Genomic DNA, 57,671 nt, shown 5'->3' on the forward strand with positions numbered 1-57,671 from the left:
GTAGAAGATATTGAGGCTTTGTTGCCGGGTAGTGTTACGCAGGATCAGATAAGCCTTCGTTGAGCAAGAGCGTTGTTGGTTGAGCGCTTACATTGTAACCGGCTACTGTGCCACAAGTCGTGTTATAGGCTACAGCACCTGTGCAAGGTGACGTAGCAACACCTAAAGCTGCGTCTATAAAATCATCTGATATTTTGGATGTAGCTATTGACCAATTTTCATAAACACCACCAGCGCTCGTAGCAATGACCGTATCGGCATAAGATAAATCGAAGGCATCAAAGCGAAGGTATTCACGACCGGTAGCCGTGTCTGTGATGAAGTTGGTTATGTCATCAGTCACCGGTGTACCGTGTGTGATGATTGCAGCGACTGCGTTGAAAGATAAAGCAGCACCACAGCGTTCACAGACAAAATATTTCAGGTCTTCGATATGAATTATTGAATCCCATGTTTAACATTATCTATGATCGACAAGCGTCACCCAACAAAACGTAAAGAAGCTCAAACTTTCCAGCCCAAAATATCGAAATTATTTACACTTAAAGATATTTTATTTATAAAAAAATTCCAAGGAAACCGTAACCCGCTGTTTTAAAGCAATAATTTAAAGTGGCATGTTATTTGTATCATATTAAGATGTAATAAACATTAATTCAACAAGGAGAACAAGCTATGAACAATCCATTACTCAATATTGTTGCAGCATCTCTATTAGCAGGCATGATCGGAAACGTAAATGCATCCTTGGTTAAATCCGGCAATATTATCACCGATACAATGGGAACAGCATCAAGCAGTGATGATATGTATTGGCTTGATCTTAATGTCGTTTACAATAACGCCGATCTGGCGAACATAAATGCTGATCCCACTTACAATATTACCGGAGCAAGTGCCTGGAATTTTGCTTCAGCAGACGATGTTATGGCTATGATTAATAACAGCCTGGCAAATGAGACATACGGCATAGATCAAGGCAATGAACTCCATTCAGTCTTTACCCCCTATTATTCCAACTCCTGGAGTTACCAGTGGTTCGGTGGAACCAATTTTTCTTTTGGTGGCCGTTTAGATGATGGCACTAATATTGTCTGGTCTTACCGGACAGGAATAGATGGTTATTATGGGGCTGATTACCCTTATGTTAGTGGGCCATCCCTGAATACATCCACAATAACAGATGGCTATTTTGTAAACGCAACGGTAATACCCATTCCTGCTACGTTCTGGTTATTCTCTTCAGGTCTGTTGGGACTTATCGGGATAGCTCGAAAAAAGCATCACTAATTTGATGACGTAAGCGCTGTAGTTGAAGCCATCATCGCGCAGCACGTCACACAGGGTGATTGAATTTGATACGACAACACGGATTATCTGAAAACCACCCGAAAAACCAAAAAAGGGTTACGATTTCTCGCAACCCTTTGATTTAATTGGCGTCCCCAAGGGGGTTCGAACCCCTGTTACCGCCGTGAAAGGGCGGTGTCCTAGGCCTCTAGACGATGGGGACAAAGACTTCTAAATTTTAACATCGGCCGTCTAAACCGAGTGCGTATTCTACTACGCATTGCCATTCAGTAAAACTACCGATGGCAATTATTTGGTGGAGCTAGGCGGGATCGAACCGCCGACCCCTTGCATGCCATGCAAGTGCTCTCCCAGCTGAGCTATAGCCCCAAAGTAGCGGCGAATCATAGGGTAAAACGGGGTTTTTGTCCAGTCTAATACCCCGCTTCACCTATTTTTTTTGCTGTTTTTCCAGTTTTGCCCAGGAATCTCTCAGGGTAACGGTTCGATTAAACACCAGCGCATCACCCTCATTGCTATCCCGACAGAAATAACCCTCACGTTCAAACTGAAAACGATCATCTGGCATGGCCTCAATCAAACCTGCCTCGACCCGACATCCCTCCAGCACCGCACAGGAATCCGGGTTAAGGAAATCATGAAAACCAGTATCCTCTCCGGCATTATCCGGGCTTGGATGGGTAAACAAACGATCATACAAATTAATCGTCGCAGCCAGGCTGGTGACAGCCGAGACCCAGTGAACAACACCCTTGACCTTACGTCCCTCCGGTGCCGCCCCCAGGGTCGCCTCATCCAGTGTGCAACGCAGTTCGGTAATCTCACCCGCGGCATCCTTAATCACCTCTTCACAGCGAATCACATAGGCATTACGCAGACGCACCTCGCCCCCGGTCACCAGACGTTTAAACTTCTTGTTCGGCGCCACCTCCAAAAAATCATTGCGATCAATATAGAGTTCACGGGTAAAACTGATCGGGCGTGTCCCCATGGTCTCATCCTGCGGGTGATTAGCCACCTCCAGGGTCTCGGTCTTGTCTTCAGGATAATTGCTCAACACCACCTTGAGTGGATGCAACACGGCCATGCGTCGTGGTGCCCGCACATTCAGGTCATCGCGGATACAACTCTCCAGCACGCCCATCTCGACCGAGTTATCCGACTTGGTGACACCAACACGATCACAGAATTCACGGATTGAGGCGGGGGTGTAACCACGTCGTCTGAGACCGGCAATGGTTGGCATACGCGGATCATTCCAGCCTTCAACATACCCCTCTGCCACCAGCTTGGTCAGCTTACGCTTACTCATTACTGTGTATTGCAGGTTCAGACGTGAAAATTCGATCTGCTGCGGGTGACACTCGATGCTGATATTATCCAGTATCCAGTCATACAGGGGGCGATGATCCTCAAACTCCAGCGTACACAGCGAATGCGTGATCCCCTCAATCGCATCCGAGATCGGGTGGGTAAAGTCATACATCGGATAAATACGCCACTTATCCCCGGTCTGATGATGGATCACACCATGACGAATCCGATACAAAGCCGGGTCACGCATATTCATGTTGGGTGATGTCATATCAATTTTGGCACGCAGCACATAGGTGCCATCGGCAAATTCACCGGCCTGCATCCGTTTAAACAGATCCAGATTTTGTTCCACTGCGGCATCCCGGTTCGGGCTATTTCTGCCCGGCTCGGTCAGAGTGCCGCGATATTCCCTCACCTGCTCGGCATTCAGATCACAGACATAGGCCTTGCCCTGCTCAATCAACTCAATGGCATAACCATAAAGCTTGTCAAAATAATCTGAGGAGAAATATAACTTGTCTTGCCAGTCGAAACCGAGCCAGCGCACATCCTGCTGAATCGAATCAACGAACTCAATATCTTCTTTATGTGGATTGGTATCATCAAAACGCAGATGACAATGGGCATTCGGGTAATCCCTGGCAATACCAAAATTCAGACAGATCGACTTGGCATGTCCGATATGCAGATAACCATTGGGTTCGGGTGGAAAACGCGTTATTACCTTGCCACCGTGTTTACCTGTGGCGAGGTCTTCATCGATAATCTGACGAATAAAATTTGTTGGCGTTGGGTGATCACTCATTTTTTATGTTTATCCTTTTGGTGCGCGGTGCGCACCCTACCAATTAATGTGCTACCGATTCGAGTACATACCCTACCTGATTTGGAGCGGTAGGGTGCGCAATGCGCACCAGAATATCAAACCACCTTTCAGGTCAAGCAACACTCTCGCGTTCACTAATAAATGCCAGCGCCTTATCAACCCGTCGCAATACCGCCTCACGACCCGTTAAATACAGAGTAATATCAATACCCGGTGAGGCGGCACGTCCTGCCACGGCAACGCGCAGGGGTTGTGCCACCTTGCCCATTTTAAGTTCCAGTGTCTCGGCTACCCGCTCGACCAGACTATGCAGTGCCTCGGGACTCCACTCTACTAAATCCGCCAAACCCTCACGCATCCGCTCCAGTCCTTCACGCGCCACCGGACGCAGATGTTTCTTCGCCGCCTTCTCTTCAAAGGCATCAAAGTCCTGATAAAAGAAGGCACTGATCTCAGCCATCTCCACCAGACTCTTGGCACGTTCATGTTGCGCCTTAACCACCTCCATGATATCCGCGCCCTGTGAGGGATCAATACCCAGATTACCCAGATGCACACTCAACAGGTGAGCGATACGCGCCGGATCACTAGACTTGATATAGTGCTGATTCAACCACAGCAGCTTTTCATTATTAAAACTGGAAGGTGCCTTGTTGACATCTTCAATATCAAACAACTCAATCATCTCATCCACCGAGAAGATTTCCTGATCACCATGCGACCAACCCAGGCGTACCAGATAATTCAATAATGCCTCCGGCAAGATACCCTGATCACGATAATCCACCACACTCACTGCACCATGTCGCTTGGACAACTTGGCACCATCCTCACCATGGATCATCGGCACATGGGCATAATGCGGCACATCATGTCCCAGCGCCTTGATAATATTAATCTGCCGCGGGGTATTATTCAGATGGTCATCACCACGAATAACCTGCGTGACTCCCATATCAATATCGTCCACCACCACGGTAAGATTGTAGGTTGGTGAACCATTGGTGCGTTGAATAATGAGATCATCCAGTTCCGCATTCGGATAGATCACCTTGCCCTGCACCAGATCATCCACCACCACAGAACCATCCACCGGAGTCTTGAAACGAATAACATGCGGTTCATCGGCACTCACCATCTGGTTACGGCAGTGACCATCATAGCGTGGCTTTTGCTTGTTCTTCATCTGCTCTTCACGCAGCGTATCCAGACGTTCCCTGGAACAGTTACAACGATAAGCCACACCCTGGCTCATCAACTGCTGAATTGCCGCCTGATAATGCTCAGAACGCTCAGTCTGATAAAACGGGCCTTCATCATATTCCAGAGCCAACCAGGTCATCCCTTCAAGAATGGCATTGACCGATTCCTGAGTCGAACGTTCAAGATCAGTATCCTCAACACGCAGGATAAACTTGCCACCATGTTTACGCGCATACAGCCACGAAAACAAGGCAGTACGCACACCACCAATATGGAGGTAACCGGTAGGACTCGGAGCAAAACGGGTTTTTATCGACATAAGAATGCACTGTTCACTTGAAAAGTAGTATTTTATCAGAGTCTTACTTTAGGGGACAGACTTAAAGTCCGCAGCTATCAGCATTAAGGTTTTCTTGCCCCTGATATCGCTTGTAATGCAACGTCAAAGGTATAGACACCATCGAATACGGCTTTTAATTGATTAGCAATATTTTGTGCTTTATTAACAATAAGTAAATCAGGGAAATCAACTTCCTTGCCTCTGACTCCTGCTGTTATCGGTTGTTCTTTTGTATAATCAGTTAAAGCTCGCCAGAGCGTCTGTCCATCTTCAAAGATTACATTCAGTTCTGCAAACAATGCATTGATAACGATTATAATCGCTTCCTTATCAAGCTTGTATTTCTTGCCTTTAAGCGTCCAGATTGTTTCTACCAACACAACATCAGTAATCAAGACTTTATCGCCAGCGGTAATAATTGCCGCCGCCTTTTTTGATTGACTAGCATCATCATCGAGCAGATATCGCAACAATACATTCGTATCAATCGCTATCATGTATTAACCGCACCCTGTAACGAGGCTTCATCACTCAAGCGTTTATCCACCTTGATACCTTTTAGTACACCTTTTGCTGCGCTTGATGTTTTTTTAACAATGGTTATGCAGCCATAATTATCAACATAACTGTTATATTCATCGCCTGGTTCAATATGCACCTGACGACACTGATCTACGGGCAAGGTGATTTGTCTTTTCGCACTCACTTTAGGCATAAAACATCCTCTTTACTATTCATTAATAGGTAAAGAACAGGGCTATCTTTACATTTTGTCAAAAGGTAAAGATCAGAGAGCCTAAAATGGGGGCAGACTTTAAGTCTGTCCCCGGTTAAGTCTGAAAACCCGGCAAGAGCAATTCACACGGAAGATTAAACTCAGCAGGATATTCCACCCCCGTCAAATAAAGCCCGGCGGCAGGTGCAGTCATCCCCGCCTGAGTACGGTCACAGACCTTTAACAGCTCACAGACCCACTCAGGTTCACGTTCAACCCTGGCGACCTTGAGCAACACGCCGACAATATTACGCACCATGTGATGCAGGAAAGCATTAGCACAGATATCAATCATTATATATTGTCCGGCCCGTTCCACCGTTAGATGATGAATGGTGCGTACCGGGCTATGTGCCTGACAGGCAGTGGCACGAAAAGAGGTGAAGTCATGTTCACCTAACAGATATTCAGCCGCCTGCTGCATACGCAGCACATCAAGATTCCCATGAACCCAGCTCACCTGATCACGCAACAGTGCCGGACGTGCATTACTATTAAAGATCACATAACGATAATGCCTGCGCACCGCCTTGAAACGCGCATGAAAATCCATACCCGTCGACCTCATCCAGTGAATACAAATATCCTTGGGCAGATGGGTATTAACGCCCATAATCCATGCCTTGTCTTCACGCACCACCTCGCTATCAAAATGGATAACCTGCGTTGTTGCATGCACTCCGGTATCGGTACGTCCAGCACAAACCACCTTGACCGGATGATTCGCTACGCGAGAAAGTGCCGCCTCCACACATTCCTGAACCGTGCGCACACCACCATCCTGTGACTGCCAACCACAAAACTGACTCCCATCATATTCCACACCCAGGGCAATACGCATCACTCTCCAACCTATTAAAAACAACCCTGCAAAGGATATCTCGATCCGGTTAACTCAAGAGACAGGGAGTGCTTTTCTCTAACAGAGACCGTTGCCCGCATGGACGCGGGCATCGAGCCACCATGGATGGTTTCACGCGCGTCTCTGTTAGAGAAAAGCACCCCCTGTCTCGAATCCAGATATCTATCAACAAGTTACAAAAACAAAACATCAAACAAGCCCCATAATAACCCAAGACACATAAAAACCAAAAGATTGAACCTGAGTAGATCAATCAATCTCCCCCAAAATTAGGGTATAATTAAAAAATCAGAGTTAACAACAGAAGGATACCGCGCTGTTGCGTGGTTTTTTTATGCCTAAAAATACAATGATAACGATCCAGGAACCTCGTGATAAAGAACTACGGGCACGCGTACGTCTGTTTGGCAACCTGCTAGGTAACGTACTCAAGCAGTATGCCGGCAGAGAGGTTTTCAATTCAGTAGAAAAACTACGCAAGGGTTATATCCAACTACGCAGTAATGAAGACCAACGTCTGCGTGATCGCCTGACACGCCTGATTATTGATATGGAACCCCAGCACACCACCCATGTCGTCAGAGCCTTTAGCATCTATTTTAGCCTGGTCAGCATTGCTGAAGAGGCCTTCCAACACAGCCAGCGCAGGCGCATTATCCGCAAAAATGAACCCAAATGGGTGGGCTCATTCGGGCATACCATTGATGAACTGCACCGTGATGGTGTTGATGCCGAGCAAATGGAAAAGCTACTCTCCGAGATCTGTTATATTCCGGTTTTTACCGCGCATCCTACCGAAGCCAAACGCCGCAGTATTATGGTCATATTGCAACGCATATTCCGCATCAGTGAAAAACTCAGCGACCCCCGACATAGCAAACACCAACGCGCTGATATTATCGCTAACCTTGAAAGCCAGATACAGATCCTGTGGAAAACCGATGAGGTACGCGTACGTCGTCCCAGGGTACGCGATGAAATTCGCAATGGCCTGTTCTACTTCAGAGAAAGCCTGTTCAAAGCCATACCAACCGCTTATCGCTACCTGGAAAACGCCCTTAACAAGAACTACGATCAACCCTTTAATGCCCTCAAAAAAGCCAACATCATCCGCTTTGGTTCATGGATCGGTGGTGATCGTGATGGCAATCCGAACGTTAAACCAGAGACCACCGAACTCGCTTTACGCATGCATATGCAAGAGGCATTAACAGAGTATCTGTCTCACACTCGTGCCCTCACCCGCATGCTGACCCACTCTGTCGTATTATGTCATCCCTCCAGCGAATTCCTCACCAGCCTGGAAAAAGATAATCAAAGTTTCCCCGGCGCATTCAAAGATCATCCCCATCGTTATAGTCAGGAACCTTATCGCCGCAAGTTGTCGATTATGAGCTATCGATTAAAAAAGAACCTGAAAAAACTGGCTATTCAACTGGATGAGAATGACAACACCGATACCTCTGACTGGAATGAACCGTACACCTCCGAGTTTGAGTTATTGCATGACCTCCATCTAATTCATAGCTCACTGCATGGACATGGCGATGGCAATATTGCAGACCAGGAGCTCAAAGACCTGATCCGTCTGGTCGAGACCTTTGGCTTTTATCTAATGCAACTGGATATCCGTCAGGAATCAACCCGACATAGCAATGCAATTGATGACATCTGTCAACAGATCAGCGGCGATCAGAACTATGCCAATATGGATGAAATAGCGCGTAGACACTACCTGACACAAACCATCAGCAAGGCACAGGAAATAACACTCGACCGTAGCCGATTAAAAGAAGATACCCAGGAAATTCTCGCGGTATTCGATGTTATGGTCAAGATGCGTAAGGAGATCAGCCCGGCAGCCTTTGGCAACTACGTCATCTCCATGACCCATCACGCCAGTCATGTGCTGGAGGTGATGACCTTGGCTTCACTCTGTAATATGGCAGGCAAAAAGAATAATGAGTGGTTCTGTGATATCCAGATCAGCCCCCTGTTTGAGACCATTGAGGATCTATTTCATACCGAAGAGGTGCTCACCTGCCTGTTTGATGATCCAGTCTATCGAGAACTACTGAAGGTATCCGGCAATCGACAAGAGGTGATGCTCGGTTACTCCGACTCCTGTAAGGATGGTGGCATCCTTGCCTCCACCTGGAATCTCTATAATGCACAGCGACAGATTCTACAGATTGCACAAGAAAAGAAGGTGGAATGTCGTTTATTTCATGGTCGCGGTGGTACCGTTGGCCGTGGTGGTGGCCCTACCCACGAGGCCATCCTGGCACAACCCGATGGTACCGTGCATGGTCAGATCAAGTTTACCGAACAGGGTGAGGTGCTATCACATAAATACAGCCACACAGAAACCGCATCCTATGAGATATCCATGGGTATTACCGGCTTGATCAAGGCGAGCAAGAATCGAATAAAGGATATCTCCCCGGATAACCAGGAATATCTGGATATCATGACCGAGATTACCGCCAGTGGTGAAGAGGCCTACCGCCAACTGACAGAAAAAACAGACGGCTTCCTCGACTATTTTTATGAGATCACTCCGGTCACCGAGATCGGACTCATGAACATTGGATCAAGACCCAGCCATCGTGCCAGCGGCAACCGTTCCAAGGATTCCATACGCGCAATCCCCTGGGTCTTTGGCTGGGCACAGGCACGTCATACCCTACCTGCCTGGTTCGGTATCGGACATGCCATTAGCCGTTGGAAGGATAACGACCCGGCACGACTGGCTAAGCTGCAAAAGATGTATAAGGAATGGCCCTTCTTCCATGCACTATTGAGTAATACCCAGATGGCGTTGTTCAAGGCCGATACCAATATCGCCCAGGAATATAGTTATTTAATGGCAGACCCTGCGTCTGCAAAACGTATCTATGCACTCATCCATGAGGAATTTGAATTAACGGTAAAACAGATCATGGAGGTTGCCGGGGTTGACCTGCTACTAGAGGAAAACCCAACATTACACCTGTCTCTTATTCGACGTAAGCCCTATCTGGATCCCTTGAACCACATACAGATTAATCTACTGAAACAGTTTCGTGGTAGTGATGAAGCAGGCAAAGAACGTTACCTGCCACCCTTGTTGCGTTCAATCAATGCCATCGCCACCGGCATGAGAAACACAGGATAATCGGTAGGGTGCGCATGCGCACCAAAATATAATTAACCTTCTTGTGGCTCCAGCTGCTTCAACACATCCTGAGCCGCAATTTTATATAGCACGCTCAGTGTTGGCACATTGAAGACAAAACGATCCAGGTCATCCACTGTCCCGCCATAGCGAATAATCGTCATTGCGATATGAATTAATTCCGTGGCATGACTACCGATAATACAGGCACCGAGCAGACAATGGCTACTACGATCAACCACTAGATTGATCATCCCTGCATTCTCACCCAGCATATGAGATCGTACGGCCTTATCGTAAGAGGCAGTGGCACAAACCGGATCAAAACCATGTTTGATCGCTTCTTCCGTAGTAAACCCGACACTACTCAATTCAGGAATGGTAAATACGCCGTTTGGAATGAGTGCATCAATAGCACCCCGTTTAACACCAAACATATGCGCCGCCGCTTCTCTGCCCTGCTCCATACCCATCGATGCCAAGGAAGGAAACCCGACCACATCACCAGCGGCATAGATGTGCTCGACTTCGGTCTGCATATATTCATTCACCTCAATCGTGCCCCAATGGGTCAGCGACACACCCGCCGCCTCCAGATTAAGTTCATCGGTTGCCGGCTTTCTACCCAACGCCACAAATACCACCTCAGCGGAATCCATCGTGCCATCATCCAGATAGACCTCAACCCCCTCACCCTTATAAGTCTGTAACGCCTCCGGACGGGCATCATTACGCACCACCATGCCACTCTCACGAAAGGCATCCTCGATAAAATCACTCATCTCATTATCAACAAAACCCAACACCCGATCACGTCCATTGATCAGCGTCACCTGAACCCCCAAGGCCTGAAAAATAGAGGCATATTCACATGCAATCACACCACCGCCTAATACAATCATGGAAGCCGGGATATGATTGAGTGACAACAGAGTATCGGAGTTATGCACCAGATTCCCATCAACAGGTAATTCAGGCACAGAGCGAGGACTGGAACCGGTGGCAATCAAAATTCGTTCACCATGAACCTTTTCACCGGTTGATAGCCCCAGGGTATGGGCATCAATAAAACGAGCGGTAGCACAGATACGGGTAACCGCACTGTTTTTGAAATCATGCTCAATCCGCTCACGCCAACGCGCCACCAGATGCCGTTTCAGGCTCATAAAGCTACGCACAGTGGGATTATTTGAAGAGGTTGAGACAACACCATGACGGCGACCACCCGCCAGATACAAAGCCGATTCACGCAAGGTCTTACTCGGGATCGTGCCGGTATTCACCCAGGCACCACCGGCAGGGCCATGATCGATTACACAGACAGAGTGCCCATGATCGGCAGCAAATAATGCCGCCTTTTCACCACCGGGTCCACTACCAATAACAATTAATTCATAGCTTTCCATTATGCACTCCTGATAAATGACCGGTGCGTGGTACGCACCCTACCATGCGTGGGATGCACCCTACCGGTAGGGTGCGCAATGCGCACCATTGTTTGATTACCCCACAGCCTGCACAGGAATCTCGTTATTGGTATGAGTCACCTGATTACTCTCATCAAGATACACCAGTGTCGGCTTAAAGCTCATGGCTTCCTGTTGAGACAAACGGACATAGGCACAGATAATAACCCGATCCCCCGGATTGGCCTTGTGTGCGGCCGCACCATTAACAGAGATAATACCGGAACCATCCTCAGCCCGAATAACATAGGTTGTAAAGCGTTCGCCATTGGCCATATTGTAAATATGAATCTGTTCATATTCACGTAGCCCGGCAGCCTTTAATAACAAGCCATCAATCGCACAGGAACCTTCGTACTCAAGTTCAGAATGAGTTACGCGTGCCTGGTGCAATTTGGCCTTGAGCATTGTTAGTTGCATAAAATACTGGTTCACCGTTCAATCAAGAACGATAATTATCCCTTATTTCAGTAAAAAATTCATCTTTAAAGCTGAATCACCGTTATGATTGGCTCGAATATTATCAATCAAGCGGGTATCCCCCAAACGAGCCGCAAGCAAAACCACCCAATCCAGGCAGTCTTCTCCCACATCAAGCAATGTTTTCGCATCACGAACAGTAAAATACTCCACTTCAAAGCCAAATGAGGTCAAATAATCCCGCATTTCCACCTCAAGTCCTGAAACATCCCTTTCACCCTGCTGCAAACGCTGATTAGCCGCCTGTAGAGATTGAAACAGGATCGGCGCAATGGCGCGTTGTTCAGTCGACAGATAACGATTACGCGAACTCATCGCCAGACCATCTGGCTCACGTCGAGTTTCAACCGCAATAATCTCAACAGGCATATAAAGCAGCTTCACCATACGACGAATAATGCTTAACTGCTGAAAATCCTTGCTACCCAATACAGCAACATCCGGCTGCACAATATTAAACAACTTGGCAACCACCGTAGTCACCCCGGTAAAGTGTCCCTTGCGACTGGCACCACACAAGATCTCACTAATACCCGTCACCTCGACAATAACAGCATCCCGATCTTCGCCATAGATCTCATCGACATCAGGCACAAATAAACAGTCAGCTCCCACCGCATGCAGTTTCTCAATATCCTGTTCCAGGGTGCGTGGATAGGTCGAGAAATCCTCACCCGCCGAAAATTGTAACGGATTAACAAAGATACTCACCACCACACGATCAGCACAACGAAACCCCTCCTCCACCAGAGCCAGATGACCCTGGTGGAGATTACCCATGGTAGGAACAAAGGCAACACGCAGCCTCTCCCCACGCCATTCGCCAAGCTGTGAACGAACTGCCGAAATAGTCTTAGCTATATTCATGTATGAACCGTCATGGGGACAGTATACCTATTTCCGTACGATGGTTTGAGGTTCGTGGAACTCTTCGAGGGGACACAGCAGATAAAGCCTGCTATGTCCCCGGCCTGTGCCAGCCTAAAAATAGACACCGACCCGCATCATTGAACCGGGGACATAGCAAGGCTTTATCTGCTGTGTCCCCTTAAGCACGTACCACAAGCTCAGAGATGAATAGAGAACCTCTAATTATAAAATTCAAAAACTATGCTCGGCTGCCGGAAACAACTCATCTTTAACCGCACGAACATAGGCCTTCAATGCCGCTGCTATATCCTCATTCTCAGCTAGAAAATCCTTCGAAAAACGTGGCCGTTTACCCGGCGTAATCCCCAATGCATCATACAACACAAGCACCTGACCATCACAATCAACACCCGCACCAATACCAATAACAGGGATATCCAACGCCAGACTAATCCTTTTCCCCAATGATGCTGGCACACACTCCAGCACCAATAAAGATGCACCGGCTTGCTGTAATGCAATCGCATCATCCAGAATAATTTGTGCCTGCTCCTCACTACGCCCCTGCACATGATAGCCACCCAGTTCATTAACCGACTGCGGCAACAAACCTAGATGAGCACACACAGGATAGCCCTGATCAACCAGTGCAGATACCACATCCATCATGGCACCCTCCAGCTTAACCATCTGCGCCCCACCCTGCTCCATTAATCGCTGTGCATTCTGTAGCGCAGACTCAACCGTTAAATAACTGTGATAAGGCAGATCCACAATATATAATGCCGAGCCGGATTGACGCGTCACACATCGCGCATGATAAATCATGTCATCCATAGTAACGGGCAGAGTAGAGTCATGCCCCTGCAACACCATACCCAGAGAATCCCCCACTAGAATCAGCTCCACACCCGCTCGTTCCAGCAGCCGTGAAAAACTGGCATCATAACAGGTCAGACAGGTGATCTTCTCACCACGCTGCTTCATTGCCATTAGTTGATTAATCGTTATCATTACTGTCCCATTAACTCAAGAGATATGAATTGCGCTTCTCTACCAGAGACCCTTGCCCGCATGGACGCGGGCGTGGAGCCACCATGGATGGTTTCACGGCGTGTCTCTGGTAGAGAAGTGCAATTCATGTCTCAAACCCCAGGGAACCGTTGATCCAACTACAAATTTGCCGGAGCAGGATTAAAATAATGCCGACCACTGGTAGTACTACGCACCCGCTCCAGCAAGGCATCATAATCCATCTGATTCCCGGCAATATCAATATCCGTAGAATTAACAATCAACAAGGGCCCCGCGCTGTAAGTATGAAAAAAACGTTCATAAGTATCAACTAATCGGGAAAGATAATCCTTGCCCATTTTACGCTCATAGGAAATACCGCGTTTGCGTATACGCTTCAATAATACATTAACCGGGGCCTGCAAATAAATAACCAGATCCGGAGTGGGGCTATCCAGAGTTAGTTGAGAATACACCTGCTCATAAAGTTTATATTCTTCATCATCCAGCGTTAAACCGGCAAATAATTGATCCTTCGCCATCAGGTAATCAGCCACCCGTACCGGACGAAACATATCCCCCTGACGTAGCTCCTGCATTTGCTTGGCTCGTTGAAAAAGAAAAAACAACTGGGTGGGGAGAGCGGCATCCTTCGGGTTATTGTAAAACTTCTCAAGGAAGGGGTTCGCATCGCCACTTTCCAACAACAAGGCACTGCCAAAACTACTCGACAAACGCCGTGCCAGAGTCGTCTTGCCGACACCAATCGGTCCTTCTACAACAATATAATCAGGCTGTTTTATAGTCATAATATTGCTATCCCGCTCAAGAGACAGGGATTATTTCTCTTTATCAGAGACCGTCAGCCGCACGGACGCGGCTGTCGAGCCTACATGGATGTATTGACGGCGTGGCTCTGATAAAGAGGAATGATTCATGCCTCGAACTCACACAGCATTTCAAGAAACCTTCTTTATATCCGAACAATCACAATACTTTAACATCTCTTTCAATAACCCTCTCCCTGGAATATCCAGATCAGGAGCTATCTCATTGAGTGGCAACAACACAAATGAACGTTCATGCAGCCCATAATGTGGCACAGTCAGGCGTTCTGAATTTATCTCCTCGTCACCAAGCAAAAGAATATCAAGGTCAATAATACGCGCACCCCAGCGTTCTTCATCACGCATCCGCCCCTGTGTCTGCTCAATATCCTGGAGATGATCCAGTAATTCAATAGCTGATAATTCCGTTTTCAGCAACACCACCGCATTAATATAATCCGGCTGTTCCATAGCCGCCATTGGTGCACTTTGATAAAGACTGGAGGACTTGATTAATTGACTATTGACCAGTGTCTGTAAACAACGAAGCGCTTGCCTGACCTGCATGACAGGATCATTCAGATTACTGCCTATCCCGATGTAAACGTATTGACCCATTTTATGCCTCAAGCACTTTGAGCCTTTTTACGCCGTCTACGCCGTTTTTTTGAGTTCACCTGCGGCTGTTGAACCTGCTGAATAAAACTCTCCCGATCATTCTTGTCCAGGGTCTGAATCTCAGTCCACCAGTCACACAATGACTTATCAACCTCTCCAGCAACTTCACGCAACAAAAGAAAATCATACGCCGCGCGGAAACGAGGATGCGTCAACAAGCGCAAAGGACGTTTTCCCGCACGTTGTTCAAAACGATGTTGTAAAGACCATATCTCACGCATCGGTAAACTGAAACGCTTGGGCAGAGAGGTTACTCGAACCTGTTCACGCACAATCTCACTGGAGGCAATCTGCATTACCCGTGTCGAGCTCACCACCTCATCACCCGTATCTCGCGTCATCACCTCTTGCATGCGAATCTGCATGGGATGCCATAACAAGGCAGCATATAAAAAAGCCGGGGTGACGGGTTTGCCTTGCTGAATACGCGAATCGGTATTCTTTAATGCCTGAATCAACATTCTATCGGGAAAGTGTTCAACCTCAAGTGCCAGCGATTCATCTGTCATTGGAAACAGGTATTTAAACAGATCGTAATGGCGCAATAATTCAAAGGTCTCTAATGCCGCACCCGACATAAATAATTTCAGCACCTCTTCAAAGATCCGCGCACTTGGTATCTCTCGCAACAAGGCACCCATCTGCGGGATAGCCCGCTCAGATTCCGGGTCAATACGGAAACCCAGCTTGGCAGCAAAACGTATCGCACGCAGCATACGAACAGCATCTTCACGATAACGTTCTTCAGTATCACCAATTAATCTTAGTAGCCCATCCTTGATATCCTGCATGCCACCGACATAATCAATAATCGAATAATCCTTGATATCATAATAGAGCGCATTAATCGTAAAATCCCGCCGCCAGACATCATCATCAATAGAGCCATAGACGTTATCCCTGAGAATACGTCCCGCCTCCATTTTTTGTTCGTCTTCATTATTATTGCTGTCATCATGTGGCGCTCTGAAAGTTGCTACCTCAATAACCTCACGACCATAAATCACATGCGCCAGACGAAACCTGCGCCCGATCAAACGACAATTACGAAATAAATCCCGCACCTGCTCGGGTGAGGCATCAGTGGCAATATCAAAATCTTTGGGTTCTCGACCCAGGATCAAATCACGCACCCCACCACCCACCAGACAGGCCTGAAAGCCAGCGGAATCGAGGCGATAAAGAACCTTCAACGCATTGGGGCTGATATTTTTACGGGAAACAGAATGCTCTGAACGGGATAAAAAGACCGGATCAGCGCGATTTTTTATACTATTGCCTTTACTGGCTACCGACATCAAGGAACCTTAACTTGCTCATTGGAAACTTGAAGGTATAATAACACCCCTTCAATAGTGTTGCAGGTTAAGATGCATTGAAACACTGCTCCCTTCGTCTAGTGGCCCAGGACCCTGGCCTCTCACGCCGGTAACAGGGGTTCGAGTCCCCTAGGGAGCACCAATTTTGTAACTCTTTATTATAATGACTCAATACAGCCACTCCATTAACTCAAGAGACAGGAATTATTCCTCTCTAACAGAGACCGTTGCCCGCATGGACGCGGGCATCGAGCCTACATGGATGTATTCACGGCGTGTCTCTGTTAGAGAGGCGTGATTCCTGTCTCGAACTCGCAGAGCCCACGCTTATGAGTAAAACCACACCCACCGATACCATTCAAACTGCTGGCCTATTCCCACGACTGGCCGCCATGGTCTACGATGCCTTTCTATTACTGGCGACCTTATTCCTCGCCGCAGCACTGGTATTACCCCTGGCAGAAGATGGTGCCATTTCTGCTGGTAACCCACTCTTTACCAGCTACCTGTTTATCGTGTGTTTTTTCTTTAATGCCTGGTTCTGGACGCGTTGTGGTCAAACCCTAGGGATGCGCACATGGAAGATTCGCATAGAAAGCGTAAACGGTGGCCCCATCAGCTGGTGGCAGGCACTACTACGATTCCTGATTTCACTGGTTTCAATCGCCTTTCTCGGACTGGGTTATTTCTGGATATTGATTGATAAAAAAAATCGAAGCTGGCACGATATTTATTCTGAGACTCGAATCGTTAAGGTCAGTTCATAAAGAAAGGGGACAGACCTTAGGTCTGCCCCCTTTCTTTTCGGTTTGTATTCCGAATATTAATTTTTTTCAGTCAGGAAGTTAAATACGGGATTATCCAGCGTTGAAACTATCGACTCTACATTAACCTCAGCCAGCGAGGCCTGTGGTTTGCCAACATGGAAGCCCTGCACATAATCCACACCATAACCCCTCAACAATTCCAGCACTTCCTGATTCTCAACATATTCGGCAACGGTCTTTTTACCCAGGCTACGTGCAATATCAATCATTGCCTTGACTAACACTTGATCCGTCTGATCATTCACCAGATTAATAATAAAGGTGCCATCTATCTTCAGATAATCAACCGGGAAGTTCTTAATGTAATTGAATGAATTAAAACCGGCACCAAAATCATCCAGGGCAAAATTACAGCCCAGAGCACGCAAACGTGCGACCATCTCACGGGTTTCAACAAAATTGGCAATCGCTGCCGTCTCGGTGATTTCAAAGATCAATCTTGCCGGATTCACCCACAACATTTCCAGCTTTTGCTTAACCAATGGCAACAAGGAACTATCCTGGAAGGCATGCCCGGACAAATTGACATTGAAAGAAATATCAGACTGTTCCGGTGGTAGAGAGGCGAGAATATCAATCGCATTTTCAACCACCCATAGATCAATATTGTGAATCAGCCCCATACGTTCTGCCACCGGGATGAATTCATCCGGCATATAGGTCTCGCCATCTTCACCACGCATACGCAACAGACACTCATAGCGTCTGACCTTGTTATCCTTCAGACTAACAACCGGTTGAAATACCAGAAATAAATCATCATTAGCCAATGCAGCACGTATACGAGGCACCCATTGCACATCGGTGCGGAGCGTATGCACCTCAATATCACTAGCACTGTATTTATGAACCATATTGCGACCATGTTTTTTGGCGACAAAACTGGCCTGATCTGCACGCGCCAGAATTTCACTGGAACACACATTCTCATTCGGCTCGATCATTGCCACACCAATACTGGCACTGACATGACAACCATCGGCATCGCCTTCGATACCACTTTGATCCAGATTTTTTCTAATTCGGTTAGCGGTTTCAAGCGCCTGTTCTGCAGTCAGGTTTTCAAGCAGAATAGCGAATTCATCAGAACCCGTACGCGCAATAATCTCACTCTTTTTAACTGACTTTCTCAATAAATTAGCCACCGCACCAAGCATACGATCACCCGCTTCATGACCCTGGGTATCATTAATTAGCTTGAATTGATCCAAATCGAGATAAAGCAAGGCACTGGTACGTTTGAAATTACGCGTACGAATAATAGATAGATCCAGAGATTGTTCCAGTCGACGACGATTAAACAACCCCGTCATATCATCATGCGCCACCAGATATTGCAGACGCGCTTCCATCACCTTACGTTCGGCTAATTCGGTATTCAACTCATCCTCGTGCTGATGACATAACACCCGCTCAGATTGAAGATTGAGCGTCAGTAATACGCGTGGAATAATTTCGATACTGCGAACAGGGTTAAAAACGATATCCACCGCACCTGATTCATACGCCTTACGAGCGGTTTCTTCATTCCACCAACCTTCACCCGCTGCAAGAACCATTACCATCATCTCAGCACTGGAACCACCCAAACCATTCTGCTGACAAAAGGTGTAGATATCAAAATCCTGTAATGAATCACTCGCCAGAACAAGATCAATCTTCCGGGCTGCCCCACGATTACTTTGTTGCAAACTCGCCAATAATTCCTGTCCACCCGCAGCGACATCAACATGACGAAAACCACCATCGGTCAGCATGGCTTTCAAATCCACGGCATAAGCCTGGTCTTCTTCAACAATCAGGATCTGTTTCTGACGCAGTTCAGTAATATCTGGCATTAAGCCCCCTAATCAAGCGAAATAAGCTTAGTTTTATATTTTTAATTTAAAAACATTTTATATTTCATGTAGATTAAGACTATTCCTCATGCAAAGTCAACAACTTTTGTGTTGATTAGTATTCACACTAACTATCACATTAACTGGCTCCATCACCGCCACCTGCTCCTGCTCCGCCTGCTGGCGGCACTGTTAGCACTGCTGGTTTTTTCGTTTTAGCGTATCCAGCACTAACCGAAACCCCCTTTTGTAGAAAATCCCAGCTTACAATACCGGCAGAATTATTCCCCTGATAACCCACACCAGCGTCCAGCCCGAATTGGTTATCCTGTTTGAAAGGGAAATAAGTGGCTCCCGCAGACGCCGCAAAGCGATCTCTTTTATTGGTACTCGTTACTTTTGTAGTAAAGCCAAGCCCTTCAACACCTTTAGCGTCAAAATTAAATGTAACCCCCACAAAAACTCCTGCCTGAGCTTGATTAAAGGCACCCATTAATGACAGCGCAATAACACTTCCAGGTAATATGTTTTTTTTCATAGTTATTTTCCTTAATTTGACAAATTCATGCATCCCCTTCTATCTTTTCAAAGAAAGAGGATTTATATGTTTTTTAATATACAAGGCAACATGGGGTCACGCAACCCTAAGCGACATAAAAGAAAAATTACATTATACTCAACACATGCTTATAACACCGCGTGAATTATTGTACGGAGATATTGACCTGCCTTCCCTGCCGGAAGTTTTTATCAAATCATCCGAATTACTGGATAATCCCCGTAGTAATGCGAATGATATTGGTGAGGTTGTCGCAACTGACCCCTCATTAACCACGCGTCTGTTAAAGTTGGTCAACAGTTCTTTTTATGGTTTTGCTGCCAAGATCGACACCATCCCACGCGCGATTAGCCTGGTTGGCACACGAGAACTCAGAGAACTCATTCTTGCCACCTGTGCTGTTGAGGCCTTCTCGGGCTTACCTAACGAACTCATGAGCATGAATACCTTTTGGCGACAGAGCGTCCGTTGCGCCCTTATCGCCCGAATATTGGCTAACCAAACGCATAAGGATCTAAGCGAGTCTATGTTCAGCGCGGGTCTATTGCACAACATTGGTAGCCTGATCTTATATAACCGCCTGCCAGAACTCGCACGCGAGGCCTTGTCACAGGCTGCATTCCAGAATAGTCCACTGGATCAGGCTGAGCGCAATATTATTGGCTGCGATCATGCTATGGTCGGAGCTGAGTTAATGAAGTTATGGAACCTGCCGGAGATCCTGCAGGAAACCACACGTTATCATCATAACCCCGAAGCGGCACAACAATATCCCTTACAGACAGTAATTATCCAGATTGCCAATCGCATCATTGAGCTTGAGGAATCCAACCAAGACATTACCCTGCTGCTGCCTCCCAGTGCCCCTTTATGGAAAAGAATCGGGCTATCCATCCCGGTATTACAGGAAACACTGCAACAGGTGGATGAACAATTCGATGATGTATTACATCTAATTTATAAACCAGGGAAAGAGGATCATACTGCGGTAAATAAGCACCACTTTAGTGCTTAATAATAGAGCTATGCCGCACGTCTAAGCATCCAGATACCAATCAGCATAAAGACAAGCGAAGGGAAAAAGGCACTCACTATCGGGTTCACACCTGAGACCTGACTGATATGACTAATCATCTGGCTAAAGACATAAAAGAAGACCCCGACCAACACACCGACCAGAATTCTCTGCCCAACCCCGACACTACGCAACGGCCCAAACACGAAGGGAACGGCCAAAAACAACATCACCATGCCGGAAAAAGGCATTACCATACGGTTCCAGAATGCCAGCTGATAGCTTTTTGAATCCAGGTTATTCTTATCCATATAGATAATATAGGCCCATAAATCTCGCGCAGAAAGGTAGTCCGGATCCCGTGCCAGCATATTGAGTAACACGGGATTCAACAAACTATCCCATAACACCTTGTCCTGTTTACTAATGTGAATACCCGAATCAGACAAGGCACTAAACTTAACGTCCTCCAGTATCCACTGCCCTTCGTCATAGGAAACATGCGCTGCCTGAGTGACCATCGTCAACTTATGTTGATCATCAAACTCATAAACATAGACATCTTCCAGGTGCCCGTCTAAACCCAGATTCCTTATATTCACAAAACGTTTATCATCCTTCACCCAGATACCATGATCACTTTGATAGGCAATCTGCTGTGACTGTGCCTGCGCCTTATTCTCACGCGCCAACTGTTCCGAGAAGGGTGCCAACCACTCACCGACAACCGCAACCAGGATAAACATCAATAACCCGGCCTGTAACACCGAACGCACAATCCTTGCTATTGATACACCGGATGCACGCAAGACAACCAATTCATTACTACTGACCATTGAACCTAAAGCGAGCAGACTACCCAACAAAGCTGACATCGAAAATAGATCAATCGCCCTGCGGGGTATTGTCAACAACACATATTGCACAGCATACCAGCCCGAATACAAACCTTGCCCAATATCCCTGAACTCCTTAACCAGCGCAAAAAAGACATCAATCGCCAGTAACACCAACAAGACTAATAAGGTATTAATCAGGATACGCAGACCAATATAGCGATCAAAGATCATCATCTTTGCCCCCTCCTGTACAGCTTTCTGAACAGACCATAGGCATTAAACTCCTTCCACAGCCCATAACCCAGTAACAATGGAAAAAGATGCACCCACCACAATCCCAACCAACTTGAAACCATGCCCTTCTCTAACCAGATACGCGCCGATCCTAATAAATTGTAGTACACAATAAACACCATTATCGCAACAAACAAACGTCCATAGCGTCCATCTCTTGGTCGCACACGTGCCAACGGTACCGCTAAAAATGCCAGCACAATAATGGCAACCGGCATGGATAAACGCCACTGCAACTCAGCCCCGTCAGCCAGACGATCTGAGTGCCAAAGATCCATTGAGGCAATCGTATCGGTTTTATTTTTTGTTCCCCTGGCTCCACCGGGCAACTCAATCTTGATGGCATAGCTGGAAAAAGACATCACCCGATAACCATCCTGACCTAAATCTCCCTGAAAACGATAACCTTGTTCCATCAATAAATAATCGGCATCATTACCTTCCTCATGCCACATACGTGCCTGATCCGCTGTAATCAACTCAATTCTTCCCTGGCTGCTGTTCTCAACAAAAAGATTTTTCATATGCTGACCATCAGCAGACATGGCGCCAACAAAGAAAACCATACGGCCACCATTTAACTCATGAAAACGTCCGGCAGTAATCCCCTTTATATTCATGGATTTTTCTGCCTGAATACGCTGACCTTTCTCAATAATGGCTGTTTTTGGGGCGAGATACAGCGTCATCCAGGCAACTAATAATGCTGCTAACAGGCTCATATATAAGATAGGACGATAGATTTCACGCATACCGACCCCACAAGCCGATAGTGCGATTATTTCACTATCTTTATACAAACGACCCAGCGCCAGCAATATCCCTAAAAAAAGAGACAGCGGTAGCAATGCGGAAAGGTAGGTAACTGACTTTAACGCAATCAACAAAAACACCGCATCTATCGGGATTTGACCCGCAGCCGCCTCGGCAAAATAACCCGCTAGACGATTACTGACCACAATCAGCCAAAGCACAAGGGTTACCATAAACCAGCTTTGCAATACTTCTTTCAGTAGATAACGATTAATAATACGATTCATTTGTGAATTTTATCCGTTTTTGGATATGAAAACAGCTCATTAATCAAGTAAACTACCTTATCCATCGAATCAGGAGTATTTTATGCAATTTAGTGTCAAGAGTGGCAACCCGGAAAAACAACGTACTGGATGTGTGGTTATCGGCGTATGTGAACCCCGTAAACTGAGCGATGATGCCAAAACCATCGACCACTTATGCAATGGTCTGTTAAGCGGCATTCTACGACGTGGCGACATGGAGGGGACAGCAGGAAAAACCATGCTGATACCCGCCCCGGCAAATAGTCCTTTTGATCGCATTCTACTAGTAGGTTGCGGCAAAGAAAGAGACCTTGACTCGACACGATACAAGATGATCCTCGCCAACACTGCCAAGGCATTAGATGAATCCGGCACTAATGATGCGATGAGTTATCTAGCTAACATGAATATCAAGGACTGTTCACACTACTGGAAGATCCGGGAATGTGTCACGTCGACGCAAGCGACCTTGTACCGCCCTGATGCACTAAAAAGCGAGAAGGCCCCGGCAAAACGTCCATTAACACGTCTGAACATCAATGTCCCCGGACGACGTGAACTCAAAACAGGTGAACGCGCCATCCAGGATGGGATCGCCATTGCCAATGGCATCGAACAGGCAAGGATTCTGGGCGATCTTCCAGGCAATATCTGTACGCCACGTTATCTGGCAAGCCAGGCACAAAAACTGCAAAAGAGTCACAAGAAACTCAAGTTGGACATCCTGGATGAAGCAGCAATGAAAAAGCTGGGCATGAACTCCCTACTATCCGTCTCCCAGGGCAGCAAACAACCGGGCAGACTGATTGTCATGAATTATCAGGGTGGCAATAAAAAAGATCGACCGATCGTTCTAGTTGGCAAGGGTGTGACCTTTGACTCTGGCGGTGTATCAATCAAACCATCCGCTGCTATGGATGAGATGAAATATGATATGTGTGGTGCCGCCAGTGTATTAGGCACCATGCAGACCTGCCTGGAACTGCACTTACCTATTAATCTTATCGGTATCATACCCAGCGTAGAAAACATGCCGGGTAGCAGTGCTACTCGCCCAGGTGACATTGTCACTAGCATGTCGGGGCAGACCATCGAGATTCTCAATACCGATGCCGAAGGTCGCCTGATCTTGTGTGATGCCTTGACCTATAGCGAACGATTTAATCCCAAGACCGTCATTGATATCGCCACCCTGACTGGTGCCTGTGTCATTGCGTTAGGCAGCCATGCAACAGGCCTGCTGAGTAATAATCAACACCTCGCTGATGATCTATTAAAGGCCGGCACAAGCACCGGAGATCGTGCCTGGCAGATGCCATTGTGGGAAGATTACCAACCACAACTGGATAGCAATTTTGCCGACATGGCGAACATTGGTGGCCGCGAGGCAGGCACTATTACAGCGGCTTGTTTCCTCTCCCGTTTCACCAAAAAAATGCACTGGGCACATCTTGATATTGCCGGTACCGCATGGAAAGGCGGCAAAGAAAAAGGCGCAACAGGTCGTCCGGTCTCCCTGCTGGTTCAGTATCTAATGAACAAGGCTGGACACAAGGCTCAATAATCGAATGACCCGTGTCAGTTTCTACATCCTGAATGACGACTCCAACCGGAGTCGTTCACTCTTTATCTGCCGTCTGGCACAAAAGGCCTACCGTAGTGGTGCTAATATTTATATCCATACCGCTTCAGCCGAACAGTCCAGTGATCTTGATACCCTGCTATGGACCTTTAATCGAGTGTCCTTTATCCCTCATGCGCGTACCGATCAAGATGAAGAACAACATGGCGAGAGTGTGTTGCTCGGTCATCAACAGGCACCTGAATCAAGCCATGATATTCTCATCAACCTCAGCCCACAGGTACCCTTGTTTTTTAGCCGCTTTGAGCGCGTGATGGAGGTTATCAATCAAGACGAAAGCACCAAGGAGGATGGTCGAGAACGCTATCGTTTCTACAAGGAACGCGGCTATGAACTGGAATCACACACCATCAAATAACACCTAAATATACAACTTACCACCGTCAAACTACCCGGTAGGGTGCGCACTGCGCACCAAAATTAATGGTGCGTGATACGCACCCTACCATTTATCCAGAGACCCTTGTTCAAAAACCACTACGAAGCACCCACACCCTACGTTATAATAATCTCTAATACACCATTACCCCCATTACAGAGATTAAATACATCGCATGGAAAAAACCTACAACCCGCAAAACATCGAACAAAACTGGTACAAGACCTGGGAGGATGCGGGTTATTTTAAGGCCGGCGGTGATGGCGCACCCTATTGCATTATGATCCCACCACCGAATGTCACCGGTAGCCTGCACATGGGACATGCCTTCCAGGATACCCTGATGGATGCACTCACCCGTTATCACCGTATGCGTGGTGATGACACCTTGTGGCAGGCTGGCTCTGATCATGCTGGTATCGCTACCCAGATGGTAGTCGAACGACAGCTCAATGCCGATGGTAAGACCCGCCATGACCTTGGACGTGAGGCATTCATCAAAAAGATCTGGGCCTGGAAAGAAGAATCCGGCGGTACCATCACCCAACAACTACGCCGTATGGGTTCATCACTGGACTGGTCGCGTGAACGCTTCACTATGGATGAAGGTCTCTCCACCTCGGTGCGTGAGGTCTTTGTGCAACTGCACAAGGAAGGTCTGATCTATCGTGGCAAGCGTCTGGTTAACTGGGATCCGGTACTACACACTGCGGTCTCTGACCTGGAGGTGGTTTCACAGGAAGAGACCGGACACCTGTGGCACATGCGTTATCCACTCACCGATGGCAGTGGACATCTGGTGGTTGCCACCACCCGCCCCGAGACCATGCTGGGTGATTCAGCGGTAGCCGTTCACCCGGATGATGAACGCTATCAACACCTGATCGGCAAGACCATCACGCTACCCCTGGTTGGACGCGAGATCCCGATTATCGCTGATGATTATGTTGAAATGGACTTTGGCACCGGCTGCGTTAAGATCACCCCGGCGCATGATTTTAATGATTATGAGATGGGTAAACGTCACGACCTGCCGATGTATAACATCCTCACGATTGATGCCTGTATCAACGATGAGGCACCAAAGAAATATCGCGGTCTGGATCGCTACGAGGCACGCGATATGATCGTGCATGATCTGGATGAGATTGAGTTACTGGAAAAGATCGACGACCACAAACTCATGGTGCCTCGTGGTGATCGTTCCGGTGTTGTGATCGAACCCTACCTGACTGACCAGTGGTATGTAAAGGTTGCACCGTTGGCTGAACCCGCCATCAAGGCGGTTGAGGATGGCAGTATTCGCTTTGTGCCGGACAACTGGAAGAACACCTATTTTGAATGGATGAACAACATCCAGGACTGGTGTATCTCACGTCAAATCTGGTGGGGACATCGCATACCCGCCTGGTACGACAATGAGGGCAATATCTATGTGGGTCGCTCTGAGGCAGAGGTGCGGGAGGAAAACAATCTCGGTGATATCGAACTGAGGCAGGATGATGATGTGCTCGATACCTGGTTCTCATCTGCACTATGGCCCTTCTCCACCCTGGGTTGGCCGGAAAAGACCCCGGAACTGGATCAATACTACCCCAACAGTGTGTTAGTCACCGGCTTTGACATTATCTTCTTCTGGGTTGCTCGCATGATAATGATGGGCATCAAGTTCATGGGTGAGGTGCCCTTCAAGGAGGTCTATATTCATGGTCTGGTACGTGATTCCCAGGGTCAGAAGATGTCCAAGTCCAAGGGCAACGTGCTCGACCCCATCGACCTCATTGACGGCATTGAACTGGACACGCTGATTGAAAAAAGAACCCAGGGTCTGATGCAACCCAAGATGGCAAAGAACATTGAGAAGTCCACAAAAAAGGATTTCCCTGATGGCATCGCCGCCTTTGGTACCGATGCCCTGCGCTTCACCTTTGCCGCCCAGGCATCAACCGGACGCGACATCAATTTTGACCTGGGACGTATTGAGGGCTATCGAAATTTCTGTAATAAACTATGGAATGCTGCCCGCTTCGTATTGATGAATACCGAGGGTGAGGATTGCGGTATTAATGGCGGCGATAGCATCAAACTCAATCAAGCGGATCAGTGGATTATCTCCCGGCTACAGACCTGCATTAGCCAGGTTGAAAAATCCATTAACGAATATCGCTTTGACCGTGTTGCCAATGCCATCTACGAGTTCACCTGGAATGAATACTGTGACTGGTACCTGGAACTGGCTAAAACCACACTGGGCGATAGCGCAAGCAGTGATGAAGAGAAGCGTGGCACCCGCCAGACACTGGTTCGAGTACTAGAGACCCTGCTGCGCCTGGCACATCCGATCATGCCCTTCATTACCGAGGAAATCTGGCAACGCATCGCACCACTGGCCGGTATCAAGGCCGATAGTATTATGCAGCAATCTTACCCATTGGCTAATCAAAACCTGATCAACTCCGATGCCATCAATACCATTGAATGGATAATGAGCTTTGTTGTCGGTATCCGCAAGATTCGTAGCAGCATGGATATTGCCCCCGGAAAACCCCTGCCCGTGTTATTAGCCAACGCCTCCAAACAGGATCAGCAACGAGTAGATAGCTATCGCTCACAATTAAGCGCACTGGCAAGACTGGCATCTATCACCCTGCTTGAGGATGAACAAGGCGCACCGGAATCGGCAACAGCACTGGTCAATGGCATGAAGATCCTGATCCCCATGTCTGGCCTGATCAACAAGGAAGATGAATTAAAACGTCTTGATCGCGAGATCAATAAGCTACAAAAGATCATGCAACGCAGTGCTCAGAAACTCGCCAACCCGAATTTCATTGACAAGGCACCTGCTGCGATTATCGACAAGGAAAAGGGCAAACTGGACGAGCAAGGACTGGCTCTGGGAAAATTGCAGGAGCAGAGGGAACGTATTGAGCAGATGTAAATAGATCTAGTTGGTGCGTAATACGCACCCTACCGCGCCGTCATCCTCGCGCAAATAACAAACACTCATTTCAAACCTTCTGACACCAGCGTTGCCACATCTCTCTGAAGGCTTGTTCTATATCGTGAGCAAAGCGTTCGCCGTCACAAAGTGAGGATTGCAGCATATTCTGACGGAGTTTTTGACGAATTGTAGCGAGTGTATCGATATCCTGTGCCAGCATAACAGCCTTGGTGATATAGTCTTCATTGTCTTTTGCTATCCATGTTGCAAGCCCCACCTGTTGCATAAAGTCAGCACTGACACGACTAGCATGCTGTTGACCATATTGACAGATTACAGGAACGCCCATATACAGGCTTTCACAGGTAGTCGTAGCTCCATTATAAGGAAAGGTATCAAGCGCAATATCAATGCGGTTATATAGTTCCATATGGTCAATCATAGATGCTGTCCAGGCAATCAACTCAATGCGATCATTACTAATCCCATGTTGGGCAAAGCCTTGGGTAAAGGTAGCGTGTACCCGGTCATCACGCAGAGCCTTATTTTTCAGGATTAGACGACTATCAGGTACAGCTTGTAACAAGGCCGACCAGGCAGCGATAACTTCATCGGTCACCTTGGCAAGATTATTAAAGGAACCAAAGGTGATGCATTGATTTTTGATGTTAGGTAGCTCACCAACATTCGGGTAATCGGGATGCGGTTGATAACATGAAAAGGCAGTAGGCAGACGCACGAGTTGTTCACTATGAGGGTTATTATCATCCTCGGGATCGACATAGGCATCGGTGATACGATAATCCATACGTTGCATACCGGTAGTATTAGGGTAACCAAGCCAGGTAACCTGTACGGGTGCTGGTTGATAAGCGAAGGTCAACAGATTATTGCCTGCCGTATGACCGGCGAGATCAACCAGGATATCAATCTTATCCTGTTGGATCAGTCGAGCAATCGAGACATCATCCTGCCCATAAATATTACGCCAGTGATTGGCATAGCCGCGTAATTTGGCACTAACCTTGTCCTCACATTTCACATTGGCATAACAAAAACTCTCTACATGATTTCGGTTATGATGTTGTAACAGAGGTTCGAGGAAGAAGGCTACAGAGTGTGCGCATAGGTCTGGAGAGATATAAGCAATTCGTAGCACCTTGTCGGAATCGGCATGTTGTCTGTCATGTTCAATCGCGGTTATCCCCGCACAGTATTTTTGATCCCATTGCTGATGGGCCGCCAAGCTTGCTTGAGCATCGTAATCAGCATGGTAATTAAGACAAAACAATCGATTACTATGAATAACATGATAACCAGGCTGCATATTGAGTGCCTGTTGATAGTAGTCCTCAGATTCTTTCAGGCGACCCTGTGTCATGCACAGATTGCCTAGGTTATTCGCAGCCATAGCATGTTGCGGATTAAATTTCAGGGTGTTTTTGTAACTCTGTTCAGCATCCCTCGTACGTCCCGCATCAGCGAGGGCAATGGCAAGGTTAAAATGCCCACTGTCAAACCCGGGATTGAGGTGTACAGCGGTTGCAAGATTATCAATTGCCTCTTCATATCGTCCAAGTTGATGCAAGGCACTACCCATATCATGGTATGCCATAGCAATTTGGGGATGGAGTTGCAGGGTCTTCTGGTAGCTTTGTATCGCCTCTTGATATTTCTTCTGGTTGAGTTGAGCAAGACCCAGGTTGTACCACGCTATAGGGTTATTACCTTGTAACTCAATCGCCTTAAAAAAATATCTCTCGGAATGAACAAAATCACCCATTTGACAATAAATGCCTCCCAGCATTACCCAAGCTTCATCATCTGATGGGTTAGCTTCACAAAAGGCACTACATTCTTTTTGCGCTTGAGGAAATTGCTGACTCTGGATCAGCCCCATGATCTGTTGTTTTGTAACTCCAGATGTGGAATGCTTCATATTGAATACCATAGTTCATTAAGTATCCCCGTCTGCGCGAAGATAATAGCAATCAAACTTTCTGACACCAGAAGTTATACATGCTAACAAAGGTCTCTGGATAATGCTGTTCATAGGTATGCCAGCAATCCAGATCAAGCAAAGAGACCTCATCCGGGAAATGTTCAACGAATCTTCTTTTATGCAAATTCTCATGGAAGGTAAAACCAAGAAAACGGAGACCCAGTTCTTCCAACGTTGATTTGATTTCCGGGATAGTATAACGATGTTCCTGAACATGAAACAACAGATCTCTGCAATCACTCAGACTATAAAAATCCTTTCTATTTGTCAAAAATGCGACAATCGCATTCTCACTTGAGAAGATTTCCTGCCGCATAGATCGAATATCATCCGCTTCAGAACCAATCTCATATTCACTAATAATTGCACGTCCTGCAACAATATCCTGTCGGGCTAACTCACTATACAGACCAATACGCATCAAACCCTGGTCTTCCAACAATCCCACCAATATCCTGAATCCAGCCATGGGATTCTTCATATGATGTAACACACCAATACTCTCAATCACATGAAATCGCTCTTCAAGCTGCCCGAGATCAAGAATATCACTTTGCATAAATTCAATATTCGAAACACTTAACTTATTTGCCATACGCTTCGCATAGGCCAGACTACTCTTGCTCAGGTCAACCGCAACAATCCTGGAATTGGAATATGCCAGCTTTGAAACCATGATAGGATGTTTACCGGTACCACAGCCTGCAACCAGGATATTTTTAGGCTGGTCAATAAAATCAGGAGGGGAAAACTGTGAAAGTTGATTCCTTAAAACCATGGAAAGATTCATTTCATTTTTTTCTTCAAGATACATCCAGCGAGGATAAGGGTTTTCTTCATACTGCGCCTGAACCTCGGAGGAAACCTTATCCTTGATTGGGATCAAGGTTCTGATTCCATCTCGCAACTTATTCTCTTCATCGGCATCATATAAATTACATTGTAAGACACCGTGTAAAACACCTGACCATACATCACGGGAGATCAATAATAATGCTTCTCGATTATTTAACGTCCATAGGGATTCATACATAGAAAACAATAAGGTGCTTATCTCTAGATCCGGAGTTACCTTTACTGAACAACCCAGAGACTCAATGGTATGACGCAAAACTTTTAGTCGCTCTGCCTCTTCAACACTCACATCCAATACATATTCATTGTTGATACACTGTTGTGAGATCGCAGCCATTAATGGCAAGCTCTGATTTAACGCAACCCGCTCGGTATCAAGTAACAAGTGTTTACGAACCAGGGTAAGAAACACCTCAGTAGCCTTATCGGTATTAATCACCTTAATCAGGAATTCCAGCAGCAACTCATCCTGAGACAAGACCTCTACGTCCATGTTACATCGATCCATTTTTAAATAATCTCTGTATCCATACTTTAAGGACATTAATGAACTAATGGGTCTGGCAAGACTCTGATATTCCACCCCATCAAGCCTCATGCAAAGTAAAAAATCTTCCTCTAAAGCATCGGTATATTCATCAACTTGTAAATTTTCTACCAACCCCATCCAGTTCTTACGTGCTGTAACTAACTCAGGTTCAATCTTTATTGCCTTTTGATAACAATCCAGTGCCAATTGTTGCTTACCCTGTATAGACAAGATATCACCTAACCCCATCAGAGCTGCAGGAAATAAAGGCTCTATCTTTAACGCGGTTAGAAGAGAGGCCATTGCCAATTCATTTTGACAACTAATCGTATACATAAAACCCAGATTAGTATGTGCAACCACATGATCCGGCTTCAATTCTATTGCCCGTTGAAAGCCTTGTACGGCCTCAGCATATCGCCCTGTTTTTTTATAAAGAGCAGCTAGATCGTTGTAGGCATCGGCATTATCCGGGGTCAATTCAAGCAAACACTTGTAGTTTGACTCAGCATCAATATAAGCATCTATATCTCGATAACAATCCGCAAGCAACTTATAATATTTGGCATCGTGTGGATTGATGACAACGGCCTTCTCGACTACTTTAATCGCAGCCTTGTCCTGTTTTCTTTGATGATAAATAAAACCCAACAACACCATAGCCAAATCAGAATTGGAATGCCTGGAAAGTATCTTGGTTATTTTTTTTTCTGCACCCAACAGATCACCCTGATTAATCATGGCCTCCGCCTTTTGCAGGGATTGATCTAATTTGTAGGAATTACCTTTTTTATTATTTTTTTTAAGCATTTTATACTTGATTGCCCCGTTAACTAATCATTCCTGCCAAATCAAAAAACCATTGATCCCCGCATACGTGAGGATGACGATTTAATAAGCATTTGATCGATAGGCATTACTTACCTGAACATTTTTTTGCAGAGCGATAATATTATCTGAGGCCTCTTTTTTTACAACACTACCCCTATCAATCAAACCACGATCAAGTTGCAATATCTTTTTTATACAATCGATCATATCGGGTAATGCCACGCTGTTATTATTTTTCTGATTAAAGGCCTGTTCAATCAAGGCTCTTCTCTCCTGCTCCTTGCTAATAACATCATCCCACTGATCATTCTCCGCCGCCCGCAACATCTCCTCACTTAATTGCAAGGCAGAAACCAGTAAAGATGCATTATCAGAAGACATCATTATCTATTCTGTTCTTCAACCTGAAGCGCATTATGTCTCAGCTTCACATCCTCAGGTATTGCCTCCCAGGCACCTTTAACCTCGTTAAGCAGGGATGAGACCTCATCCAGGATAAGGGGGTTATTCTCGACATTTGCCTCAACCAATCTTCGACCCATATAGTCATAAAGATCATTCAGATTATTGGCAATCTCACCGCCCTGCTCCTGATCTAGACTCAGACGCAGACCATCAATAATCGATATTGCCCAACTAATATTGGCACCCTTGTTGGCAATATCCGAACGTTCCATATAACCCTTTGCCACCGATATCTTATCCAACGCACCATCGAGTAGCATCTGAATCAAACGATGCGCATCTGCTTGGGCAACACCACTCTGCGCACCTACCTGCTGATACATCTTTGCTGCGCCACTTAGATTGGAATAACTCATTTTTCATTCCTCTTTATCAAAATTTATTTATTTTCTACCAATAAAACTCTCAAGACTCACCAACTGTTGGCTAAGCAGTGAACTTGTCCCCTGCAATTGACTCAATAATGCATCCATTGCACTGAATTTAGCCATATATCTTGCCTCAAGAGCCGTAATCCTGCTATCCAGCTCGGTTCGTTGCACCGTTACGCCATCAATTCGACCTTGCAAGCCTTCCATCTTCAGATCCAGAATTCCATTGGTCTTCAACAAGGAATCCATCAAGGTGTTGAGCTGATCAGCATAACCGCGGGTAAAATTAGTCGAACCCCTGGCACCTGTAGTGCCCCCATTAATCAACAACTTTAGACCTTCTGATGCCGAACCCACTGCGCCGGTCAGGAACTGCCCGGCACCAGCTGCCGTCACCCCATTAATGGTGCCCACCACATCCTTACCATCACCACCCACAGTGGAACCAATAGAGAAACCAAGATCAGCGGCCATATTGGTATCCACTGACTGAAAATCAATCAAGGAGGCGGCACCATAACGATTTGAGGTAATCACCAGACGATTATTGGCATTGTCGTAATCAACACTTACTGCCACACTCTGTGCCAGCAATTTACTATCCGCATTAATTTGTGACTGCACCTCGGCTGCCAGATTAGCACCACTGCTATAGGCGGCATTCGTCAGCTTAATTGCATCAGAAACAACCCCATCAATCTTGACCGTAAAGGTATCATTATTAGCATCAATAGTTAACGGGCTTGTCGCAAGGTCAGCGGCTAACACCCCTGCCCCATTATAATAACCCTTACTTGCCATCACACTGACATTAATATCATAAAGACCAACCTCGGTCTTATCATTAGAACTAATATACTGTACCAGCGCATCGGTTGACTGACCCATAGCAGCAAACAGAGGGGCAACCTCACTAAAATTATTATCCAGTGCCGTCTGCAACTTGGCACCATCGTAATTTAATAGACCATTGGTACTGTTTAGAGTGATACCAATATCGGACAAGGTGGTCAAGGTACCGCTAACACCCTCAATCAGATTCGAGGTGATATTCCTGATCTGCGAGCTGATACCCCGTACCATTGCATCACCCATCAAAATCGAACCTTCACCCTTATCGACATCAAACTCGGTTAATGCATTAACAGCGCCCATCAGGCTATTAAAAGATGCCACATAGGACTCTACATTGGTCTTGACAGCCGCCTTATCCAGACTAACTGATACATTAGATGACCCTGTTGTCTTCAGATTCAGTGTCAGACCATTAACAGCATCTGTAATGACATTACTGGCACGACTCAAGGTCAAACCATCGATAGTCACACTGGCATCGACTGCCTTGACGGTTGAGCTGATATTATTCTTGGTTGCTGCGCTAAAGACTAATTGAGAGAGACCGGTATTATCAGTGTTGTCCGCAGGCGTTCCCGTACCTTCATCAACCGTTACCTCCATACCATACTTCACACCATCCTGTGAGGACAGCACCAGCTTATAGCCCTGATCATCATTAATAATATTAGCCGTCACCCCTTGGTTAGCGGCATTAATGCTATCTCTAATCCCCTGCAGGCTGGAGTTATTATTATCAATGGTAAAACTAACCGCAGCGGCATCAGGATTAACGGTAAAACTAGTCTCAGCCGCATTATAGGAACCAAAACGAACCGTCAGCGTACCGGTACCCACGGTATCGGTGGTCGCGGTAAAGGCACCTGAGGCGAGCTTATGGGTTAGCGCAAGATTATTGACCGTAACATTGTAATTACCTGGTGTTGCCACCACACTACTGGTCACGTCTAATACGGTAGTATCACTGGATGTTGTTGTACGAGCCTGGAAGGATGAACTCTGGGAAAGGGTCTTTAACGCCCCCTGAAAATCAGATAGGCTGCTTTTCAATATGCCAAAGGAGGAGAGTTTTGCTTGATATTCGGTTTCACGCACATCCAGACGAATATCCGTGGGTTGACGTTCAGCCGCAATCAGCTGTGAGACCAGACCATTGATATCTAGTCCTGAACCCAAACCCGCTGAAGATATGTTCGACATTTATTTACTCGATACTTCACCTGTCAATGTCAGGATCAACATTGACTTTACTTAATAATAGTCTAACTTATGCAAGGTGTATGCCAATCACGCCTGTACTTGCAGTATTAAACCATCATTCTTGTTCGATGCGATCTGTTCTTCCAATGAACGCGCAATATTCAAAACCTCTTCTGAAGGGATTTGCCGAATTAACTCATCGGTCTCCCGATCAACAACTCGCACTATCGTCCTCCCCGTATCATCATCCACACTAAAATAGACATTACGCTGGATGTTCTGAACAAAATCATTAAGATCAGAAACTGCCTGACTTAACTGTTTTTTCTGACTTTCAGCACTCACTTCTTCATCAACAGACTTAGCGACTGGCATGGCATTGCCGTTATTCACGGCTCCGGATTGCCGCGCCGTATCAACTACTCCCTTACCTTCAGAGGGAGCAACCGTCTTACGAGATGGCGAAGTCAGTTGTTGCTGACTCATCACGTATGTTGTTTGCTCTATGCTCATGGGATACTCCATATAAAAGCAGATTAATAATATCCGGGGGGATCACCCCCCGAATAGATAGACTGCTTATTACTGCAATAACGACAGTGCGTTCTGCGGTGTGGAGTTAGCCTGAGCCAACATGGCCGTACCTGCCTGTTGCAAAATCTGGGCACGAGTCAATGCAGCGGTCTCAGCTGCAAAGTCAGCATCCTGGATTCGACTACGAGCAGCGGACAGATTCTCTGCAATAGTCTGCACCGAGGCAACGGTAGAACTCAGACGATTCTGAATAGCACCCAGACCCGCACGCGTGGTACTGACGGTAGCCAGTGCCGCATCAATACGACTCACAGCCGTATTTGCATTTGCAGCCGAGGTTACATCTGTATTGGTCAAACTACCATTATCCAATGCAATCGCTGTACCCGCCATACCAATAATTGCATTACCCGAATTAATCGCAATCGCACTACTGGATGTCAACGTAATGGTACCCTTGTTAGTAAAGTCAGCAGAAGCAAGGGTTGCCGCAGTCGCAGCACCACCCGCCGTCAAAACACCAGTTAATACTGCAGCATTACTGGCTCCTTGTGCAATAGTAATATCACGACCATCTACTGAACTTAAAGACACAAAACCAGAAACCACCGCAGCAGTCACACCACTAGCACCACTATTCAGATTAATCTGATCAACCATCTCAGTTGATGTAAGACCATTACCTGCTGTCAGAGACTCCGTTGCATAAATAGCAACCGAGTTAATCGTCAGATCGTAGGTATAGGTAGACGTACCGCCATTATCGACGGCATTACCACCCGTCAGTGCAGTTGCGGCAACTGTTGCAGCCCCTGCCGAGGCGATCACATCACCCAAGCCCGAGCCATTGATTGCAATCGCCTTGGAATAAGCACTACTCGCCGTCTGTCCATTAGCAGAACCCGCAACCGATGTAGTAATATAGGTTGAATTAATCTGAGCATTGCTACCATTACTGGCATTGGTATCAACCGTACCGGTCTCAGTCGCAATCGCACCTAATTGAGTAGTCCGTGCGCCCGAGATAGTCACACCAATCGTCTGATTGGCATCAGCGCCCACCTGGAAGGCCTGTGATGTGAAACTACCATCCAGCAACTTAACATTATTGAATGAGGTGGTTGAAGACACACGCTCGATCTCGGAGATCAGTGCCTGTACCTCAAGATCCAGTGCCGCACGATCACTACCACTATTGGTAGCATTAGCGGATTGTAACGCCAACTCACGGATACGTTGCAGGTTATTGGTTACCTCAGCGAGTGCGCCCTCAGCCGTCTGTGCCAGCGAGATACCATCGTTGGCATTTCGAGTTGCCTGATTAAAACCACGAATCTGCGATGTCATTCGTTCGGAAATTGCCAGACCCGCAGCATCATCCTTAGCGGAGTTGATTCGAAGACCAGAGGATAAACGTTCGAGGGAGGTTGCAAGAGAGGTTTGTGATTTACTTAAATTACGCTGCGCATTGAGCGAAGATATATTCGTGTTTACAAATTGAGCCATTTTAAATCTCCTTATCTTTATATATCAATAAGATACATAAAGAATCAGGTTAATATTCAGCGGATATGCTTGGGAAAACTCCTAGCATTCACCGCTCCCGACGTGCGTAACGGCACGACTTAATAATTCTTTACTGTTTTTTTTATAAAAATGTGACTTATTTATCATAAAAAACTTATCTACATGATAAATATAGGATTAATTTTTATTAATTAACGTAAATAATTAAATAAAGATAGACCTTGAATACGGATATAAGACTGTTGAGCCGCCTGCAAGGATATCATTCGTTGGTTCATCTCACTGACAACCTTAGCAAAATCAACGTCTTGCAATGAGGACATCACCTCTCTATAATTAAGCAAGGCATCCTCATTAATGTTCTCCTGCATATCAACCGCACCCATGCGTGAACCCACCTGACCGCGAAATTCCAGCAGATTATCCATCGCCTGATCAAGATCCTCAATACTATTGCTGACCTGGCCATACATCTGTGAAAAATTAGTCGGAGTCACTGGGTTACTCTCAAGCGCAGTAATCAGGTTTTGCACCGTGGCAAATACACTTTGATTGGTACTTGTCGCAACAGTAAAGGTATCACCGTCTACCGGTGTTCCGGTGATACTCAGATCAACCCCATTAAATTGTATGCTCTGCCCCGCGACAAAATCCGGCGCATCATCAACAGGGTCATTTGGTAATGCTGGAATCAACTGCCCGGAGCTGGCACCATCAACACGATACGCCAATGCTCCGCTACTATTGGTCACCATAGTAATAGTAATATCATCAGGTGTATAGGTACCATAATCGATCACACTACCGATACCAATAACCCCGGTACCTGTGTTCGCGGTATTTGCTTTGGTTACAAATTGACCATTACCATTACGAATATTCATCAACACCGCATCACCGGAATCACCCGCAACAATCTGCCGCTCTTCTGAAACCTGCAAGAAACGCTGTCCTTGATCGCCGTTATAACTCACCAGCGCATTGCTACCGACCGAGAAAGGCTGCGTTTGTGAGCTATAACCGGAAAAGAGGTAATTACCATCACTATCTTTACTATTTGCCAGTGAGACCAGATCCTCGCGTAATGAGCGCAGTTCCTGGGCAATGGTTGCCCGGTCAGAGGATGAGAGGGTTGCGTTATTAGCGCTCAGAGCCAGTTCGCGTACTCGTTGCAGGTTATTACCCATGCCTTCCAGTATGGTCTCTTCATAAGATAGACGCGAATTAACGTAACCAATATTACGCTGAAATTGTTCGGTCGACTGTATCCTTTCTTCAAACTGTAAAACTCTGGCACTGGACAAAGGGTCTTCCGAGGGATTCAGGATACGTTGCCCCGAGGATAATTGTTGCTGAATCCTCGATAACTCCACCTGATTCTTTTGAATCGCTGAGACACCTTGGTTATTCAATGCGGCTGTCGAGATTCTCATAGTCTACCTCCGTGCCATACTCAGAATCGTCTGGAACAATGTATCGGATATGGATACCACCTGTGCCGCCGCTTGATACGCCTGTTGAAAACGCACCAGATCAGCTGCTTCTTCATCCAGGTTAACACCGGATACCGCACTACGCGCCTCCTGAGCTCGATCCAGCATAGCCGTTTGTGCCTCTTTAGCCAACTGTGACAAACGTGTCTTTGAACCAATATCAGCCAACATGGATGAATAGGCACCACCAATACTGTTAAGACCATTATCCAGCATACGTGTATTTTGCAATGCAGCTAGCGATAACATATTCCGATTATCGCCGGTACCGCCGGTATTGTTCTGCACGGTAAAGGTATCACCCGCTGCCGGGACTCCACTAATAGTCACCTGCCAACCATTCTGGCTAATCACACCCGAGGCAGGAAGGGCCTGATTAGCCCCCCCATTAATGGTATAGGTCGTGGCATTGGAAAAAAGTATATTCGCAGTTGTTAATACATTAGCGTTTGCAATATCAGTAATCGCACCCGAAGAGATACCGGCATTGCTGGTATTAGCACTAGCAGAAGATGTTCGTATCGGGACAGCGGCCGCAATCTCTCTGACATCACGCAGTGCAACCGAGATATTCGTTGCGGCATTACGTGTTGGACGAATCAGGAAACTATCTCCGGCACGAATATCAGTACCACCCGCCAGCGATATGGAAAAACCATCCGTCGTCGTCACATCAATAGGCAAACCAGCAGAGCTTGTTACCACTGAACTATCGGATAAACGCGTCAGTGTATACAGACTACCGTTATAATCCAGACGATAATCGCTCACCGTCAACATATCAGTATCGGTAATACTTATCCCCAGATCATAACTGCCTTTATTATTGATATTGGATATCGCAACTCCGGCATCAACCCCCGAGAAAAAATTACTACCAATAACCCCATCCAGCGACATACCATCGGCATGTTGTGCATTAAAGGCAGCTCCCAGCACCGTTGCCATCCGCCCCAGGGCATTATAGGAGGGATCCAGCACCTCATTTTTAAACCGCAACAGACCTGCCATGCTACCACCGCTAATCTGACTAGTGATTGAGGATGTGCTGACACCATTATCAAAAACAATATCGACACCCGAGGTATCAAAGGCATCATCACTCACACCGAGGAGATTGGAGCGGTCACCCACCACCAGTCCCTGACCACTACCAACAAACACATTAACCGAACCATCCGCCTGTTCCAGAATACGAACCGATACACTTTCCGATATTCGTTCAATCAATAAATCCCGCTGATCAATCAGATCATTAGGTAAATTATCACTGGCAAGCCCGAATGAAGAGGATATTTGTTTGTTTAATTGCGCAACCGATTCAGCATAGATATTAATATCATTAACCGCACTGCTTATCGCTAACTTAACATCTTCCTTCAAGCCCTGCATATAGGAATCAAGACTATTAAAGCGGTTCACTAGACCTTCTGCATCCGACATCATCACATAACGTTCGGATAAGGTCGATGGATTATTAGAGACCGCCTGTACTGAATTAAAAAAAGAATTCAATGCCCCGTTCATACCAATACTGGCATCGGATAGTGAATCACTCACCCTGGATGCAAAGGCATTATAGGCACTATATTCTGCACTCGAAGAGATGTTAACACGCACTTCCTTAACCAGGTAATCATCGTATACCCGCTCAATCGAATCAACACCCACACCTCTGCCAACATAACCGGCACCAGTGTACTGCGAAGGCAAGGTCGTTAACCTGACCTGCTGTCGACTATAACCCTCAGTATTAACGTTACTGATGTTATTACCCGTGGTGGACAATGCCGACTGGAATGCCTTAAGCCCCGTTAAACCTGTACCCAGTAAATCACTCATTGCCCAACACCCGATTTATCTGTATTAAGTAAAAACTCAGTAGCTGGTGGAGTATCTTTAGCAACAGTTTGATAGGCCGTCACAGCATCGGTACGTCCCTGATTAGTAATACCGGAAAAACGACCACTCAATTGGTTGACCAGCATATCTGAAATACCAATACCCTTACCACTGGTAAACTCCATCGAGATCTGTTTATCAAACATCCCTTGATAAAGTTTACTTTGATCATTATCGAACAGCCCACCCTTTTCAGTGGCATCACGCATACTCTTTAACATCATCTGCACAAACATTGCCTCAAACTGATCGGCAACCTCACGCACAGCCTCTGGATCATTATCACGCACCCTACCACGCAGTTCCGTCAAACTATTAAAGTCTGTATAAACCGCTGGTGATGTATTAATGGGTGATGACATAGTCAATAATTCCTTAAACCTATAATATGATCAATTCGGCATGCAAGGCACCCGCTTGTTTCAGCGCCTCAAGAATTGCCACCAAATCACTTGGTGCAGCACCTACTTGATTAACTGCCTGTACAATATCATTTAAACTGACACCTGGATCAAACAAGAACATCCGGCTCCCTCCTTCAGCAACCGTCAACTCGCTATCCGGAACCAGTTCTGTTGTACCAGAAGAAAATGCACCCGGCTGACTCACTGTTGGGTTTTCACTCACTGTAACCGTCATACTGCCATGCGCAATAGCAACGGGTGATACACGCACATAACTACTAATCACTACCGTTCCCGTTCTGGAATTAACAATTACACGCGCCGCTGAATCACCCGGTGTCAACGTAATATTTTCAACAAAGGATGTAAATGCAACCCGTTGGCCAATATCCCGAGGCAGATTCAAGCGTACAGACGCCGCATCAATCGATTTTGCCGTACCCTCACCAAGGGCAGCATTAATACTCACCGCCAATCGCGTTGCCGTGGTAAAGTCAGGCCTGTTCAGATTCAGAACCAGAGAGTCGCCCAAGGCAAAGGCATTCGGTACCATGCGTTCTATCGATGCACCATTAGGGATGCGACCCACACTGGGCACATTCACCGTAATCTTGGATCCATCACCACCCGAAGCACTCAGGCCACCCACCACCAGGTTACCCTGGGAGATGGCGTAGACCTTGCCATCAATAGCCTTCAACGGTGTCATTAACAAAGTCCCACCACGCAAACTCTTGGCATTACCCATTGAGGATACTGTGACATCAATAGTTTGTCCGATCTTGGCAAATGCCGGCAGGTCTGCATGCACGGCTACAGCCGCAATATTCTTTACCTGTGGAACTTCATCCGGTGGCATCGTTATTCCAAACTGGGATAACATATTTCTCATACTCTGAATGGTAAAAGGTGTCTGAGTGGTTTGATCACCGGTACCATTCAAGCCCACAACAAGACCATAACCAATCAACTGATTACTACGCAGACCTGCAATGCGGGTTAAGTCCTTAACACGTTCTGCATTCGAGACCGATGAAACTACCGACAGGATAAATATCAACAATACATTCAGTATATTTTTTTTCATGATTACACCGTCACCCATTCAAAAAGGAGAGATCACGCTGATAAAAAATCGCGCCAACCATCCCATCGCATTGGAGTCATTCACTGCACCCTTCCCTGCATAAGTAATCCTGGCATCGGCTAACTGACTTGAGTTAATAGTATTGTATGGTGAAATATCCACTACTCGCACGATGCCGGCTATCTGTATATATTCATCACCCTGATTTAAGGTCAACCACTTCTCACCCTTAACCATCAGATTTCCATGCGGCAACACCTCCACCACCATCACTGAGATACTACCCGTCAAACTATTACTCTGACTGCTATCACCAGTACCTTCAAATTCAGTCGATGAAGCCATGTTGGTACCAAGATTACTGCTTCTACCTTTTGCATTAGGCAAGCCCGGCGTATCAAAACGAAGACCAGCACCTAGCAAGGTGGGGTTAGTCAGGCTTGAATCATTAGTACGGCTAATTGCCGTACTGGTCTGTTTACTGGCATTTGTTCTCTCTGATAACAACACCGTCAGGATATCACCCACACGACGCGCCTTAACATCCTCAAACAAAACCAGCTCATGCCCAGCCTGATACAGACTCCCGGCCACCGGTGGTGGAACCTGTTTTTCCTTCGGGTAAACCGGACGATAATCGGCAACCTTTGGTGGATTAGCGACACAGGCGCCTAGTGCCAGAAAAAGCATCAATAAAAATAATCTATATATAAGATTATTCATCATAGCCTCTAGAGATTATTACTCATATACTGCAACATTCTGTCTGAGGTGGAGATCGCCTTGGCATTCATCTCATAACCACGCTGAGCCTCAATCATATTAACCAGTTCTTCAACCACATTTACATTGGATGATTCCAGTGATCCCTGTTGAACAGTACCCATACCTGCCAAGCCAGGGTTACCTGTTTGAGGAGTACCGCTGGCAGCCGACTCAATATATAAATTTTGCCCGACCGATTGCAGCCCGGCAGGATTGACAAAATCCGCCAACTGCAAGGTACCGAGCTGAGTCGGTGCAGCACTCCCCGGAACACGCACAGAAACCGTGCCATCATCACCGATAGTAATACTTTGTGCATCTGTCGGAATCGTTACTGCAGGCTGTATCACATAACCACTTGAGGTCACCACCTGACCGGTAGAATCAATCTGCATGGTACCATCGCGGGTATAGGCCAGGCTTCCATCCGGCATCAAGACCTGTAAAAAACCACGGCCAACAACGGCAACATCCAGGCTATTATTAGTCTGTACAATATTACCCTGAGTATGTATCTTTTCTGTTGCCACGGTTCTAACACCCGTACCTAATTGCAAACCGGAAGGAAACTGTGTACTTTGTGATGACTGCGCACCCACCTGACGGACATTTTGATACAACAGATCCTCAAAGATACCTCGACTCTTCTTGAAGCCGGTTGTATTAACATTTGCCAGATTATTCGAGATCACAGCCATTCTTGTCTGCTGCGAATCCAACCCTGTTTTTGCCACCCATAATGCCTGATTCATATCACTAATCCTCTACTCTCTTTCAGGAACTTCTAGTTCCCCATACGCAACTGTTTTGTCGATGCCTGATCATTCTCTTTTGCGGTTTCAAGCACCTTCATTTGCACTTCAAACTGCCGGGCTAATTCAATCATATTCACCATCGCGCTCACCGCATTAACATTACTGCTTTCAAGCGAACCACTCATCACGCTAACGCTTGCATCTGAAGCCAGAGCCTCACCGTTACGGGTCCGAAAGTTACCATCAACAGACTTGAATAATTCATTATCCTGCGGATTAACTAACTTGATACGACCAATCTTTGCCATCTCATTAGCCGGTTGACCCAATGGTCGAATAGTAATGGTGCCATCATTACCCACCTCCATTTTTTCATAAGGCGGTATAATCAGTGGCCCACTATCACCCAACACAGGGTCACCTGCTACTGTGGTTAACAGCCCCGAACTGGAGATACGAAAATTACCGGCACGAGTATAGGCCTCTGAACCATCAGCCGACTGAATCGCCATCCAGCCTTCACCACTAACCGCCATATCCAGTTGACGACCGGTCGATTGCAATGAACCCTGATTAAAATTAACAGCACCATCACCACCCGATGGATAGATACGTGTTGCTGAACTTGATGCCTTATCCGTGGTATAAACCATCAAATCTTCACGAAAACCCGTGGTGCTGATATTCGCCAGATTATTACTATTCACCCGTTGCGACTGCATTATCTGATTAGCTCGATAAGCCGCCAGGTACATCACGCGATCCATAACAAAACCCTCATCTATTAACGAATATTAATAATCGTCTGGGTGACTGTATCTGCCGTGCTAATCACCTGGGCATTCGCCTGGAAATTACGCTGCGCAGTAATCATACTAATTAATTGCTCGGTCAGATCCACATTGGATCCCTCCTGAGCACCCGACTGCATAGTGCCTAAACTGCCACTACCCGGAGCACCAACCAATGCCGTACCCGATTCAAAGGTCTCCGCCCAACTGGTATCACCAATCTGACGTAAACCTTGTACATTACTGAAAGTTGCCAATGCCACCTGACCCAAAGTACGAGTTTGACCATTGGTATAACGCGCCACAATCACACCCGTATCACTAAAATCAACACCACGTAAACGTCCGGTACTAAAACCATCCTGAGACAGATCAAATACACTAAAATCACCACCGTATTGACTGGCGATCGAATAATCCAGATTCATATTCATCAAATCAGCACCACCACCTGGATTAAAGCCAGTGATGGAAACCGTAGAAGGAGGAACGGGTGTCAACAATTCACCCGAGGTAGAAAAGGTTAGCTGATCACCAACCGGGTTACCGGAAATATCGACAGAACCCGCATTTTTCCCATCCAGATAGGTATAACTTGCCCACTGATTAGGTGCGCCCTCTTTCCGAAAATAGACCGTCATCAAGTGCGGTGCACCTAGCGAATCATAAACCGTCAACGAGGTTGAATCGTTATAGGTGGTGGAACCTTCCGGATCAAATGTTGACTGAGCCGTACCATTGGAGGATGGTACCACTGAAGAAGCGTTAGCGACTGCTGACTGGGTTAAACCACCGGTATTCATACTCAACACCTGCGTTCCTTGCAGACCACTAGCACCATCAGGATCCCAATTAAAATCAGCACTACTGGTAGTACCGATATCAATTGATACTGTGCCCGTATTGGCCTTGATTCCGCCAATCTGTAACTCAGCATCCCAAACATTATTCGCCCCCGAATAGGTATAAACAACGGTGGCAGTATTGTATACATTACCGTAGGCATCATTTAAGGTGAAAGCAGATGAGGTCACAGGCGTATCCGCTGTCGATAACACCGGTAAAGTACCCAATGAAATAGCGGTTGATGCATTCGCACCACCCGGTACGCTTGTATCAGCATCCATATTGACACCAACCAGCACACCGCCCGTTGCAGAAGGCGCAATATCCGCCGTATCTAACTGAAGATCACCACGTGCCCCGGTAACATTGCCCAATAAATCGGGCAAATAGGCCGACAGACGATAACCCTGACTATTTCCCACGTAACCATCACGATCCACACCAAAACCACCGGCACGGGTATAGACATCAACACCATTATCATTCATCACAAAGAAACCCTGCCCACTAATGGCAAGATCCATATTATTCTCCGTGAAACTGATGTTTCCCTGCGTAAACTGCTGGGTCACCGAAGACACCTGCACACCACTACCAATGGCATTAGATGAGGTACCCAAACTGGAAGCAGCATAAATATCAGAAAACTCCGCACGCGATTTCTTAAAACCGGTAGTGCTGGAGTTAGCAATATTATTAGCCGCAACACCCAACTCGGATGATGCAGAATTTAGTCCACTAAGTGCAATTCGAAAAGGCATATCAATACTCCCTAAAAAAGGTTTTACATAATTTTACGTACTTCGGAGAAATCAGCTGATCGTCCTCCAGATAAATTAAGGGTAATACTTCCCCCAGGATTCAGGTTCACACTATCAACCTCTGAGTTCGTGAGAACTTCTAATGATTCCGTTTTATCACCATAACTGGCTTGTGCTCGTAACAGGTAGGCACCCGCTGGAGCTCGACTACCATCATCCATAAGACCATCCCAGGAAAATGCCTGCTGCCCGCTCAACTGCGTTCCCATATTGATCGTCCTGACCAACTGACCGGATTCATCATAAATGCTAACATTGACATCAGAACTGGCTGAAGGGACTTCAATAGCACCCTGCACCCCACCTGCTGCCCCTAATACACCGCTACCTGATGCCGTCATTACTGAACGACCCACCAGACCGGCGGCCTGAAAGGCCTGATTGGAATAGAGCGATTCACTTAGGCTGGCAAAAGATTCCTGCAAATCCTGAATCCCGGACACGGTTCCAAACTGTGCCATCTGTGACAGGAACTCACCATTTTCCATAGGTTTCATAGGATCCTGATTCTTTAACTGGGTTGTCATCAACTTGAGGAAATCCTCCTGACCCAATTTATCACTGGGGCCATCCTTTATTGCCAGGTCACGTTGTGACCTGAAACCTAATTGATCCAATGTCTGTGTATTGTTATTAATCATAATTAACCCCTGTAGCCCTATTGTCCAAGACGTAAGGCACTCATTAACATCTGTTTGGTAGCATCCATTACTTCAACATTACCCTGATAATTTCTTGATGCCGAGATCATATTAACCATCTCATTCACCACACTAATGTTCGGACTAAAGACATTACCTTCTTCATTTGCCAACGGATGTCCTGGTTCATAACGCATCAATGGTGCATCCTGACTTTCAACCACATTAGCGACTGTGACACCTTTTAATGTGGATTCAAAAACAGGGTAGCGTGCCTTGTAGACCTCTTCCGGCGTACCCGCAACAGTGTCTGCATTTGCCAGGTTACTGGCGGTAAGATTTAAACGAATCGACTGCGTGCTCATAGAAGAACCGGCAATACCAAATACATCAAATAATGACATGCTTATTCTCCTTTAATTGCGCCCATCAAACCGCGAATACTGCCATTCAAAAAGGTCATCGTTGCTTGATATTGTATTGAATTTCTTGAAAATGCTGATTGCTCGATCTGGGTATTAACCGTATTACCATCAAGGGATTTCTGACTGGCCTCACGATAAAAAAGGCCATCTTTTGTTGACGATACGAAAGGCAATGTCCCCAGATGTCCTGAACTGGTCGATTTCAACTTGATACCCGAATCACCTTGACCCCGCTGGGCATTCTTTAATGCCACCTTGAAATCCAGATCCTGAGCCTTGTAGCCAGGCGTGCTCCCATTAGCCAAATTACGCGCAAGGATCTCCGTACGACGCTCCTGTATAGCCAGGGCCTTGGTGTAGATACCTAATGTTGATTCAATACTTGCTGGCATAACAACCTCTGATTAACGATGTATCAGATCATGCAATGCCTATGCCAACAAAAACAACCGAATGATAAACAAGGAGTTAAATGATAAAAAAGAGTATAGAAGAAAGGATGTGGCAAAAAACCGCCACCACAACGGCAATAAAAAACCATTGTTATTTTATTAAATAAAAGGGGCTAAGCCACTGAATATTGGATTATTTTTTTACCTGATACAAGACACCACCGCCACTACGGATCATCTCATAGGCATCCGAATATTGACTAATGGATTCAGAGGCACCTAATAGCAAATAGCCCCCCGGATTTAAACAAGCCGCCATGCGATTAAGAATATCTGTTTTTGATTCTGCCGAGAAATAGATCAACACATTACGGCAAAAAATCGCATCAAAGCGTCCTAACAGACTGTAACTCTGCAATAAATTGGTCTGTTGAAACTGAATACGTTTGGCAATATCCGGTTTTATTCGACAGTAATCACCGTCATCCGTAAAAAACTTTTTCCTTCGTTCATCCGACAGCCCCCGAGCCAGAGCCATTGCATCATAACGACCCTCGCGCGCATCTTTTAATACCGATGGCGAGATGTCCGTTGCCAGAATTTTTGCGTCGGTAAAGGACCCTGGCTTACTGGCCAGGTATTCTCTCAAGATCATACTGATTGAATAAGGTTCCTGACCATAGGAACAGGCTGCAGACCAGAATCGTGGCTGAGATATTTTTCTTGCCGCAAAATCAGGCAGTATACGAGCCTTCAACTCTTCATAGGGGTGCACATCACGAAACCAGAAGGTTTCATTCGTCGTCATTGCCTCAATAATATGTTCACGCAAAACGCGATCGCGCTTCTTATCAACCCTATCAATTAATTCAGACAAGGAAGAGATGCCATATTTTTCACTCAAGCGTGAGAGTCGACTAACAACCAGGTAGCGTTTATTCTGACCTAATACAATCCCGCACGCATCCTCAAGAAAGCGCTGAAACGCAGCGAATTCCTGGTCTGAAAATGAGTCTTGCTGCAAATTAAATACCTCCCGAAACGAAACCACAATAACACAGGATCATTGATAAAATCCGTCTAAATTTCATATATCTATCCTTCTTTATTTTTATTAACTTGTTGAAGAACGGCCTCAGCCAGTTTATCCGGGGCAAATTTAGCCACGAACATATCCGCACCCACCTTTTTAATCATCGCCGAGTTAAAGACACCGCTTAACGAGGTATGCAATAAGACATATAAATGTTGCAGGCCAGGGTTGTTACGTATATTGGTAGTCAGGGTATAACCATCCATCTCGGGCATTTCTACATCAGACAGTACCATAGCTAGAGAGGTTACCTTGTCAGGCTCATTTTCCAACCAATCTTCTAACTGATCCAGCGCCTGCCGCCCATCGTTACATACTGTATATTCAATACCAATCTGATCCAGGGTGCGTTTAATCTGATTGCGGGCAACCGATGAATCATCAGCCACCATTATGTGTGGTGTAACCTCAATGGCCTGTTCTTTTTGAGCATCCACGATATCATCAGAAACGGCATCTTCGGTACCAATAACCTCAGAAAGCACCTTCTCGACATCAATAATCTCAATCAGCTCACCGTCTACCCGGGTAACGGCTGTTAAATAACTCTGTTTTCCGGTGCCCTTGGGCGGAGGCAGAATATCCTCCCAATTCATATTCACGATACGATCAACAGAATCAACCAGAAAGCCCTGAACACTACGATTAAACTCTGTAATAATGATAAAACCACCGTTACCTTCAGGTAAAGCACCCTGTCCAATAGACATGGACAAATCCATGATAGGAATGGTTTGACCACGCATATTGGCAATACCACGAACCACAGGATGTGCATTGGCAATATGCGTCAATGTTGGACACTGTATGACTTCCTGAATCTTGAAGACATTAATTCCGAACAACTGTTTGCCATTCAAGCGGAACATCAGAATTTCTAAACGATTATGCCCTGCCAACTGAGTGCGTGAATCGACCTTTGATAATACATCACTCATAGTGATCCCCATATTTTGTTCGTTTGTTCGATAACAAAGTGTAACCCTCCACTAGCGACAAGAGCCAAATATTCTTTAGCGCATCGAATAATCGGCACAGCACTTGCATGTATCTAATCATGAAACATCAACCAAGCCTAGCATAAATGATTAATTATGAAGATTAAACAAGCATTTTCAATTCTTTTACTATCTGCCTGTAGCGTCAATATATACGCAGCCGTCTGGCAGAGTCATACCTCAATCAAGGAAAAGGCTAACGCCTTCCTGAAATCCCAGCTATCAATAACAGCTGGCCAACGACTTGAAGTCCAGGTCAATCCACTGGATAAACGCCTAAAACTTGAACGTTGTAAAACACCGTTAAAGGCATCATTACCCTATGGAACAAAAAACCGTAGCACGACTAGTGTAGCCATCCATTGCGAATCAGGCAACACATGGAAAATCTATGTCACGGCACGCGTCAAAAGAATGGGTAAAACATATATAAGTCAATCATTTATAAGAAAAGGTGAAATAATATCAGCCAATGACCTACGCTCCAGTGAAAGCGACCTCAACCTCATCCGAAGCGCTTATTTCACCCGCAAGAACGATATTATCGGCAAAGTCGCCAAACGAAACATCCCAGCCGAAAGAATGATTACACCGATGATGATTGGCAATCCCCAACTGGTTCGTAAAGGTGACCGCGTAACCTTGCTTGCTGTCAAAAGAGGCATTGAGGTTCGTATGCAGGGTGAGGCTATTACCGCCGGTGGCTCAGGGGATCATATACGCGTGCGTGCCTTAACATCCAAACGTATCGTGGAAGGTAAAGTCATCTCCCCCGGCATTATCCAGGTGTCATTTTTATGACGCTTCAAACGATTTAATTCGATCACATAACAAGGTAAACAATATATGTTCATTACAGATAACAGCCCAAGCAATGTATCTCAACTAAAACACATCAAGTCTGGCATACTGAAACAAGTAATAGTTAATCAGACACGTGTGCAACAAATACAACAGACGATTGCAGAGGGCAAGTATCAGTTTAACCTAGATCGTATTGCAACACGGATAATAGCCTTTGAGTCGATGGTTAGCTAAGGATTACTTATGAATACTCACGAACATATCAAAAAAATATATCAACACCTTGAAGATGAAATACGTCAGGTCGAGATATTAAAAAACGCTCTGGATCAAGAAAAAGATATTCTCAATCAGGGCAATGCCAAAGAGATTGAACAAAGTAGCGCAAACAAGATACAGGTATTAAAAATAATTGAAGCCAGCGAACAACAACGTATCCAGATCCTGTCTGCATTAAATCTGAACCCGATTGACTCCGCCATGGATCAATACATCAAGGCATTTGATTCACAAGGTAACATTCAAAAGAAATGGCATACACTGCTGGAAATTATGGAGCAATGCCGTATCAGCAATGAAGCCAACCATATGATTATTGAAATCAATCAACAACGCACACAGCGCACTTTGAATATCCTGCAGGGTAACAACAATAATCAGCAAAACACCTATGAATCCAGCGGTAAAAAGTCAAACTATACAACACGTCAAACTATTGCCACCGCCTGATTAATTATATGTTTGGTGTTAAAAAAAAAGATAAACTCCCTGAGTACAGCCCACAATGGGAAAAGATCACCCGACCTGCTCAGATCATTAACCTGTTAAACCGTAGCAAGGAAGATCATGATCTGATAAACATCACTTTATCCGGGGATAAACAGATCTACCATAGTTCCATTCTCAGGATACAAGCCCAGGAAACAACCATCCTGCTGGATGAACTGGTACCTGCCAGTGGTCACAAACACATTACACCAGCCAGTCGCATCCAGGTACGTCTTCGTTGTCGCGGTGCGGAGATCCGTTTCCTGACCCGTATAAAAAAAATATCTTCACACAAAGGGATCGCTATCTATCATGCAGACCTGCCCGACAGCATTCATCACCTACAACGGCGTGAATATTTTCGTATCAAGACCCATAGTGACTCGCTGCAACTGACAATACCATTAGCGGGCAGCAGTATCCGTGGGCAACTCAGTGATATCTCCAGAGGTGGTGTTGGTATCATTATCAGTGCAGCAACCAGTTTATCATCCGGTCAGTTTCTACCCTCCTGTCGCCTTATCCTGCCACAAGAGATCATCATCAATGGATCACTGAGTATTCGCTCATCACGTAAGGGACGGGTAAACAACACTCTACACATCGGCGGTATACTTTCGGACATCAGCCGACAGGAACGAAACACCCTGGATCGCTATGTCACTAAATTGGAGAGAGCACTGATACGGCGCTCACAGAAGGTATAGGCATGATATACTTCGCAGCCTGTCTCCGTAGCTCAGCTGGATAGAGTATCTATTATTATTCAAAAATGAATGGTGCAGTTGGATACTGACAATTAGGATTCGATTTATAAGTAAGCTGTTCAAGTAACACGGTTAGTATTTTAAAATGTGTGGATGGAGACGCTACTGCTATAGCATCAACTAGATCGATAAATGAGTGACCTGATAACTCTATCGGATTTAATATCTTTATCACGTTCAGTTCACCGTCCTCTCCATTCTCAAGCTTTCTATGTATCTCTGCACCATGCAATGCAGCAAAAGCTATAAGCAGTGCAATAGTAGCATTCTCATGATTAGTTACTTCCAACAAATCATCGGGAAGCACACCATTTGTATACTTAAACGCCTCTAAGATAGGCTTATCTGAAACAAAATAGGTAACAAAGTTAGCTAACTTTTTGAATACACTAGCTTCATCAATTCCATCTTTATGAGGAAAATCACGCCTTATTCCTTGAGCAATCGTTCTGATCTTGGGAACATCAATCAACATTACATCTATACCAAAATCTGCTGCAAAGCCATCAATAAACGCTAAAATATTGGTGACATCGTGATCCGGCGTTTCATTAAACAAGAGTCTCATTTATTCATCCTTTTATTGCGAACAAAAAAAACGCCCGTTAAGACGCTTTTTATTCGCCCAAAACTTTCCCTTAGCCAAACAAAGACGTTAATTGTCTAGCCGCAGCCTTACCAAGTTCTTCAACGTGACTTAAGCTTTCTACCTTACGAGCGACACTCTTAGCATTTGATGCAACAAAAGACGGTGTTGTAGCTTCAATACTATCAGTTTCTCCAACTATTGTGCTTGGCTGAAACAAATACTCAAATGTCACTTTCCCATCTTCAATTTTCATTACTAGTTACTCCGTGTCGCTGAAAGTCTTAAATTAAATTCTGCATATTATTAGTGCCAACTAACTATCGTCAATGCCAGCATAACAAATACGGCGACGACTGTACAAGAAAACATCATTGATTAACAATATAAACCATTAATGCACCAATAAGAAAACATTATCGACAAAGCACCACATAACTTTAAAGATAACCACACCACACAATACCCTTCAGTGATACAACCATACTTAACACACATAATACCGATACTGTAGTGCATTTTTCCAAAGTTCACAATCACCACATAGCCTCCAATAACACACCCTCAATTTCAATAAAAGCTTATATCTATCCCTAAATCCCTATGCTTGATATAATCCACGCTCTTGTCTCCGTAGCTCAGCTGGATAGAGTGTCTCCCTCCTAAGGAGAAAGTCGCAGGTTCGAATCCTGCCGGGGACACCAAATATAAACTCACAATAAAGCCCTGATACACCACAACACCCCAAACAACACCACCTGATGCAACATATAGATGATCAGACTATGCCTGCCGGCAAATATCAGGATATTGGCACCCGGCCATGTCGGAGACCTTAGTGGCAGGATGGAGGCATTTAACACCATACGCGCCAGAAACATTCCCCATAACACTATCCCGAACCAGGGCAGGAACGGGACATAATCCTCAGTGAGGGGTTTATAGGTCATCAAACCCAGCCATTGTAGCCAACTATGATTAAACAGAGTGGATTCAATGCCCGTCCCTATCAGAACCAGTAATAAACCAAGAATCAAATTAATCCAGTATAGTCTTGTAAACAATGCCCCCAAAAGACTCGCCAGCGCAATAAAATGTAGCACCCCAAAAAAAATAATACGCGAGCCAAACAGTAGCCAACTCACCAGACTAATCAGCGCGGCATAAAACACTATCCAGCCCACACGAATCAGAAACTGTTTCCCTGAAACCCCATTCTCACGGGCCAGCACCAGACTAACACCCACCAGTGAAATAAACAGTCCCAGGATCAGGTAACGAAACCCGATCCAGAACGCACCCTGATAAAAATCCAGCACTAAAAAAGAAAAATAACTCAGATCATAAAAAAAGTGATACACAATCATCATCAAAATCGCCACACCACGAGCAAGATCAACCAGCGGATAACGACAACTATTTTCTCTATTCACCACAGCGATACCGTTAACTCAAGAGACATGGGTTGCTCTTCTCTCACAGAGACCGTCAGCCGCAGGGGTGCGGCTGTCGAGCCACCATGGATGGTTTCACGGCGTGTCTCTGTGAGAGAAGAGCAACCCATGTCTCGATCTCACCCGGCACTATTTTTCCGCGCTACCGACAACACATTCGGCAATTGAGCAATCTTCGTCAACACCATGCTTAACTGGTTAATATCAGATACCTCCAGGGTCAATATCATATCAACGACTTGATCATTCGTGTTGGTCGAGGTATTCGCGCCCAGCACATTAATCTTCTCATTTGCCAGCACGGTTGTAATGTCACGTAACAAACCGTGTCTATCATAGGCCTGCAACTCAATATCCACAGGGTAAGTCTCACCGCCATCATCACCCCATGCCACTTCAATAATACGGCTCTGATCCTGCTCACCCAGCTGTAGTAAATTCACACAGTCCTGACGGTGAATACTCACCCCCCGCCCCTTGGTAATATAACCAGCAACCGGATCATAAGGCACCGGATTACAACAACTGGCAAGCGTGGTTAACAGCCCCCCCACACCAGAAACCTGCAAACCTCTATCCGTTGCTTTCCTGGTCTTTTTATGGCTACGAATATTCAGTTTATCCGGCAGATCAAGGGCGCCGGTAATACGTTGTATCCCATTACTAATCTGCATATGAGTCACATCGCCACGACCAATAGCGGCAAGCAACTCATCCGCACCTGGAAACTTCATCTGTTTGGCTAATGATTCAATCTTTATATCGGTAATCGCTAAACGCTGAAATTCCTTATCCAGTACACCGCGTCCGGTTTGCACATTGGTCTCATATTCCTGACCTCGAAACCAGTATTTCACCTTTGAACGCGCACGTGCAGTATTAAGGTAACCCAAATGGGGATTCAACCAATCCCGACTCGGTGTTCCGTTTCGTGCCGTCAGAATTTCAACTTGATCGCCTGTCTGCAGCTGATAGGTCAAAGGGACAATACGACCATTAACCCTGGCTCCCCTGCAACAATGACCAATATCCGTATGAATATGGTAAGCGAAGTCCAGCGGTGTCGCCTGATGTTGAAGATCAATAATCTGACCTTGTGGTGTAAGGACATAAATACGATCAACCGAGGCCTCCGCCTTGAATTGATCAACAATATCCCCTTCATCGACATCACCTTCCTTGACCTCAAGTAACTGTCTTAACCAGGCGATTTTTTCCTCAAAACCGGCATCAAAATGAGCCCCTTCCTTATAACGCCAATGCGATGCCACACCGAGTTCAGCATGATCGTGCATCTCAAATGTTCTGATCTGAATTTCCAGTGTTTTACCACCCGGCCCAATGACTGCGGTATGCAGAGAGCGATACAAATTCTCCTTTGGATGCGCGATATAATCATCAAACTCACGCGGGATATGCCGCCATAAACCATGCACAACACCTAGCACTGCATAACAATCTGCAACCTCAGCCACCAACACACGCACAGCACGCACATCAAAGATATTATAGAAATCCAGATTCTTTCTCTGCATTTTCTTCCATATACTATAGATATGTTTGGGCCGTCCGCTCACCTCATAGTGTATATCCATTACATCCAGTTGTTCCCGTAACTGCTGCATCACCTGTTGGATATTATCTTCACGATCAGCACGCCGTTCATCCAGCAGTTTGGCAATATCATGATAGTCATCAGGTTGTAGATAACGCAGAGATAAATCCTCCAGCTCCCATTTCACCTGCCAGATCCCCAGACGATTCGCTAGTGGCGCATAAATTTCCTGGGTCTCTCTAGCTATTAATTGTTGATCTTCCGCATCACTCTGATTCAGCGTACGCATGGTCAACAACTGATCCGCCAGCTTGATCAAAACCACCCGCACATCCTCAACCATCGCAAGCAACATCTTACGCAGGTTCTCGGCATGCAATTTGTTTGAGCCACGCTGATAACCCTGATATTCACCGATACGTTCCATCCGCATCATACCTTCGATCAAATGAGCCACCGTATCACCAGACACAGCCTTGATCTCATCAACAGTGCAATCGGCACTACGCACTAAACCAAGAAAAAAAGCAGCGACCAGCGACTCATGATCCAGACGCATGGCATCAACAATCTGCATTAGAGCCAAGGAACGTTGCAGACAGGCACGCGATACCCCCTCATCATCAAAATAGGGGATAACCGAATGAATAAAACCCAGTTGTTCTTCATTAAACCGATCTGACAGGCTATTAATCCAGCCACCAATATCCTGTTTAAATATCTCGTATTCCTCATTAATCATGCATAATATCCAATGGTGCGTGATACGCACCCTACCATTAAAATAACCACAAGAGTCAGGGATTGCTTTCCCTTAACAGAGACCGTTGCCCGCAGGGATGCGGGCATCGAGCCTACATGGATGTATTCACGGCGCGTCTCTGTTAAGGGAGAGCAATCCCTGGCTCGATTCTAAACCAATGCACCCCAATCCCACTCTACCCACTCATCCATAACCGGAAAATAAAGTGCCAACATAATTTCTTCGTCACCCAACACCGCCATTGCACGCGCATAACGATTCAACTGCGCCTGATAACGTTCTTTTTCACGCTCAATAAACACGTCTACATCATGCCCCACATGACTACCCGTCTTGTAATCAATAATCCAGCGCACTCCTTGTTCATCAATAAAGGTACGATCAATCACCAGACGCGCAGGCCTGTCCTGAAGCAGAGACACCAGTGCATATTCTGCATGAATATCACGATGCTTATCACTGAACATCCATCTGCCACGTGTACTAGTGAGCGTTTTAACCAGGGCACCCACTACCCGCTCGACAGCATTATCCAGATACAATGATGGCATACCTTCCCTTGCCAGCAGCACTCGTGCAATCGAATTATATTGTTTGATTTTGTCCTGCTGAATCAATCCACCCTCATTAATAACAAAATCCTGTAATAAACGATGGATTACCGTGCCACTAATCCTGGCATTCTCACTCGCCCAACTAAATTCGACAGCGACATTATCAACTTCAAGATCTTGCTGCTTATGAATAGATAAGCCTGGTAAAGGTTCAGGCAACACCCATCCCTCGGCATGGCGGGAAATAGAACATAGCGGTCGCTCCATTATATCTTCATTAACGAGAGGCCATGCTATCTGTTGATCTAATGCCGCGATATAATCCTGCTCCAGCACCGGCCACAAGGTCGCCAACAGCGAGGCCTTCGGTGGTGCAGAAAGAACCCTATCCCCGTCCTTGTTCGAGGCCTTGATATGGCCCAATAAATGCACTCTGTATTTAGCACGAGTCACCGCCACATAGACAAAGCGAGCAAACTCATGTTGCATCTTCTCCCCTTCCAGCGCTTTAATATATTCCTTTATCGTATCTTTATCCCTGCGCGCAAAACGTTCCATTGGTCCCATCAATAAATGCGAGCCTGTCACATCATCGGCAGGGCGTTCCATCCAGTACAACAACCTGGATTCACTCGATCTTGGAGGTCTACCTAAACCGGGAATAATTACAGTATCAAATTCCAGCCCCTTGGATTTATGCAAGGTCATAATTTGCAAAGCATCACCGGCACCGACATCAGGTGATGAAAATAAACGTCCTACCTTTTCTTCAAACACGGCAACATCATCCAGTGCCCTGGCCTCTTCCATCTGTTCAAGCAGGTAGAAAAATACTTCTGTATCCTCCAGGTCTTTTTGCTGAGCAACTGTTGCCGGACCACCCAGCGCCAGCCATAGCCCCTCAACTGCACGACGCAGGGATATACGCATACGTTCCCTCTGCGCCATCAGCAACAGATCAACAATTTGACCCAAACGACGACGACCATCTGTGC

At 46.0% G+C, this 57,671-nt stretch carries 54 protein-coding genes and 4 tRNA genes (1 of these 58 running past the window's edge); 13 read left to right on the forward strand and 45 right to left on the reverse strand.

Features of this window, described 5'->3' with window-relative positions:
- Window positions 1-34: 34 nt before the first annotated feature.
- Window positions 35-343 (reverse strand): hypothetical protein, encoded by a 309-nt coding sequence (locus tag GXP22_03290; protein ID NOX08507.1) that lies wholly within the window; start codon window positions 341-343, stop codon window positions 35-37.
- A gap of 332 nt (window positions 344-675) precedes the next feature.
- Between GXP22_03290 and GXP22_03295 the strand changes: the two genes are divergently transcribed.
- A complete protein-coding gene (locus GXP22_03295) occupies window positions 676-1,290 on the forward strand; it encodes a hypothetical protein (GenBank protein ID NOX08508.1) in 615 nt (204 codons plus the stop codon).
- 147 nt (window positions 1,291-1,437) lie between these two features.
- Here the strand turns inward: GXP22_03295 and GXP22_03300 are convergent.
- From GXP22_03300 to GXP22_03335, 8 genes are all read right to left on the reverse strand, one after another.
- A tRNA-Glu gene (locus GXP22_03300) sits at window positions 1,438-1,513 on the reverse strand.
- Between the two features lie 91 nt (window positions 1,514-1,604).
- Window positions 1,605-1,680, reverse strand: a tRNA-Ala gene (locus GXP22_03305).
- A 61-nt stretch (window positions 1,681-1,741) separates the two neighbouring features.
- Window positions 1,742-3,433 (reverse strand): glutamine--tRNA ligase/YqeY domain fusion protein, encoded by a 1,692-nt coding sequence (locus GXP22_03310; GenBank protein NOX08509.1) that lies wholly within the window; start codon window positions 3,431-3,433, stop codon window positions 1,742-1,744.
- A 133-nt stretch (window positions 3,434-3,566) separates the two neighbouring features.
- Window positions 3,567-4,976, reverse strand: a complete 1,410-nt coding sequence (gltX, locus tag GXP22_03315; GenBank protein NOX08510.1) for a glutamate--tRNA ligase — start codon at window positions 4,974-4,976, stop codon at window positions 3,567-3,569.
- 83 nt (window positions 4,977-5,059) lie between these two features.
- Window positions 5,060-5,494, reverse strand: a complete 435-nt coding sequence (locus GXP22_03320; protein ID NOX08511.1) for a type II toxin-antitoxin system VapC family toxin — start codon at window positions 5,492-5,494, stop codon at window positions 5,060-5,062.
- Window positions 5,491-5,712, reverse strand: a complete 222-nt coding sequence (locus GXP22_03325; GenBank protein ID NOX08512.1) for an AbrB/MazE/SpoVT family DNA-binding domain-containing protein — start codon at window positions 5,710-5,712, stop codon at window positions 5,491-5,493. Before GXP22_03325 ends, GXP22_03320 begins: the two co-directional genes overlap by 4 nt.
- A gap of 115 nt (window positions 5,713-5,827) precedes the next feature.
- Window positions 5,828-6,616 carry a tRNA pseudouridine(38-40) synthase TruA gene (truA, locus tag GXP22_03330; protein ID NOX08513.1) on the reverse strand — a complete coding sequence of 263 codons (789 nt, stop codon included), beginning with the start codon at window positions 6,614-6,616 and terminating at the stop codon, window positions 5,828-5,830.
- Window positions 6,617-6,627: 11 nt separating this feature from the next.
- On the reverse strand, window positions 6,628-6,774 hold the full coding sequence (locus tag GXP22_03335) for a hypothetical protein (protein NOX08514.1): 147 nt from the start codon (window positions 6,772-6,774) through the stop codon (window positions 6,628-6,630).
- Between the two features lie 194 nt (window positions 6,775-6,968).
- Between GXP22_03335 and ppc the strand changes: the two genes are divergently transcribed.
- A complete protein-coding gene (gene ppc, locus GXP22_03340; protein NOX08515.1) occupies window positions 6,969-9,791 on the forward strand; it encodes a phosphoenolpyruvate carboxylase in 2,823 nt (940 codons plus the stop codon).
- A gap of 32 nt (window positions 9,792-9,823) precedes the next feature.
- On the opposite strand, the gene GXP22_03345 is transcribed toward ppc, so the two are convergent.
- The 7 genes from GXP22_03345 to pcnB all read right to left on the reverse strand — a co-directional run bounded on the left by GXP22_03345 (window position 9,824) and on the right by pcnB (window position 16,424).
- Window positions 9,824-11,197, reverse strand: a complete 1,374-nt coding sequence (locus GXP22_03345) for an FAD-dependent oxidoreductase (protein ID NOX08516.1) — start codon at window positions 11,195-11,197, stop codon at window positions 9,824-9,826.
- 96 nt (window positions 11,198-11,293) lie between these two features.
- The gene (locus tag GXP22_03350; protein ID NOX08517.1) at window positions 11,294-11,677 is read right to left on the reverse strand and encodes an aspartate 1-decarboxylase; all 384 of its coding nucleotides are present in this window, start codon (window positions 11,675-11,677) and stop codon (window positions 11,294-11,296) included.
- A 42-nt stretch (window positions 11,678-11,719) separates the two neighbouring features.
- Window positions 11,720-12,604 carry a pantoate--beta-alanine ligase gene (locus tag GXP22_03355; protein NOX08518.1) on the reverse strand — a complete coding sequence of 295 codons (885 nt, stop codon included), beginning with the start codon at window positions 12,602-12,604 and terminating at the stop codon, window positions 11,720-11,722.
- Window positions 12,605-12,838: 234 nt separating this feature from the next.
- A complete protein-coding gene (gene panB / locus GXP22_03360) occupies window positions 12,839-13,621 on the reverse strand; it encodes a 3-methyl-2-oxobutanoate hydroxymethyltransferase (GenBank protein NOX08519.1) in 783 nt (260 codons plus the stop codon).
- Between the two features lie 158 nt (window positions 13,622-13,779).
- A complete protein-coding gene (locus GXP22_03365) occupies window positions 13,780-14,430 on the reverse strand; it encodes a deoxynucleoside kinase (GenBank protein NOX08520.1) in 651 nt (216 codons plus the stop codon).
- 150 nt (window positions 14,431-14,580) lie between these two features.
- Window positions 14,581-15,066: a 2-amino-4-hydroxy-6-hydroxymethyldihydropteridine diphosphokinase gene (folK, locus tag GXP22_03370; GenBank protein NOX08521.1), complete on the reverse strand. Its 486-nt coding sequence runs from the start codon at window positions 15,064-15,066 to the stop codon at window positions 14,581-14,583.
- An 8-nt stretch (window positions 15,067-15,074) separates the two neighbouring features.
- Window positions 15,075-16,424, reverse strand: a complete 1,350-nt coding sequence (pcnB, locus tag GXP22_03375) for a polynucleotide adenylyltransferase PcnB (GenBank protein ID NOX08522.1) — start codon at window positions 16,422-16,424, stop codon at window positions 15,075-15,077.
- Window positions 16,425-16,511: 87 nt separating this feature from the next.
- Here pcnB and GXP22_03380 point away from each other — a divergent pair.
- A tRNA-Glu gene (locus GXP22_03380) sits at window positions 16,512-16,587 on the forward strand.
- A 187-nt stretch (window positions 16,588-16,774) separates the two neighbouring features.
- A complete protein-coding gene (locus tag GXP22_03385) occupies window positions 16,775-17,212 on the forward strand; it encodes an RDD family protein (GenBank protein ID NOX08523.1) in 438 nt (145 codons plus the stop codon).
- Between the two features lie 56 nt (window positions 17,213-17,268).
- Here GXP22_03385 and GXP22_03390 read toward each other — a convergent pair whose 3' ends face one another.
- Both GXP22_03390 and GXP22_03395 read right to left on the reverse strand, forming a co-directional pair.
- Window positions 17,269-19,110, reverse strand: coding sequence for an EAL domain-containing protein (locus GXP22_03390; protein ID NOX08524.1), 1,842 nt, complete (start codon window positions 19,108-19,110; stop codon window positions 17,269-17,271).
- Between the two features lie 139 nt (window positions 19,111-19,249).
- Complete coding sequence (locus GXP22_03395) at window positions 19,250-19,648, reverse strand: hypothetical protein (protein NOX08525.1); 399 nt, start codon at window positions 19,646-19,648, stop codon at window positions 19,250-19,252.
- Between the two features lie 145 nt (window positions 19,649-19,793).
- On the opposite strand from GXP22_03395, the gene GXP22_03400 reads away from it, so the two are divergent.
- Window positions 19,794-20,684: an HDOD domain-containing protein gene (locus GXP22_03400; GenBank protein NOX08526.1), complete on the forward strand. Its 891-nt coding sequence runs from the start codon at window positions 19,794-19,796 to the stop codon at window positions 20,682-20,684.
- A gap of 8 nt (window positions 20,685-20,692) precedes the next feature.
- On the opposite strand, the gene lptG is transcribed toward GXP22_03400, so the two are convergent.
- Together lptG and lptF are read right to left on the reverse strand one after the other, a co-directional pair.
- Window positions 20,693-21,757: an LPS export ABC transporter permease LptG gene (lptG, locus tag GXP22_03405; protein NOX08527.1), complete on the reverse strand. Its 1,065-nt coding sequence runs from the start codon at window positions 21,755-21,757 to the stop codon at window positions 20,693-20,695.
- Window positions 21,754-22,857, reverse strand: a complete 1,104-nt coding sequence (gene lptF, locus GXP22_03410) for an LPS export ABC transporter permease LptF (GenBank protein NOX08528.1) — start codon at window positions 22,855-22,857, stop codon at window positions 21,754-21,756. Before lptF ends, lptG begins: the two co-directional genes overlap by 4 nt.
- A gap of 82 nt (window positions 22,858-22,939) precedes the next feature.
- Here lptF and GXP22_03415 point away from each other — a divergent pair, with 82 nt between their 5' ends.
- The 3 genes from GXP22_03415 to GXP22_03425 all read left to right on the forward strand — a co-directional run bounded on the left by GXP22_03415 (window position 22,940) and on the right by GXP22_03425 (window position 27,840).
- On the forward strand, window positions 22,940-24,442 hold the full coding sequence (locus tag GXP22_03415; protein NOX08529.1) for a leucyl aminopeptidase: 1,503 nt from the start codon (window positions 22,940-22,942) through the stop codon (window positions 24,440-24,442).
- 4 nt (window positions 24,443-24,446) lie between these two features.
- Window positions 24,447-24,878: a DNA polymerase III subunit chi gene (locus GXP22_03420; GenBank protein NOX08530.1), complete on the forward strand. Its 432-nt coding sequence runs from the start codon at window positions 24,447-24,449 to the stop codon at window positions 24,876-24,878.
- A gap of 196 nt (window positions 24,879-25,074) precedes the next feature.
- Complete coding sequence (locus GXP22_03425) at window positions 25,075-27,840, forward strand: valine--tRNA ligase (protein NOX08531.1); 2,766 nt, start codon at window positions 25,075-25,077, stop codon at window positions 27,838-27,840.
- Between the two features lie 70 nt (window positions 27,841-27,910).
- Here the strand turns inward: GXP22_03425 and GXP22_03430 are convergent, their stop codons facing one another.
- From GXP22_03430 to GXP22_03525, 20 genes are all read right to left on the reverse strand, one after another.
- The gene (locus tag GXP22_03430) at window positions 27,911-29,782 is read right to left on the reverse strand and encodes a tetratricopeptide repeat protein (protein NOX08532.1); all 1,872 of its coding nucleotides are present in this window, start codon (window positions 29,780-29,782) and stop codon (window positions 27,911-27,913) included.
- A 52-nt stretch (window positions 29,783-29,834) separates the two neighbouring features.
- On the reverse strand, window positions 29,835-32,039 hold the full coding sequence (locus GXP22_03435; protein NOX08533.1) for a tetratricopeptide repeat protein: 2,205 nt from the start codon (window positions 32,037-32,039) through the stop codon (window positions 29,835-29,837).
- Between the two features lie 81 nt (window positions 32,040-32,120).
- On the reverse strand, window positions 32,121-32,444 hold the full coding sequence (locus GXP22_03440; protein NOX08534.1) for a flagellar protein FliT: 324 nt from the start codon (window positions 32,442-32,444) through the stop codon (window positions 32,121-32,123).
- Entirely contained in the window at window positions 32,444-32,881 is a 438-nt protein-coding gene (fliS, locus tag GXP22_03445) for a flagellar export chaperone FliS (GenBank protein NOX08535.1), read from the reverse strand. Before fliS ends, GXP22_03440 begins: the two co-directional genes overlap by 1 nt.
- A 27-nt stretch (window positions 32,882-32,908) precedes the next feature.
- Window positions 32,909-34,951, reverse strand: coding sequence for a flagellar filament capping protein FliD (fliD, locus tag GXP22_03450; GenBank protein NOX08536.1), 2,043 nt, complete (start codon window positions 34,949-34,951; stop codon window positions 32,909-32,911).
- Between the two features lie 87 nt (window positions 34,952-35,038).
- Window positions 35,039-35,464 carry a flagellar protein FlaG gene (locus GXP22_03455; protein NOX08537.1) on the reverse strand — a complete coding sequence of 142 codons (426 nt, stop codon included), beginning with the start codon at window positions 35,462-35,464 and terminating at the stop codon, window positions 35,039-35,041.
- 69 nt (window positions 35,465-35,533) lie between these two features.
- Window positions 35,534-36,991: a flagellin gene (locus GXP22_03460; GenBank protein ID NOX08538.1), complete on the reverse strand. Its 1,458-nt coding sequence runs from the start codon at window positions 36,989-36,991 to the stop codon at window positions 35,534-35,536.
- A gap of 212 nt (window positions 36,992-37,203) precedes the next feature.
- A complete protein-coding gene (gene flgL, locus GXP22_03465; GenBank protein ID NOX08539.1) occupies window positions 37,204-38,445 on the reverse strand; it encodes a flagellar hook-associated protein 3 in 1,242 nt (413 codons plus the stop codon).
- A gap of 3 nt (window positions 38,446-38,448) precedes the next feature.
- The gene (gene flgK / locus GXP22_03470) at window positions 38,449-40,347 is read right to left on the reverse strand and encodes a flagellar hook-associated protein FlgK (GenBank protein NOX08540.1); all 1,899 of its coding nucleotides are present in this window, start codon (window positions 40,345-40,347) and stop codon (window positions 38,449-38,451) included.
- Window positions 40,344-40,769, reverse strand: coding sequence for a hypothetical protein (locus GXP22_03475; GenBank protein NOX08541.1), 426 nt, complete (start codon window positions 40,767-40,769; stop codon window positions 40,344-40,346). Before GXP22_03475 ends, flgK begins: the two co-directional genes overlap by 4 nt.
- A gap of 19 nt (window positions 40,770-40,788) precedes the next feature.
- The gene (locus GXP22_03480) at window positions 40,789-41,898 is read right to left on the reverse strand and encodes a flagellar basal body P-ring protein FlgI (GenBank protein ID NOX08542.1); all 1,110 of its coding nucleotides are present in this window, start codon (window positions 41,896-41,898) and stop codon (window positions 40,789-40,791) included.
- Window positions 41,899-41,916: 18 nt separating this feature from the next.
- Complete coding sequence (flgH, locus tag GXP22_03485) at window positions 41,917-42,621, reverse strand: flagellar basal body L-ring protein FlgH (GenBank protein ID NOX08543.1); 705 nt, start codon at window positions 42,619-42,621, stop codon at window positions 41,917-41,919.
- A gap of 8 nt (window positions 42,622-42,629) precedes the next feature.
- A complete protein-coding gene (flgG, locus tag GXP22_03490) occupies window positions 42,630-43,415 on the reverse strand; it encodes a flagellar basal-body rod protein FlgG (protein ID NOX08544.1) in 786 nt (261 codons plus the stop codon).
- A gap of 32 nt (window positions 43,416-43,447) precedes the next feature.
- Window positions 43,448-44,185 carry a flagellar basal-body rod protein FlgF gene (gene flgF, locus GXP22_03495; GenBank protein NOX08545.1) on the reverse strand — a complete coding sequence of 246 codons (738 nt, stop codon included), beginning with the start codon at window positions 44,183-44,185 and terminating at the stop codon, window positions 43,448-43,450.
- Window positions 44,186-44,202: 17 nt separating this feature from the next.
- Window positions 44,203-45,816: a flagellar hook protein FlgE gene (locus tag GXP22_03500; GenBank protein NOX08546.1), complete on the reverse strand. Its 1,614-nt coding sequence runs from the start codon at window positions 45,814-45,816 to the stop codon at window positions 44,203-44,205.
- Between the two features lie 23 nt (window positions 45,817-45,839).
- Window positions 45,840-46,517 (reverse strand): flagellar hook assembly protein FlgD, encoded by a 678-nt coding sequence (locus tag GXP22_03505; protein NOX08547.1) that lies wholly within the window; start codon window positions 46,515-46,517, stop codon window positions 45,840-45,842.
- A gap of 17 nt (window positions 46,518-46,534) precedes the next feature.
- A complete protein-coding gene (flgC, locus tag GXP22_03510; GenBank protein ID NOX08548.1) occupies window positions 46,535-46,921 on the reverse strand; it encodes a flagellar basal body rod protein FlgC in 387 nt (128 codons plus the stop codon).
- Window positions 46,922-46,923: 2 nt separating this feature from the next.
- The gene (gene flgB / locus GXP22_03515; protein ID NOX08549.1) at window positions 46,924-47,334 is read right to left on the reverse strand and encodes a flagellar basal body rod protein FlgB; all 411 of its coding nucleotides are present in this window, start codon (window positions 47,332-47,334) and stop codon (window positions 46,924-46,926) included.
- Window positions 47,335-47,527: 193 nt separating this feature from the next.
- Window positions 47,528-48,358, reverse strand: a complete 831-nt coding sequence (locus GXP22_03520) for a protein-glutamate O-methyltransferase CheR (protein ID NOX08550.1) — start codon at window positions 48,356-48,358, stop codon at window positions 47,528-47,530.
- Window positions 48,359-48,429: 71 nt separating this feature from the next.
- Window positions 48,430-49,365, reverse strand: a complete 936-nt coding sequence (locus GXP22_03525) for a chemotaxis protein CheV (protein ID NOX08551.1) — start codon at window positions 49,363-49,365, stop codon at window positions 48,430-48,432.
- 156 nt (window positions 49,366-49,521) lie between these two features.
- On the opposite strand from GXP22_03525, the gene flgA reads away from it, so the two are divergent.
- Genes flgA through GXP22_03545 form a run of 4 tightly spaced genes read left to right on the forward strand, consistent with a single transcriptional unit; the run spans window position 49,522 to window position 51,704 of the window.
- A complete protein-coding gene (flgA, locus tag GXP22_03530; protein NOX08552.1) occupies window positions 49,522-50,226 on the forward strand; it encodes a flagellar basal body P-ring formation protein FlgA in 705 nt (234 codons plus the stop codon).
- Window positions 50,227-50,271: 45 nt separating this feature from the next.
- Window positions 50,272-50,463 (forward strand): hypothetical protein, encoded by a 192-nt coding sequence (locus GXP22_03535; protein ID NOX08553.1) that lies wholly within the window; start codon window positions 50,272-50,274, stop codon window positions 50,461-50,463.
- A 9-nt stretch (window positions 50,464-50,472) separates the two neighbouring features.
- Window positions 50,473-50,958 carry a flagellar protein FlgN gene (locus GXP22_03540; protein NOX08554.1) on the forward strand — a complete coding sequence of 162 codons (486 nt, stop codon included), beginning with the start codon at window positions 50,473-50,475 and terminating at the stop codon, window positions 50,956-50,958.
- A gap of 8 nt (window positions 50,959-50,966) precedes the next feature.
- Complete coding sequence (locus GXP22_03545) at window positions 50,967-51,704, forward strand: hypothetical protein (protein NOX08555.1); 738 nt, start codon at window positions 50,967-50,969, stop codon at window positions 51,702-51,704.
- Between the two features lie 55 nt (window positions 51,705-51,759).
- Here the strand turns inward: GXP22_03545 and GXP22_03550 are convergent, their stop codons facing one another.
- Together GXP22_03550 and GXP22_03555 are read right to left on the reverse strand one after the other, a co-directional pair.
- Window positions 51,760-52,332, reverse strand: coding sequence for a hypothetical protein (locus tag GXP22_03550; protein ID NOX08556.1), 573 nt, complete (start codon window positions 52,330-52,332; stop codon window positions 51,760-51,762).
- Between the two features lie 70 nt (window positions 52,333-52,402).
- Window positions 52,403-52,606 (reverse strand): hypothetical protein, encoded by a 204-nt coding sequence (locus GXP22_03555; GenBank protein NOX08557.1) that lies wholly within the window; start codon window positions 52,604-52,606, stop codon window positions 52,403-52,405.
- A 371-nt stretch (window positions 52,607-52,977) separates the two neighbouring features.
- Here GXP22_03555 and GXP22_03560 point away from each other — a divergent pair.
- Window positions 52,978-53,054: transfer RNA gene (locus tag GXP22_03560), tRNA-Arg, on the forward strand.
- A gap of 9 nt (window positions 53,055-53,063) precedes the next feature.
- Here GXP22_03560 and GXP22_03565 read toward each other — a convergent pair.
- The 3 genes from GXP22_03565 to GXP22_03575 form a co-directional block, all read right to left on the reverse strand.
- Window positions 53,064-53,783 carry a DUF1624 domain-containing protein gene (locus GXP22_03565; protein NOX08558.1) on the reverse strand — a complete coding sequence of 240 codons (720 nt, stop codon included), beginning with the start codon at window positions 53,781-53,783 and terminating at the stop codon, window positions 53,064-53,066.
- 140 nt (window positions 53,784-53,923) lie between these two features.
- Window positions 53,924-56,101: a GTP diphosphokinase gene (relA, locus tag GXP22_03570; protein NOX08559.1), complete on the reverse strand. Its 2,178-nt coding sequence runs from the start codon at window positions 56,099-56,101 to the stop codon at window positions 53,924-53,926.
- 170 nt (window positions 56,102-56,271) lie between these two features.
- Window positions 56,272-57,671 carry the end of a UvrD-helicase domain-containing protein gene (locus GXP22_03575; protein ID NOX08560.1) on the reverse strand. The gene runs 1,996 nt beyond the window's last position, so 1,400 of the gene's 3,396 nt are visible here — the last part of the coding sequence; the start codon falls outside the window, past its right edge — the gene reads right to left on this strand; it ends in the stop codon at window positions 56,272-56,274.

Source organism: Gammaproteobacteria bacterium, from assembly GCA_013151035.1.
Lineage (GTDB): Bacteria > Pseudomonadota > Gammaproteobacteria > JAADJB01 > JAADJB01 > JAADJB01.

Coding starts and splice junctions, on each gene's coding strand:
- GXP22_03430 (NOX08532.1), bottom strand. CDS start 29,782: ATGAAGCATTCCACATCTGGAGTTACAAAACAACAGATCATGGGGCTG.
- flgK (NOX08540.1), bottom strand. CDS start 40,347: ATGAGTGATTTACTGGGTACAGGTTTAACGGGGCTTAAGGCATTCCAG.
- fliD (NOX08536.1), bottom strand. CDS start 34,951: ATGTCGAACATATCTTCAGCGGGTTTGGGTTCAGGACTAGATATCAAT.
- folK (NOX08521.1), bottom strand. CDS start 15,066: ATGGGTCAATACGTTTACATCGGGATAGGCAGTAATCTGAATGATCCT.
- GXP22_03390 (NOX08524.1), bottom strand. CDS start 19,110: ATGCCAGATATTACTGAACTGCGTCAGAAACAGATCCTGATTGTTGAA.
- fliS (NOX08535.1), bottom strand. CDS start 32,881: ATGAGTTATTCCAATCTAAGTGGCGCAGCAAAGATGTATCAGCAGGTA.
- GXP22_03325 (NOX08512.1), bottom strand. CDS start 5,712: ATGCCTAAAGTGAGTGCGAAAAGACAAATCACCTTGCCCGTAGATCAG.
- GXP22_03555 (NOX08557.1), bottom strand. CDS start 52,606: ATGAAAATTGAAGATGGGAAAGTGACATTTGAGTATTTGTTTCAGCCA.
- flgH (NOX08543.1), bottom strand. CDS start 42,621: ATGAATAATCTTATATATAGATTATTTTTATTGATGCTTTTTCTGGCA.
- flgL (NOX08539.1), bottom strand. CDS start 38,445: ATGAGAATCTCGACAGCCGCATTGAATAACCAAGGTGTCTCAGCGATT.
- GXP22_03475 (NOX08541.1), bottom strand. CDS start 40,769: ATGTCATCACCCATTAATACATCACCAGCGGTTTATACAGACTTTAAT.
- GXP22_03385 (NOX08523.1), top strand. CDS start 16,775: ATGAGTAAAACCACACCCACCGATACCATTCAAACTGCTGGCCTATTC.
- GXP22_03505 (NOX08547.1), bottom strand. CDS start 46,517: ATGATTAATAACAATACACAGACATTGGATCAATTAGGTTTCAGGTCA.
- ppc (NOX08515.1), top strand. CDS start 6,969: ATGCCTAAAAATACAATGATAACGATCCAGGAACCTCGTGATAAAGAA.
- pcnB (NOX08522.1), bottom strand. CDS start 16,424: ATGTCGGTAGCCAGTAAAGGCAATAGTATAAAAAATCGCGCTGATCCG.
- flgA (NOX08552.1), top strand. CDS start 49,522: ATGAAGATTAAACAAGCATTTTCAATTCTTTTACTATCTGCCTGTAGC.
- GXP22_03355 (NOX08518.1), bottom strand. CDS start 12,604: ATGAATATAGCTAAGACTATTTCGGCAGTTCGTTCACAGCTTGGCGAA.
- GXP22_03550 (NOX08556.1), bottom strand. CDS start 52,332: ATGAGACTCTTGTTTAATGAAACGCCGGATCACGATGTCACCAATATT.
- gltX (NOX08510.1), bottom strand. CDS start 4,976: ATGTCGATAAAAACCCGTTTTGCTCCGAGTCCTACCGGTTACCTCCAT.
- GXP22_03365 (NOX08520.1), bottom strand. CDS start 14,430: ATGACTATAAAACAGCCTGATTATATTGTTGTAGAAGGACCGATTGGT.
- GXP22_03525 (NOX08551.1), bottom strand. CDS start 49,365: ATGAGTGATGTATTATCAAAGGTCGATTCACGCACTCAGTTGGCAGGG.
- GXP22_03310 (NOX08509.1), bottom strand. CDS start 3,433: ATGAGTGATCACCCAACGCCAACAAATTTTATTCGTCAGATTATCGAT.
- GXP22_03400 (NOX08526.1), top strand. CDS start 19,794: ATGCTTATAACACCGCGTGAATTATTGTACGGAGATATTGACCTGCCT.
- GXP22_03350 (NOX08517.1), bottom strand. CDS start 11,677: ATGCAACTAACAATGCTCAAGGCCAAATTGCACCAGGCACGCGTAACT.
- flgB (NOX08549.1), bottom strand. CDS start 47,334: ATGCCAGCAAGTATTGAATCAACATTAGGTATCTACACCAAGGCCCTG.
- panB (NOX08519.1), bottom strand. CDS start 13,621: ATGATAACGATTAATCAACTAATGGCAATGAAGCAGCGTGGTGAGAAG.
- GXP22_03460 (NOX08538.1), bottom strand. CDS start 36,991: ATGGCTCAATTTGTAAACACGAATATATCTTCGCTCAATGCGCAGCGT.
- GXP22_03440 (NOX08534.1), bottom strand. CDS start 32,444: ATGATGTCTTCTGATAATGCATCTTTACTGGTTTCTGCCTTGCAATTA.
- GXP22_03480 (NOX08542.1), bottom strand. CDS start 41,898: ATGAAAAAAAATATACTGAATGTATTGTTGATATTTATCCTGTCGGTA.
- lptF (NOX08528.1), bottom strand. CDS start 22,857: ATGAATCGTATTATTAATCGTTATCTACTGAAAGAAGTATTGCAAAGC.
- GXP22_03500 (NOX08546.1), bottom strand. CDS start 45,816: ATGCCTTTTCGAATTGCACTTAGTGGACTAAATTCTGCATCATCCGAG.
- GXP22_03345 (NOX08516.1), bottom strand. CDS start 11,197: ATGGAAAGCTATGAATTAATTGTTATTGGTAGTGGACCCGGTGGTGAA.
- GXP22_03535 (NOX08553.1), top strand. CDS start 50,272: ATGTTCATTACAGATAACAGCCCAAGCAATGTATCTCAACTAAAACAC.
- flgG (NOX08544.1), bottom strand. CDS start 43,415: ATGAATCAGGCATTATGGGTGGCAAAAACAGGGTTGGATTCGCAGCAG.
- flgF (NOX08545.1), bottom strand. CDS start 44,185: ATGGATCGCGTGATGTACCTGGCGGCTTATCGAGCTAATCAGATAATG.
- flgC (NOX08548.1), bottom strand. CDS start 46,921: ATGTCATTATTTGATGTATTTGGTATTGCCGGTTCTTCTATGAGCACG.
- GXP22_03420 (NOX08530.1), top strand. CDS start 24,447: ATGACCCGTGTCAGTTTCTACATCCTGAATGACGACTCCAACCGGAGT.
- relA (NOX08559.1), bottom strand. CDS start 56,101: ATGATTAATGAGGAATACGAGATATTTAAACAGGATATTGGTGGCTGG.
- GXP22_03455 (NOX08537.1), bottom strand. CDS start 35,464: ATGAGCATAGAGCAAACAACATACGTGATGAGTCAGCAACAACTGACT.
- GXP22_03395 (NOX08525.1), bottom strand. CDS start 19,648: ATGAAAAAAAACATATTACCTGGAAGTGTTATTGCGCTGTCATTAATG.
- GXP22_03425 (NOX08531.1), top strand. CDS start 25,075: ATGGAAAAAACCTACAACCCGCAAAACATCGAACAAAACTGGTACAAG.
- GXP22_03320 (NOX08511.1), bottom strand. CDS start 5,494: ATGATAGCGATTGATACGAATGTATTGTTGCGATATCTGCTCGATGAT.
- GXP22_03545 (NOX08555.1), top strand. CDS start 50,967: ATGTTTGGTGTTAAAAAAAAAGATAAACTCCCTGAGTACAGCCCACAA.
- GXP22_03415 (NOX08529.1), top strand. CDS start 22,940: ATGCAATTTAGTGTCAAGAGTGGCAACCCGGAAAAACAACGTACTGGA.
- GXP22_03295 (NOX08508.1), top strand. CDS start 676: ATGAACAATCCATTACTCAATATTGTTGCAGCATCTCTATTAGCAGGC.
- GXP22_03435 (NOX08533.1), bottom strand. CDS start 32,039: ATGCTTAAAAAAAATAATAAAAAAGGTAATTCCTACAAATTAGATCAA.
- lptG (NOX08527.1), bottom strand. CDS start 21,757: ATGATGATCTTTGATCGCTATATTGGTCTGCGTATCCTGATTAATACC.
- GXP22_03540 (NOX08554.1), top strand. CDS start 50,473: ATGAATACTCACGAACATATCAAAAAAATATATCAACACCTTGAAGAT.